The sequence below is a fragment of the Paraburkholderia graminis C4D1M genome (genome assembly GCF_000172415.1).
Lineage (GTDB): Bacteria > Pseudomonadota > Gammaproteobacteria > Burkholderiales > Burkholderiaceae > Paraburkholderia > Paraburkholderia graminis.
In genome coordinates this window covers 111,362-165,657 of sequence record NZ_ABLD01000007.1, presented here as the reverse complement: position 1 = coordinate 165,657, position 54,296 = coordinate 111,362, and the positions used below count along the sequence as shown (strand labels likewise).

56 protein-coding genes and 1 pseudogene (2 of these 57 running past the window's edge) are annotated in these 54,296 nt (G+C 63.8%); 32 read left to right on the top strand and 25 right to left on the bottom strand.

The window, feature by feature from the left end; translation table 11 throughout:
- The 6 genes from BGRAMDRAFT_RS14870 to BGRAMDRAFT_RS14845 form a co-directional block, all read left to right on the top strand.
- Positions 1 to 479 carry the 3' portion of an ABC transporter ATP-binding protein gene (locus tag BGRAMDRAFT_RS14870; protein ID WP_006049592.1) on the top strand. 331 nt of this gene lie to the left of the window's left edge, so the window shows 479 of its 810 coding nt (coding positions 332-810); the start codon falls outside the window, past its left edge; it ends in the stop codon at positions 477 to 479.
- Entirely contained in the window at positions 476 to 1,189 is a 714-nt protein-coding gene (locus BGRAMDRAFT_RS14865) for an ABC transporter ATP-binding protein (protein ID WP_006049591.1), read from the top strand. Before BGRAMDRAFT_RS14870 ends, BGRAMDRAFT_RS14865 begins: the two co-directional genes overlap by 4 nt.
- A 29-nt stretch (positions 1,190 to 1,218) precedes the next feature.
- Entirely contained in the window at positions 1,219 to 2,418 is a 1,200-nt protein-coding gene (locus BGRAMDRAFT_RS14860) for an amidohydrolase family protein (RefSeq protein WP_006049590.1), read from the top strand.
- Between the two features lie 31 nt (positions 2,419 to 2,449).
- A complete protein-coding gene (locus BGRAMDRAFT_RS14855; protein WP_006049589.1) occupies positions 2,450 to 2,968 on the top strand; it encodes a (2Fe-2S)-binding protein in 519 nt (172 codons plus the stop codon).
- Complete coding sequence (locus BGRAMDRAFT_RS14850) at positions 2,965 to 6,609, top strand: molybdopterin cofactor-binding domain-containing protein (RefSeq protein WP_006049588.1); 3,645 nt, start codon at positions 2,965 to 2,967, stop codon at positions 6,607 to 6,609. The genes BGRAMDRAFT_RS14855 and BGRAMDRAFT_RS14850 overlap by 4 nt, the downstream gene beginning before the upstream one ends.
- 146 nt (positions 6,610 to 6,755) lie before the next feature.
- Positions 6,756 to 7,964, top strand: coding sequence for an ABC transporter substrate-binding protein (locus tag BGRAMDRAFT_RS14845; protein WP_006049587.1), 1,209 nt, complete (start codon positions 6,756 to 6,758; stop codon positions 7,962 to 7,964).
- Positions 7,965 to 8,002: 38 nt separating this feature from the next.
- On the opposite strand, the gene BGRAMDRAFT_RS14840 is transcribed toward BGRAMDRAFT_RS14845, so the two are convergent.
- A complete protein-coding gene (locus BGRAMDRAFT_RS14840) occupies positions 8,003 to 8,254 on the bottom strand; it encodes a hypothetical protein (protein WP_006049586.1) in 252 nt (83 codons plus the stop codon).
- A gap of 151 nt (positions 8,255 to 8,405) precedes the next feature.
- Here BGRAMDRAFT_RS14840 and BGRAMDRAFT_RS14835 point away from each other — a divergent pair, with 151 nt between their 5' ends.
- Complete coding sequence (locus BGRAMDRAFT_RS14835) at positions 8,406 to 8,936, top strand: DUF6496 domain-containing protein (RefSeq protein WP_006049585.1); 531 nt, start codon at positions 8,406 to 8,408, stop codon at positions 8,934 to 8,936.
- A 43-nt stretch (positions 8,937 to 8,979) separates the two neighbouring features.
- On the opposite strand, the gene aptA is transcribed toward BGRAMDRAFT_RS14835, so the two are convergent.
- Positions 8,980 to 10,308, bottom strand: coding sequence for an omega-aminotransferase AptA (gene aptA, locus BGRAMDRAFT_RS14830; RefSeq protein WP_006049584.1), 1,329 nt, complete (start codon positions 10,306 to 10,308; stop codon positions 8,980 to 8,982).
- Between the two features lie 258 nt (positions 10,309 to 10,566).
- On the opposite strand from aptA, the gene BGRAMDRAFT_RS14825 reads away from it, so the two are divergent.
- Positions 10,567 to 11,982, top strand: coding sequence for an aminotransferase-like domain-containing protein (locus BGRAMDRAFT_RS14825; RefSeq protein WP_006049583.1), 1,416 nt, complete (start codon positions 10,567 to 10,569; stop codon positions 11,980 to 11,982).
- A gap of 31 nt (positions 11,983 to 12,013) precedes the next feature.
- Here the strand turns inward: BGRAMDRAFT_RS14825 and BGRAMDRAFT_RS14820 are convergent, their stop codons facing one another.
- From BGRAMDRAFT_RS14820 to BGRAMDRAFT_RS14760, 14 genes and pseudogenes are all read right to left on the bottom strand, one after another.
- Entirely contained in the window at positions 12,014 to 12,640 is a 627-nt protein-coding gene (locus tag BGRAMDRAFT_RS14820) for a LysE family translocator (protein ID WP_006049582.1), read from the bottom strand.
- Positions 12,641 to 12,761: 121 nt separating this feature from the next.
- Positions 12,762 to 13,241, bottom strand: coding sequence for a DUF3788 domain-containing protein (locus BGRAMDRAFT_RS14815; RefSeq protein WP_006049581.1), 480 nt, complete (start codon positions 13,239 to 13,241; stop codon positions 12,762 to 12,764).
- Between the two features lie 54 nt (positions 13,242 to 13,295).
- On the bottom strand, positions 13,296 to 13,802 hold the full coding sequence (locus BGRAMDRAFT_RS14810; RefSeq protein WP_006049580.1) for a YkgB family protein: 507 nt from the start codon (positions 13,800 to 13,802) through the stop codon (positions 13,296 to 13,298).
- A 170-nt stretch (positions 13,803 to 13,972) separates the two neighbouring features.
- The gene (locus BGRAMDRAFT_RS14805) at positions 13,973 to 14,422 is read right to left on the bottom strand and encodes a GNAT family N-acetyltransferase (RefSeq protein ID WP_006049579.1); all 450 of its coding nucleotides are present in this window, start codon (positions 14,420 to 14,422) and stop codon (positions 13,973 to 13,975) included.
- A 43-nt stretch (positions 14,423 to 14,465) separates the two neighbouring features.
- Positions 14,466 to 14,936, bottom strand: a complete 471-nt coding sequence (locus BGRAMDRAFT_RS14800; RefSeq protein WP_006049578.1) for a pyridoxamine 5'-phosphate oxidase family protein — start codon at positions 14,934 to 14,936, stop codon at positions 14,466 to 14,468.
- Between the two features lie 71 nt (positions 14,937 to 15,007).
- Positions 15,008 to 15,703: a glutathione S-transferase N-terminal domain-containing protein gene (locus BGRAMDRAFT_RS14795; protein ID WP_006049577.1), complete on the bottom strand. Its 696-nt coding sequence runs from the start codon at positions 15,701 to 15,703 to the stop codon at positions 15,008 to 15,010.
- A 95-nt stretch (positions 15,704 to 15,798) separates the two neighbouring features.
- Positions 15,799 to 16,344 carry a carboxymuconolactone decarboxylase family protein gene (locus BGRAMDRAFT_RS14790; RefSeq protein ID WP_006049576.1) on the bottom strand — a complete coding sequence of 182 codons (546 nt, stop codon included), beginning with the start codon at positions 16,342 to 16,344 and terminating at the stop codon, positions 15,799 to 15,801.
- Between the two features lie 139 nt (positions 16,345 to 16,483).
- Positions 16,484 to 17,102: pseudogene (locus tag BGRAMDRAFT_RS14785) on the bottom strand (nitroreductase family protein).
- Positions 17,103 to 17,204: 102 nt separating this feature from the next.
- Positions 17,205 to 17,969 carry an alpha/beta hydrolase family protein gene (locus BGRAMDRAFT_RS14780; protein WP_006049574.1) on the bottom strand — a complete coding sequence of 255 codons (765 nt, stop codon included), beginning with the start codon at positions 17,967 to 17,969 and terminating at the stop codon, positions 17,205 to 17,207.
- 170 nt (positions 17,970 to 18,139) lie between these two features.
- On the bottom strand, positions 18,140 to 19,096 hold the full coding sequence (locus BGRAMDRAFT_RS14775) for an AraC family transcriptional regulator (RefSeq protein ID WP_006049573.1): 957 nt from the start codon (positions 19,094 to 19,096) through the stop codon (positions 18,140 to 18,142).
- 36 nt (positions 19,097 to 19,132) lie between these two features.
- Entirely contained in the window at positions 19,133 to 19,843 is a 711-nt protein-coding gene (locus BGRAMDRAFT_RS14770) for an SDR family NAD(P)-dependent oxidoreductase (protein ID WP_006049572.1), read from the bottom strand.
- A 25-nt stretch (positions 19,844 to 19,868) separates the two neighbouring features.
- The gene (locus BGRAMDRAFT_RS33685; RefSeq protein WP_083803822.1) at positions 19,869 to 20,132 is read right to left on the bottom strand and encodes a DUF3331 domain-containing protein; all 264 of its coding nucleotides are present in this window, start codon (positions 20,130 to 20,132) and stop codon (positions 19,869 to 19,871) included.
- Between the two features lie 39 nt (positions 20,133 to 20,171).
- Positions 20,172 to 20,804, bottom strand: a complete 633-nt coding sequence (locus BGRAMDRAFT_RS14765) for an FMN-dependent NADH-azoreductase (RefSeq protein ID WP_006049571.1) — start codon at positions 20,802 to 20,804, stop codon at positions 20,172 to 20,174.
- Positions 20,805 to 20,883: 79 nt separating this feature from the next.
- Positions 20,884 to 21,501, bottom strand: coding sequence for a nitroreductase family protein (locus BGRAMDRAFT_RS14760; RefSeq protein WP_006049570.1), 618 nt, complete (start codon positions 21,499 to 21,501; stop codon positions 20,884 to 20,886).
- Between the two features lie 187 nt (positions 21,502 to 21,688).
- Here BGRAMDRAFT_RS14760 and pdxR point away from each other — a divergent pair, with 187 nt between their 5' ends.
- From pdxR to BGRAMDRAFT_RS14725, 8 genes are all read left to right on the top strand, one after another.
- Positions 21,689 to 23,098 carry a MocR-like pyridoxine biosynthesis transcription factor PdxR gene (pdxR, locus tag BGRAMDRAFT_RS14755; protein WP_044021148.1) on the top strand — a complete coding sequence of 470 codons (1,410 nt, stop codon included), beginning with the start codon at positions 21,689 to 21,691 and terminating at the stop codon, positions 23,096 to 23,098.
- A gap of 915 nt (positions 23,099 to 24,013) precedes the next feature.
- The gene (locus BGRAMDRAFT_RS14750; RefSeq protein WP_006049568.1) at positions 24,014 to 24,793 is read left to right on the top strand and encodes a response regulator transcription factor; all 780 of its coding nucleotides are present in this window, start codon (positions 24,014 to 24,016) and stop codon (positions 24,791 to 24,793) included.
- Positions 24,794 to 24,877: 84 nt separating this feature from the next.
- A complete protein-coding gene (locus tag BGRAMDRAFT_RS14745; RefSeq protein WP_006049567.1) occupies positions 24,878 to 27,277 on the top strand; it encodes a CHASE2 domain-containing protein in 2,400 nt (799 codons plus the stop codon).
- Between the two features lie 23 nt (positions 27,278 to 27,300).
- Positions 27,301 to 27,825 (top strand): hypothetical protein, encoded by a 525-nt coding sequence (locus tag BGRAMDRAFT_RS35365; protein WP_232292271.1) that lies wholly within the window; start codon positions 27,301 to 27,303, stop codon positions 27,823 to 27,825.
- Between the two features lie 94 nt (positions 27,826 to 27,919).
- Entirely contained in the window at positions 27,920 to 32,161 is a 4,242-nt protein-coding gene (locus BGRAMDRAFT_RS14740) for a YadA-like family protein (protein WP_006049566.1), read from the top strand.
- Positions 32,162 to 32,214: 53 nt separating this feature from the next.
- On the top strand, positions 32,215 to 33,045 hold the full coding sequence (locus BGRAMDRAFT_RS14735) for an OmpA family protein (protein ID WP_044021147.1): 831 nt from the start codon (positions 32,215 to 32,217) through the stop codon (positions 33,043 to 33,045).
- Positions 33,046 to 33,288: 243 nt separating this feature from the next.
- Entirely contained in the window at positions 33,289 to 33,693 is a 405-nt protein-coding gene (locus BGRAMDRAFT_RS14730; protein ID WP_006049564.1) for a hypothetical protein, read from the top strand.
- Positions 33,694 to 33,785: 92 nt separating this feature from the next.
- Complete coding sequence (locus BGRAMDRAFT_RS14725; protein WP_006049563.1) at positions 33,786 to 34,094, top strand: hypothetical protein; 309 nt, start codon at positions 33,786 to 33,788, stop codon at positions 34,092 to 34,094.
- Positions 34,095 to 34,127: 33 nt separating this feature from the next.
- Here the strand turns inward: BGRAMDRAFT_RS14725 and BGRAMDRAFT_RS14720 are convergent, their stop codons facing one another.
- Positions 34,128 to 35,006: an endonuclease/exonuclease/phosphatase family protein gene (locus BGRAMDRAFT_RS14720; RefSeq protein ID WP_006049562.1), complete on the bottom strand. Its 879-nt coding sequence runs from the start codon at positions 35,004 to 35,006 to the stop codon at positions 34,128 to 34,130.
- A gap of 186 nt (positions 35,007 to 35,192) precedes the next feature.
- Between BGRAMDRAFT_RS14720 and BGRAMDRAFT_RS14715 the strand changes: the two genes are divergently transcribed.
- The 3 genes from BGRAMDRAFT_RS14715 (at position 35,193) to BGRAMDRAFT_RS14705 (ending at position 36,864) form a co-directional block, all read left to right on the top strand.
- Positions 35,193 to 35,648: an SRPBCC family protein gene (locus BGRAMDRAFT_RS14715; RefSeq protein ID WP_006049561.1), complete on the top strand. Its 456-nt coding sequence runs from the start codon at positions 35,193 to 35,195 to the stop codon at positions 35,646 to 35,648.
- A gap of 176 nt (positions 35,649 to 35,824) precedes the next feature.
- Positions 35,825 to 36,532 (top strand): protein-L-isoaspartate(D-aspartate) O-methyltransferase, encoded by a 708-nt coding sequence (locus BGRAMDRAFT_RS14710; protein ID WP_006049560.1) that lies wholly within the window; start codon positions 35,825 to 35,827, stop codon positions 36,530 to 36,532.
- Positions 36,529 to 36,864 carry a DUF190 domain-containing protein gene (locus BGRAMDRAFT_RS14705; RefSeq protein ID WP_006049559.1) on the top strand — a complete coding sequence of 112 codons (336 nt, stop codon included), beginning with the start codon at positions 36,529 to 36,531 and terminating at the stop codon, positions 36,862 to 36,864. Before BGRAMDRAFT_RS14710 ends, BGRAMDRAFT_RS14705 begins: the two co-directional genes overlap by 4 nt.
- Positions 36,865 to 36,954: 90 nt before the next feature.
- Here the strand turns inward: BGRAMDRAFT_RS14705 and BGRAMDRAFT_RS14700 are convergent, their stop codons facing one another.
- The 3 genes from BGRAMDRAFT_RS14700 to BGRAMDRAFT_RS34545 all read right to left on the bottom strand — a co-directional run bounded on the left by BGRAMDRAFT_RS14700 (position 36,955) and on the right by BGRAMDRAFT_RS34545 (position 38,004).
- Positions 36,955 to 37,371, bottom strand: a complete 417-nt coding sequence (locus tag BGRAMDRAFT_RS14700) for an organic hydroperoxide resistance protein (protein WP_006049558.1) — start codon at positions 37,369 to 37,371, stop codon at positions 36,955 to 36,957.
- 71 nt (positions 37,372 to 37,442) lie between these two features.
- Complete coding sequence (locus BGRAMDRAFT_RS14695; protein ID WP_232292269.1) at positions 37,443 to 37,706, bottom strand: DUF4148 domain-containing protein; 264 nt, start codon at positions 37,704 to 37,706, stop codon at positions 37,443 to 37,445.
- Positions 37,707 to 37,716: 10 nt separating this feature from the next.
- The gene (locus tag BGRAMDRAFT_RS34545) at positions 37,717 to 38,004 is read right to left on the bottom strand and encodes a hypothetical protein (RefSeq protein ID WP_044021117.1); all 288 of its coding nucleotides are present in this window, start codon (positions 38,002 to 38,004) and stop codon (positions 37,717 to 37,719) included.
- A gap of 63 nt (positions 38,005 to 38,067) precedes the next feature.
- Between BGRAMDRAFT_RS34545 and BGRAMDRAFT_RS14685 the strand changes: the two genes are divergently transcribed.
- From BGRAMDRAFT_RS14685 to BGRAMDRAFT_RS14645, 10 genes are all read left to right on the top strand, one after another.
- Positions 38,068 to 38,439 (top strand): GFA family protein, encoded by a 372-nt coding sequence (locus BGRAMDRAFT_RS14685; protein WP_006049556.1) that lies wholly within the window; start codon positions 38,068 to 38,070, stop codon positions 38,437 to 38,439.
- Positions 38,436 to 38,558: a hypothetical protein gene (locus BGRAMDRAFT_RS35855; protein WP_006049555.1), complete on the top strand. Its 123-nt coding sequence runs from the start codon at positions 38,436 to 38,438 to the stop codon at positions 38,556 to 38,558. The genes BGRAMDRAFT_RS14685 and BGRAMDRAFT_RS35855 overlap by 4 nt, the downstream gene beginning before the upstream one ends.
- A gap of 7 nt (positions 38,559 to 38,565) precedes the next feature.
- Positions 38,566 to 39,306 (top strand): response regulator, encoded by a 741-nt coding sequence (locus BGRAMDRAFT_RS14680; RefSeq protein ID WP_006049554.1) that lies wholly within the window; start codon positions 38,566 to 38,568, stop codon positions 39,304 to 39,306.
- The gene (locus BGRAMDRAFT_RS14675; RefSeq protein WP_006049553.1) at positions 39,303 to 40,646 is read left to right on the top strand and encodes an ATP-binding protein; all 1,344 of its coding nucleotides are present in this window, start codon (positions 39,303 to 39,305) and stop codon (positions 40,644 to 40,646) included. The genes BGRAMDRAFT_RS14680 and BGRAMDRAFT_RS14675 overlap by 4 nt, the downstream gene beginning before the upstream one ends.
- Positions 40,647 to 40,771: 125 nt before the next feature.
- Entirely contained in the window at positions 40,772 to 42,067 is a 1,296-nt protein-coding gene (gene soxC, locus BGRAMDRAFT_RS14670; protein ID WP_006049552.1) for a sulfite dehydrogenase, read from the top strand.
- Positions 42,060 to 42,620 carry a c-type cytochrome gene (locus BGRAMDRAFT_RS14665; protein ID WP_006049551.1) on the top strand — a complete coding sequence of 187 codons (561 nt, stop codon included), beginning with the start codon at positions 42,060 to 42,062 and terminating at the stop codon, positions 42,618 to 42,620. Before soxC ends, BGRAMDRAFT_RS14665 begins: the two co-directional genes overlap by 8 nt.
- Before the next feature lie 155 nt (positions 42,621 to 42,775).
- Positions 42,776 to 43,702, top strand: coding sequence for a TauD/TfdA dioxygenase family protein (locus tag BGRAMDRAFT_RS14660; protein ID WP_006049550.1), 927 nt, complete (start codon positions 42,776 to 42,778; stop codon positions 43,700 to 43,702).
- Positions 43,703 to 43,779: 77 nt separating this feature from the next.
- On the top strand, positions 43,780 to 44,859 hold the full coding sequence (locus BGRAMDRAFT_RS14655) for an ABC transporter substrate-binding protein (RefSeq protein ID WP_006049549.1): 1,080 nt from the start codon (positions 43,780 to 43,782) through the stop codon (positions 44,857 to 44,859).
- An 84-nt stretch (positions 44,860 to 44,943) separates the two neighbouring features.
- On the top strand, positions 44,944 to 45,783 hold the full coding sequence (locus tag BGRAMDRAFT_RS14650; protein WP_006049548.1) for an ABC transporter ATP-binding protein: 840 nt from the start codon (positions 44,944 to 44,946) through the stop codon (positions 45,781 to 45,783).
- Positions 45,780 to 46,658, top strand: coding sequence for an ABC transporter permease (locus BGRAMDRAFT_RS14645; protein ID WP_006049547.1), 879 nt, complete (start codon positions 45,780 to 45,782; stop codon positions 46,656 to 46,658). Before BGRAMDRAFT_RS14650 ends, BGRAMDRAFT_RS14645 begins: the two co-directional genes overlap by 4 nt.
- Before the next feature lie 49 nt (positions 46,659 to 46,707).
- Here BGRAMDRAFT_RS14645 and BGRAMDRAFT_RS14640 read toward each other — a convergent pair whose 3' ends face one another.
- Positions 46,708 to 47,646: a YihY/virulence factor BrkB family protein gene (locus BGRAMDRAFT_RS14640; RefSeq protein WP_006049546.1), complete on the bottom strand. Its 939-nt coding sequence runs from the start codon at positions 47,644 to 47,646 to the stop codon at positions 46,708 to 46,710.
- 345 nt (positions 47,647 to 47,991) lie between these two features.
- Between BGRAMDRAFT_RS14640 and BGRAMDRAFT_RS14635 the strand changes: the two genes are divergently transcribed.
- Together BGRAMDRAFT_RS14635 and BGRAMDRAFT_RS14630 are read left to right on the top strand one after the other, a co-directional pair.
- Positions 47,992 to 48,702: an SDR family NAD(P)-dependent oxidoreductase gene (locus tag BGRAMDRAFT_RS14635; protein WP_006049545.1), complete on the top strand. Its 711-nt coding sequence runs from the start codon at positions 47,992 to 47,994 to the stop codon at positions 48,700 to 48,702.
- A gap of 70 nt (positions 48,703 to 48,772) precedes the next feature.
- The gene (locus tag BGRAMDRAFT_RS14630) at positions 48,773 to 49,027 is read left to right on the top strand and encodes a tautomerase family protein (protein WP_006049544.1); all 255 of its coding nucleotides are present in this window, start codon (positions 48,773 to 48,775) and stop codon (positions 49,025 to 49,027) included.
- Between the two features lie 22 nt (positions 49,028 to 49,049).
- Here BGRAMDRAFT_RS14630 and BGRAMDRAFT_RS14625 read toward each other — a convergent pair whose 3' ends face one another.
- The gene (locus BGRAMDRAFT_RS14625) at positions 49,050 to 49,964 is read right to left on the bottom strand and encodes a LysR substrate-binding domain-containing protein (protein ID WP_044021145.1); all 915 of its coding nucleotides are present in this window, start codon (positions 49,962 to 49,964) and stop codon (positions 49,050 to 49,052) included.
- Between the two features lie 85 nt (positions 49,965 to 50,049).
- Complete coding sequence (locus BGRAMDRAFT_RS14620) at positions 50,050 to 50,601, bottom strand: thioredoxin family protein (RefSeq protein ID WP_006049542.1); 552 nt, start codon at positions 50,599 to 50,601, stop codon at positions 50,050 to 50,052.
- A gap of 363 nt (positions 50,602 to 50,964) precedes the next feature.
- Between BGRAMDRAFT_RS14620 and BGRAMDRAFT_RS14615 the strand changes: the two genes are divergently transcribed.
- The gene (locus tag BGRAMDRAFT_RS14615) at positions 50,965 to 52,866 is read left to right on the top strand and encodes a cytochrome c biogenesis protein DipZ (protein WP_006049541.1); all 1,902 of its coding nucleotides are present in this window, start codon (positions 50,965 to 50,967) and stop codon (positions 52,864 to 52,866) included.
- Between the two features lie 36 nt (positions 52,867 to 52,902).
- Here the strand turns inward: BGRAMDRAFT_RS14615 and BGRAMDRAFT_RS14610 are convergent, their stop codons facing one another.
- Both BGRAMDRAFT_RS14610 and BGRAMDRAFT_RS14605 read right to left on the bottom strand, forming a co-directional pair.
- Entirely contained in the window at positions 52,903 to 53,193 is a 291-nt protein-coding gene (locus BGRAMDRAFT_RS14610; protein WP_044021143.1) for a hypothetical protein, read from the bottom strand.
- A 68-nt stretch (positions 53,194 to 53,261) separates the two neighbouring features.
- A protein-coding gene (locus tag BGRAMDRAFT_RS14605) for a PTS fructose-like transporter subunit IIB (RefSeq protein WP_006049539.1) crosses the window boundary here: on the bottom strand, positions 53,262 to 54,296 show its 3' portion. 795 nt of this gene lie beyond the right edge of the window; 1,035 of the gene's 1,830 nt are visible here — the last part of the coding sequence; its start codon lies beyond the right edge, outside the window — the gene reads right to left on this strand; the stop codon is at positions 53,262 to 53,264.

Genomic DNA, 54,296 nt, shown 5'->3' with positions numbered 1-54,296 from the left:
TCAGCCTGTGGAAACCCGCGGGCACGCGCTACGCCGATGAAGCGTTCGCACTACTCGAGCAAGTCGGCATGGCCGCCGACGCGAAGCGCGCCTGCGGCGTGCTTGCATATGGCGACGTCAAGCGCGTCGAACTCGCGATTGCGCTCGCGAACCGCCCGAAGCTGCTGCTGATGGACGAACCCACTGCGGGCATGGCGCCGAAGGAGCGTAACGAATTGATGGCGCTGACGCGGCGGCTCGTTACCGAGCAGAAGATCGGCGTGCTGTTCACCGAGCACAGCATGGACGTCGTGTTTGCCTACGCCGACCGCATGATCGTACTCGCGCGCGGCAAGCTGATTGCCGAAGGCGACGGCGAGACGATCCGCAACGATCCGCGCGTGCAGGAAGTGTATTTCGGCACCGGCAAGACGTTTCAGCCGCACGCGGCGCTGCATGACACGGCAGGCGGCCACACCGGCGAAGGAGTCTTGCAATGAGCGAGCCGATGCTGAAAGTCGCGGGCCTCAACGCGTTTTATGGCCGCGCACATATTCTGTTCGACGTCGGCCTCGAAGTGGGACGCGGTGAAGTGGTTGCGTTGATGGGCCGCAACGGCGCGGGTAAATCGACCACGATGAAAGCGGTCATGGGTTTGCTGCCGCGCCGCCAGGGCGAGGTGACGTTTCGCGGACAGAACATCGCCGCGCTGCCGCCGTACAAGATCGCGCGCATGGGCATGGGCTTCGTTCCCGAAGACCGGCGCGTGTTCGCCGATCTGACGGTGATGGAGAACCTCGACGCGGGCCGTCAGCCGCCGCGCGAAGGCGCGCCGCAATGGACGCCGGAAAAGCTGTTCCGCCTGTTTCCGAATCTCGGCGAAATGCCCAGGCGTCCCGGCGGCCAGATGAGCGGCGGCGAGCAGCAGATGCTGACGGTATCGCGCACGCTGATGGGCAACCCGTACCTCGTATTGCTCGATGAACCGTCGGAAGGCGTCGCGCCCGTGATCGTCGAACAGATGGCCAACATGATCCTCGAACTGAAGCGCGAGGGGCTGTCCATTCTGTTGTCGGAGCAGAACCTGCACTTCGCCGAGATGGTCAGCGACCGCGCTTATGTCCTTGAAAAAGGGCAAATCCGCTTTAGCGGCAGCATCGGCGAACTGGCGAAGAACGAAACCGTGAGGCGCGCTTATCTGAGCGTGTAATCGAACCGTCGTTGCAAAAGGAGAGGCAGATGGCAGCAGAGACGTTGACAGGATTGTCCGGCAAGGTCGCGGTGACGAACATCGGCCTGCTGTTATCCGGCGACATCGATCAGCCGATTCTCGACGCCGATACGCTCGTGATCGATGACGGCCTGATCGTCGCGATCGGCAAGGAAGCGGACTGCGACCTGGAAGGCGCGCGTACTACCGTCGATTGCAAGGGCACGACGGTAGCACCTGGCCTGATCGACTCGCATGTGCATCCGGTATTCGGCGACTGGACGCCGCGTCAGAATCAGCTCGGCTGGATCGAATCGAATCTGAACGGCGGCGTGACGACGATGATCTCCGCCGGCGAAGTGCATTTACCTGGCCGTCCGAAAGATGTGCTCGGCGTGAAGGCGCTTGCGATCACCGCGCAGCGTTCGTTCGAAGGCATGCGTGCGGCGGGCGTCGGCGGTGGCGTCAAGGTGATGGCGGGCGCGCCGGTGATCGAAAAAGGCATGGTCGAAGAGGACTTCAAGGAGCTCTCCGAAGCCGGCGTGAAGCTGCTCGGCGAAGTCGGTCTCGGCAGCGTGAAGGCCGGCGAGGAAGCCGCGCAAATGGTCGCGTGGGCGCGCAAGTACGGCATTCAGAGCACGATTCATACGGGTGGTCCGTCGATTCCGGGCTCGGGGCTGATCGACCGCGACGTGGTGCTTGCAGCCGACGCGGACGTGATCGGCCACGTCAACGGCGGGCATACGTCGCTGTCTTACCGCCATGTTTGCGACTTGTGCGAGCAGTCGAGCCGCGCGCTCGAAATCGTTCATAACGGCAACGAACGCATTGCATTGCTGACGGCGCGCCATGCGATCGAACTGAAATGCCCGCACCGGATCATTCTCGGCACCGACAGCCCGGCCGGCTCGGGCGTGCAGCCGCTCGGCATCTTGCGCATGATCGCGCTGATTTCGAGCCTCGCCGACGTGCCTGCGGAAATCGCGTTCTGCTTCGCGACGGGCAACACGGCGCGGCAACGCAACTTGCGTCAGGGGCTCATCGAAGTGGGCCGTCCCGCCGACCTTGTCTTCATGGACCGCGCGCAGCATACGGCCGCGGACACGCTGCTCGAAAGCGTGCAACTCGGCGATATTCCAGGCGTGGGCATGGTGATGATCGACGGCTTGATCCGTTGCCGGCGCAGCCGCAATACGCCGCCCGCGACCGAAGTGCCGGTGGTGCTATGAATGCGCGTCTTAGAGCGCGGTCGGCGCGCTCATGAACGGGGCGGCGCCGCTCGCGCTGAAGGTCAACGGCGCGACGCATGTCGTCTGCGCCAGCGCGGACACGCCTTTGCTTTACCTGCTGCGCAACGACCTCGCGCTCAATGGTCCGAAATTCGGCTGCGGCCTGGGCGAGTGCGGCGCGTGCACGGTGCTGCTCGACGGCATGCCGACGCGCGCCTGCGTGACCACGGCGAAGGTGGCGCTGGGGCACGAGATCACCACGCTCGAAGGGCTCGGCACGCGTGCCGCACTGCATCCGGTGCAGCAGGCGTTTATCGACGAACAGGCGGCGCAATGCGGCTATTGTCTGAGCGGCATGATCATGACGACAAAGGCGCTGCTCGAGCGCGATCCGCATCCGAGCGTCGAGACGATTTGCCGCGAGTTGTCGCGCAACCTGTGCCGTTGCGGCACGCATGTCGAAATCGTGCGGGCCGTGCAGCGCGCCGCTGAGTTGCTCGCCACGCAGAAGCCTGTTCAAGAGACCGCTGATAAAGAGGCGCGCGCATGACGGGACCGGACTTCAGCGTCGATCGACGCGCGGCGTCGCCGTCGCGCAAACAGCTTTACGACGCGCAGAGCGTGCTCATCGTCATGCGGCCGCCGCAAGCACCGGTTCAACCGGCGGCCGGTCAGCCGGGCTCGCGGTCGTCGTTCGTGCCCACTGACGCCGACATGTTCCTCGCCGTGCGCGACGACGGCAGCGTGATCGCGTTCAACGGCCACGTCGATCTCGGCACAGGCATCGGCACTGCGCTTGCACAGATCGTCGCGGAAGAACTCGATGTGCCTTTGACACGCGTGTCGATCGTGCTCGGTCATACGAACGAGACGCCGAATCAGGGGCCGACGATTGCCAGCGCCACGCTTCAGATAACGGCCGTGCCGTTGCGGCACGCCGCGGCGCAGGCGCGGCAATGGCTGCTTGAGCAGGCGGCGATGCGGCTTGGCGTTAACGTGGAAAAGCTCGATGTGCGCGATGGCATCGTGTTCGAACGCGACGATGCAAATGCAAGTGGGAGTGCAAAGCGCATCGCCTACGGCGAGCTCATCGCGGGGCAACGCATCGAACTCCAGTTGACTACCGACGCGGCGCTCAAAGACCCGGCCGCATACAACATCGTCGGCAAGCGCGCGCCGCGTGTCGATATTCCCGCGAAGGCAACGGGCGAATTGAGCTTCGTCCACGATGTGCGCGTGCCTGGCATGCTGCATGGACGCGTCGTGCGTCCGCCATATGCGGGCATCGCGCAGGGCAACTTCATTGGTAACAGTTTGCTGCGTGTCGATGAAGAGTCGATCCGCGACATGGCCGGCATCGTCAAGGTCGTGGTGATACGCGACTTCGTCGGCATCGTGGCGGAGCGCGAGGAAATCGCGCAGCAGGCCGCGAAGCGGCTCGACGTGCAATGGAAAACCACCGAAGCCTTGCCGCCGCTCGACACCAGCGAGGAAGTCGAAGCCGCATTGCGCGCGAATCCTGCGAAGCGGCGCGAGCTTTTAATCGACGGCGATGTCGACGCCGTGCTTTCACGCGACCCCACTCGCACGCTGAATCGCACGTACGTATGGCCGTTTCAGATGCATGCGTCGATTGGACCGTCGTGCGCGGTGGCCGACTATCGCGACGGTGCGCTGAAGGTGTGGTCCGGCACGCAGAATCCGCATTCGCTGCGCGCGGACCTCGCGTTGCTGATGGGCATGAACGAAGCGCACATCGAGATCGTGCGCATGGATGCGGCCGGCTGCTACGGCCGCAATTGCGCAGACGACGTCGCCGCCGACGCCGCCTTGCTCTCGCGTGCGGCCGGCGCGCCGGTGCGCGTGCAACTGTCGCGCGAGGACGAGCATGCGTGGGAGCCGAAGGGCGCCGCGCAATTGATGGACGTGCGCGGCGCGTTGAGCGCCGAGGGCGAGCTCGCGGCTTACGACTTCGCGACGCGTTATCCATCGAACGATGCGCCGACGTTGGCGTTGTTACTGACCGGCACGCTGTCCGGCGAGCCGCAGGTGTTCGAGATGGGCGACCGTACGGCGGTGCCGCCGTATGACTACGAGGCGATGCGCGTCGTCTGCGACGACACGCCGCCTATTGTTCGCGCGTCGTGGCTGCGCGGCGTGTCGGCGTTGCCGAACACTTTCGCGCACGAGTCGTTCATCGACGAACTCGCGGTGGAAGCGGGCGCCGATCCGGTCGAGTTTCGGCTGAAGCACTTGCGCGACCCGCGCGCGGCCGATCTCGTGAAAGCGGTGGCCGAGCGCGCGGGCTGGCAGCCGCGCGTGCGCGAAGCCACTGACGCTAACACTGAGGCTCACGAACAAAGCGACCAAGGCGACATCGCACGAGGCCGCGGTATCGCCTACGCCCGCTACGTGCACAGCAAATTCCCCGGCTTCGGCGCCGCGTGGTGCGCGTGGGTCGCCGACGTCGAAGTCAATCGCCGAAGCGGCGAACTCGCAGTGACGCGCGTCGTGGTCGGCCAGGACAACGGCACCACGATCAACCCGGACGGCGTGCGTCACCAGATTCACGGCAACGTGATCCAGGCGACGAGCCGCGCGCTGAAAGAACGCGTGACGTTCGGCGGCAACGCGGTGACGAGCCAGGAGTGGGGCGCGTATCCGATTCTCACGTTTCGCGAAGTGCCGGTGATCGACGTCGTGATGATGCCGCGTCACGGCGAGCCGCCGATGGGCGCGGGCGAATCCGCGTCGCTGCCCGGCGCGGCGGCGATTGCCAACGCGTTGTACGACGCGACCGGCGTGCGTTTTCGCAGGCCGCCGTTCACGCCCGAAACGATTCGCGCGGCGCTCGCCGATGCACAAGCCGAGAAGGCCGCCGCGCGCAGGAAAAAGCGCTGGCGGCTCGGTTTTCTAGGGGCGTTCGCGGCTGGCGCGGCGGGCTGGCTCGGCGCGTTGTCGCTGGCGCCGTCCGCTCTCGCGCCGATCACGCCGCCGCTCGCGAGCGCCTTCGCGCCCGAGCTAATCGCGCGCGGCAAGGTGCTCGCGTCGCTTGGCAATTGCGCGGTCTGCCACACCGCGAAGAACGGCGTGCCGAACGCGGGCGGCAAGCCGCTCGAGACGCCTTTCGGCACCGTCTACAGCACGAACATCACGCCGGATGCGCAGACGGGCATCGGCGCATGGTCGCTCGAAGCGTTTGTCCGCGCGATGCGTGAAGGCATCAGCCGCGACGGGCATCGGCTCTATCCGGCGTTCCCGTACACGTCCTTCAAAAATACTTCCGACGACGACCTCAACGCGCTCTACGCGTATCTGATGTCGCAAACGCCTGTGCGTTTTCGTCCGCCGGAAACGAAGCTGCCGTTTCCGTTCAGCGCGCGTCCGTTGATGGCGGCATGGAACGGCCTCTTCCTCGGACGCAATACGTTCACCGCCAGCGCGACGCAAAGCGCGCAATGGAATCGCGGCGCGTATCTCGTCAACGGGCTCGGGCATTGCAGCGCGTGTCACACGCCGCGCAATGCGTTCGGCGCCGAAAAAAGCGGCGCGGCCTTCATCGGCGGCGGGAGCGCGGAAGGCTGGGAAGCGCCCGCATTATCGTCGTTATCGAACGCGCCGGTGCCGTGGACCGAGGACGAGCTGTTCCGCTATTTGCGCTTCGGCCATGCGCCGCTGCACGGCGTCGCGGCGGGACCGATGGCGCCCGTCGTCGCCGATCTCGCGGCGCTGCCCGACAGCGATATTCGCGCGATGGCGACGTATCTCGCGTCGCTCGCGCCAGTGGAACCGAACGTCGATGTCGCGGCGATGGCGCGGCAATACGAAGCGGCGAGCACGATCAACGGCGCGCCGTCCAGCGTCGGTGCGCGGCTCTTCGACGGCGCTTGCGCCGCGTGTCATCACACGGGCAGCGGGCCGCAATTGTTCGGCGCGCATCCGTCGCTTGCGCTCAACACGAACCTGCATGGCGCGACGCCCGATAACTTGATCCGCGTGATTCTCGACGGCATCGGCTCGCCTGCGCGGCCCGAACTCGGTACGATGCCGGCTTATCGCGACAGTTTCAACGACGCCCAGGTCGCCGAGCTGGTGTCGTATCTGCGGCAGCAATTCGCGGGCGGCAAGCCTGCCTGGCAGAATGTGGCGGCAAGCGTCGCGAGGATTCGCGCGACGGCGAGCGCGGAGTGAGGGCAAGAACGAACGCAACAGTAAGCGCAAGAACGAACGCACGAGCCACCGCCCGCCCGGCCGCTTGAACACCGCCGCAACGCCTGATAGAACAGCCTGTTAGAAGACCAACGCATTCCCGCAATCCCATTGATACGGAGAAACGCATGACCACGCGCGCACGATGGATCTCTCGCCTGACGCTATCGACGGTTGTTTCATTCGCCGCCTTCGGCGCGAACGCCCAGCAGACCATCAAGATCGGGGAAATCAACAGCTATAAGGCGCAGCCGGCCTTTCTCGGGCCTTACAAGAACGGCTGGAATCTCGCGCTGGAACAGATCAACGGCGCGGGCGGCGTGCTCGGCAAAAAGCTCGAAGTCGTTTCGCGCGACGACAACGGCAACCCTGGCGACACCATTCGCGTCGCGCAGGAGCTGATCGCTCGTGAACAGGTGCAGTTGCTGTTCGGTGGTTTCCTGTCGAACACCGGCCTCGCGCTCACCGATTTCGCGAAGCAGAAAAAGATCTTCTTCCTCGCCGCCGAACCGTTGACCGACAAGATCGTCTGGGCCGACGGCAACAAATACACGTACCGTCTGCGTCCTTCCACGTATATGCAGGTCGCGATGCTCGTGCCCGAAGCGGCCAAGCTGAAGAAAAAGCGCTGGGCGCTTGTCTATCCGAACTATGAGTATGGGCAGTCGGCGGTCGCGACGTTCAAGAAGCTCCTCACCGCCGCGCAGCCCGACGTGCAGTTCGTGGCCGAACAGGCCACGCCGCTCGGCAACGTGGATGCGGGCGCGGTCACGCAGGCTCTCGCCGATGCGAAGCCCGACGCGATCTTCAACGTGCTGTTCGGCGCCGACCTCGGCAAGTTCGTGCGCGAGGGCAATACGCGTGGGCTCTTCAAGGACCGCACGGTGGTGTCGCTGCTGACGGGCGAGCCGGATTATCTCGATCCGCTGGGCGCCGAAGCGCCGGCCGGCTGGATCGTGACAGGCTACCCGTGGTATTCGATCGATACAGCGGCGAACAGGAAGTTTGTCGACGCCTATCAGGCGAAGTATCACGACTACCCGCGGCTCGGCTCGGTGGTCGGCTATTCGGCGCTGATGTCGATCGCTGCGGGCATCAAAAAGGCCGGTTCCGCGGATACCGACAAGCTCGCGGCCGCGTTCAAGGGTCTCGCCGTCGACACGCCGTTCGGGCCGATCACCTATCGTGCGCAGGACAATCAGTCGACGATGGGCGCTTACGTCGGCGTGACCGGTTTGAAGGACGGCAAGGGCGTGATGACGTCGTATCGCTACATCGACGGCGCGAGCGTGCAGCCGTCGGATGCCGACGTGAAGAAGCTGCGGCCCGGCGAGTAAGCAGGCGTCGACGTCGGCCTCGGCCTCGGCCTCGGCGGCTATTCCTCCGCGTCGTGCTCCGCCACGAAGCGCCGCAAGTAAGCCAGCACCGCCGCTTCGACCGCGCGATGGTCGGCGGTGCTCTTCGAGCCCGCGTTCTCCTCGTCGCCGAACAGCGACGAAGGCGCGTCGTGCACGTCGATTTCCTGCCCTTCGCGGAAGATGCGAATTTCGTGGACGTCTTCCGCGTATTCCGCGATCCAGTGAACGCCTTCGATATGCGCGCCTGCGCGCACGGTGGGGATCTTCATCAGTGTCTCCCATTCGGACCGGTCCAGTGCGCCGACCCTTGACCACACCATACGCCGTCCCCGTGAACGGCGCGAGTCCTGGCGAAGTGTCTCAGCGCTGCGGCACAGCCATTGCTTCACTGCATGGGCCACAGTCAACCGGAGAACTGTCATGCCCGAGAAGAAAACCCTCAAGCGTGCGGAAGCCGACAAACGCGCCGGCAAGTCGGCGAGCACGCAAGCTGGAGAGTTCGTCAAGGAACAGGTGGACAAGGTGCGCGCCGGCAAGCACGGCGTGCGCTCGCCGAAACAGGCGATTGCGATCGGATTGTCGGAGGCGCGTCGCGCGGGCGTCGATCTAAAGGCGCCGAAGAAGGGCAGCACGAGCGAGGCGACCCGCAAGAAGGCGGAGAAGGACAGCGCCGCGGGACACAAGAAGGGCGCCGCGAAAAAGACCGCCAGCAAGGAGTCGACGGCGAAGCGCTCGCGCACCACGACCAATGTGCTGAAGCGCGAAAGCAAGGCCGGCGCATCGCACTCGGCGATGTCGAAGCAGGCGAAGTCGGCGGCGGCCAAGCGGCCGGCCGCGAGCCGCTCGGCGGCGGCGAAGAAGGCTGCTGCGACGAAAGGCGCAGCCGGACGTTCAGCCGCGGCGAAGAAGGCGGCGCAGACACGCGCTGCGCGCGCGCATCAGCATCACTGACGGCGGACGGCGCGCGACCTGCGCGCCGTTGTTCGCTGTCGCCTTACTGCACCGTGGCCAGCACGTCGCCGACCGTCTTGAAGAGATGCGCGATCTGCTCTTCGTTGATGATGAGCGGCGGCGAAAACGCCAGGATGTCCCCCGTAAAGCGCACCAGCACGCCCGCCTCGAAGCATTTGACGAACGCCTCGTAAGCGCGCGCGCCCGGTGCGCCGTCGCGCGATTCGAGTTCGATGCCGGCGATCATCCCAAGGTTGCGGATGTCCTTCACATGCTTCGCGCCGCGCAGCGAGTGAACGGCGGCTTCGAACGTCGGCGCGAGCGACGCGGCGCGCTCGAACAGGCCTTCGCTGCGATACAGGTCGAGCGTCGCGATGGCGGCGGCGACCGCGGCCGGGTGCGCCGAATACGTGTAGCCGTGGAACAGCTCGATCGCGCCTTGTGCGCCGCCGTTGACGATCGTGTCGTGCACCGTGCGGCTCGCCGCGACTGCGCCCATCGGAATCGACGCGTTGTTGATCGCCTTCGCCATCGTGATCAGGTCGGGCGTCACGCCGAAATATTCGCTGGCCGTGGCCTTGCCGACGCGGCCGAAGCCCGTGATCACTTCGTCGAAAATCAGCAGGATGCCGTGCTTCGTGCAGATGTCGCGCAGCTTCTGCAGGTAGCCTTGCGGCGGAATCAGCACGCCCGTCGAGCCGGCGACCGGTTCGACGATCACCGCGGCAATCGTCGACGCATCGTGCAGCGCGACGATGCGTTCGAGTTCGTCCGCGAGATGCGCGCCCCACGCCGGCTGACCCTTCGAGAACGCGTTCTGCTCGAGATTGTGCGTGTGCGGCAGATGATCGACGGCCGGCAGCAATGCGCCGGAAAACGTCTTGCGGTTCGGCGCGATGCCGCCGACCGAAATGCCGCCGAAGCCCACGCCGTGATAACCGCGCTCGCGGCCGATCAGGCGCGTGCGCTGCGCTTCGCCGCGCGAGCGGTGATAGGCGAGCGCGATTTTCAGCGCGGTGTCGACGGATTCGGAACCCGAGTTCGTGAAGAAGATGCGGTCGAGCCCTTCGGGCATTAACTCGGCGACCCGCGTGGCCGCTTCGAACGCGAGCGGATGGCCCATCTGGAACGTCGGCGCGAAGTCCAGCGTGGAAAGCTGCTTCGTGATCGCGGCGACGATCTCGTCGCGGCTGTGGCCCGCATTCACGCACCATAGGCCCGCGCAGCCGTCGAGCACTTCGCGGCCGTCCGTGCTGCGGTAGTACATGCCTTTCGCCGATTCCAGCAGGCGCGGCGCGGCCTTGAACTGGCGATTGGCGGTGAACGGCATCCAGAAAGACGACAGATCGTCGATGACGGGGCGCGAAGTCATGGGTTTCTCCTCGAAGTGGTTTCCCAAGAGGGACTTCCTTTGGGCGTCCCCCAAGAATAGTTGCTTCGGGGCGTCTGCCAAGGGGACTTCCTTTGGGCGTAGCCAAAACTGTAGCGTTCGCGGTTTAATGGCGGCATAAACAGTTGACGCGGTGTCGCGCTAACTGTGTTGGTGGATCGGCGGTAACTGTGCCGACGCGATCCGCTTCGGGCCGTGCGTCGCGGCCGGCTTTTTCGTTCCGAGTCCACACTTCCGACCATGATCGAATTGAATCTCGAGCGCGACCGGCGCGCCGCTCCCACGCTCGTCGACCAGGTCGTGCAAGGCTTCGCGCAAGCCATCGAGGCGCAGTCGCTGCGCGCGGGCGCACTGCTGCCGTCGGTGCGGCAACTTGCGCAGACGCATGAGTTGAGCACCTTCACGGTGACGGAGGCGTACAACCGTCTGGTGTCGATGGGGCTCGTGGTCGCGCGGCGCGGCTCCGGTTATCGCGTGGCGGCGCGCTCGCCTGCGCCGCGAGCGGCCGTGACCGACTGGCAGCCGCCGAGCCTCACCGCGACCTGGCTTCTGTCCGACGTATTCGCCGACCATTCGGTGCCGATCAAGGCCGGCGGCGGCTGGCTGCCGAATGAATGGATCAACGAGACCGGTTTGCAGCATGCGTTGCGCGCGATGAGCCGGGTGCCTGCCGCGCGGTTCGGCGATTACGGCCATCCCTACGGCTTCGCGCCGTTGCGCGAGCGCATCGCCGAGCAGCTCGACCGGCGCGGTCTGCCCGTCGACGTGTCCAACGTGCTGCTCACGCAGGGCGCGACGCAAGGGCTCGATCTGATCGTGCGCACGTTGCTGCGCGCGGGCGACGCGGTGATCGTCGAAGATCCCGGCTATTGCAACCTGCTGCAGATTCTCAAGCTCGCCGGACTCGTCGTGCATGGCGTGCCGCGCACACCCGCGGGCGTCGATACCGAGGTGCTCGAAGCGCTCGTCGGGGAGCACAAGCCGAAGGCCATTTTCGTCAACACGACGCTGCAGAATCCGACCGGCGCGACCTTCGGCATGTCGGCGGCGTTCCGCCTGCTGCAGATCGCCGAGCGTCAGCGCATGTGGGTGATCGAGGACGACGTGAGCCGCGAACTGGCGCCGTCCGGCGCGCCGCTTTTTGCCGCGATGGAAGGCTTGCAGCGCGTGCTGTATGTCGGCGGTTTTTCGAAGACGGTGACGCCGGGGCTGCGCTGCGGCTACGTGGTCGCGGAGCGCGCGGTGCTGCGCGAACTGGCGCGCACGAAGATGGCGGTGGGCTTGACTTCGTCGGAGGCAATCGAGCGGATTGTCGATAAGGTTCTGCTCGAGGGCCGCTACGCGCGTCACGTGGAAGCGGTCAACGAGCGGCTCAAGCTCGCGCATGCGACCGTCGAAGAGCGGCTCGACTCGCTTGGGCTCGAAGTGTTTCATCGGCCGCGAGCGGGGTTGTTTCTGTGGGCTCGCCTGCCGATTGATCCTGCGTCTGCCGGCGACGTCGCGACGGCCGCGCTCCAGCACGGCATCTGGCTTGCGCCCGGCTCATACTTCCGGCCGGACGACGCGCCGAGCGCATGGTTTCGCTTCAACGCCCCTTATTCGACCGACGATGCGTTGTGGCGCTTCATCGAGCGAGTAGGACGCGGGGCGGTTTAGATGCGCATCGCCTGGCGCGTCTCTCGCTCGCTTACGAGGTGGCTGCGTCCAGCAGCTTCAGCGCGATCGGATACAGCGAAAGCACCAGCAGCAGCGCCATCGTGATGTTAAAAGCGCGCAGACGCCTCGCGTCGGACAACACGCGCCGCATCGCGGTGCCAAACCCGGCCCACAGGCAGATGCACGGAAAGCCGATCACATAGAACACCGCCGCCATTGCCACTGCGTTCATGCTGTAGCTCTCGCTCAGATGGATGGTCGTGGCCGCAGTCAGCACCATCATCCACGCCTTCGGATTGACCCACTGAAACGCGATGGCTTCATAGAACTTCATGGGCCGGCGCTCGCCCTGCCTGACCTTCAGTTCGCCCGACGTGCCGATTTTCCACGCGAGATAAAGCAGGTAGGCGACGCTCGCCACTTCGAGCACTGTGTACAGCACCGGGAAATGCACGAAGGCTTCGCCGAGTCCGACGCCGACCGACAGCATCAATAGCACGACGCCGGCGCTGATACCTGAAATGTGCGGCAAGGTGCGGCGAAAACCGAAGTTGACGCCCGACGCGAGCAACATCGTGTTGTTCGGGCCAGGCGTGATGCTGGTGACGAGCGCGAACAGGATGCCGGCGGGCAGCGCGCTGAGCGTGAGGTAGGACATGGCGGGCTCCGGAACGAGGCTAGAAGATTTTGACCATTCTAGCCAGCGTTGCCGGTACAGTACCGGTACGGATTGTGGGATGATATCCGGTACAGAGAACGTGGCTTCCGCGACGTACGATTCAATCGCGTGAAAGCGTAGGGCGCTTCATACGCATCAGCTCGGTCACCTCATGCCGATCATCCGCGGATGAAATCGGGACAGTCAGCCATTTGCCGTCGGGGTAGGCGCGGGCTTCATCGTAGAGCTTCACCAACTGTGGGCTCCAGAAGTAACGCCGCGCCTCGAACTTCTCCCGTTCAGCTCGCCCCAGGACCACCAGAACCGACAACAGCCTGTATGCGGGCAACAGCGTGCAGAGCGCCTTGGTCTTTCTGTAGCGCAGTGACCAACCGCGCTTCTTGCCGCCATATAGCCAGTCTGGCGCAAAAACACCGGGATACGATGCGTCGATCCAGCTCCGCAGTTCGACCCAATGCTCGAAAGCCTCCGGCCCCATCCAGTCGCGGATAGTGCGCTCGTCGGGCTGCGAAGATTTGTCGGCGATTCTGTCGCCGATCTCAGTGGACTCGTTCACGTTTGCTTTCCTCTTCATCTGCATGGGTGGAATGCTTCGCGCGGTACCGTTAATCGCGGTATCGAAAGTTCATCCAGGTCACGGCTTCTGAGCGTTAGCCCACGAGGCCTGAATGGACGCCACTAGGAGTGAAAGCGATGCAGCCAGTAGAACGACATCTTTGAGAAGGAACTGGCCAGGCAAGGCTGAAATTGCAGGAAACCCACCCGCCGTCGCTTCGGCTACGCCTGGCGTGCTCAGGAAGAAAGTCAGCGTGATGAAGTAGGTCGCGGCCGACATGGCTGCACCCAATGCAGAGAAAACGGGCACGAAGGCTCCGATAGTCAGCGCTGCCGCAGTCGACAGTTCGAGTACGCCGATAACGTCGCTTGCCCCTTGAATTCCGAACAGGGAATGCAACCAGCTCATGATCGGGCTGTGCATAATGAACGGAGCGATGCCGTTGGCTTCGTAGGCGGTGAATTTCATTGCACCGAACCAAAGAAAGACGATGACAAGCGCCCATCTGAGTAGAGCCAGACTAGAGAGCGATCCTGCGCTTTTCTCGGCGATTTGAAGACGGAGCTGATCTGTGGGAATAGACATTTTGGGTTTCCAATTCAGGTTGTGGGTCGGTCATCAGGAGCCTTCACTTTAGGCTTGCCCGATGCGGGTTTCGAGACTGCAATTGCTCAATAAAATGCTCAAAAGGATCAAAGAAGGCGTGGTTGCTTGATGTGTCGAAGGAGTTCTGACGAGATCTCGCGCGGGAATTTTCAGGTGAGCAGTTTCCGGTACTGGACGAAGCCCGAGCGATGTCCGACGCTTTCATAAAGCCGCATGGCGGCAGAGTTCGTTCGGTGTGTCAGCCAGTGCACACGCGCCGCCCCGCGACGTTTCGCGTCCGCATAAACATGCTCGATCAGCGCGCGGCCGATGCCGCCGCCACGCACATCGGCTGCGACAAACAGGTCCTGCAGATAGCAGTAGTTGGCGGTTGTCCAGGTGGATCGATGGTAGATGGAATGCACCAGGCCGAACGCGTGTTCGCCCATCATGGCAAGCGCCGCATGCATCGGCTCCAACGGGTCCACGAAGCGTGCCCATGTTTCGAGCGTCACCGACTCGGGGATATTCACTTCGTAGAATCGCTGATAGCCTTTCCACAGAGGAAGCCAAATATCAAAGTCGTTCTTTTCAATGGCTTTGATCTCAACCGATAGCATAGATTTTCTCCTGGCTTGCGCGAGTACTTCTCACGCTATTCGCCTATTCGCCGATGCGTTTAACACCGTACTTTTGATAGTAAGTGTTCCTGATTTCATCCTGAGTTCGAGCAGGCTCCGCGAATACATGCGCCGGCGACAGCAGCGGAGAGATCGAAAGCGTTTCGATCCTGACGACGTGATCGACGGGGTACTCGGGGCCGTTCGTCGAGCGGACCCAGTCCGCGATCATCGAGTACTCGTCATCGCCTGGCGGCAGGATCGACGCATGACCTTTGAATCGATAACCGCGCCTCTCGAAGATGTCGATTACGTTGATCTCGACGGCGGGCTTGCGTTTCAGGTTTCGTATCGTCGCGGGCGAGGCGATATCGGCGAAGTAGAGAACACCGTTCCTGACTGTCAACGATGCCTTCGGCGAAAGATTCGGCGTTCCATCGTCGTTGACCGTCGCGACGAATGACAATATCGCCCGCTTGATGATCGCCTCTGCGTCGGCGTTGATTTCGATCACGGAGATCCTCGCTTGAAAAGAATGTGAGCGGCTTTATGCTTCGCTATACAGAACGTTTCGACAGCCTCGCTTCAGGCCGCGGTCACTGCCAACCCGCGCTGCACCGCCGGGCGCGCGAGACCGCGCTCGAACCAGCGCTCGACATGCGAGAAGCGGTCGAAGCCGACAAGCTCACGCGCTTCATAAAAGCCGATCAGGTTGCGTACCCAGCCGAGCAGTGAAATATCGGCGATGCTGTACTCAGCGCCCATTACCCAGTCGCGGCCCGCGAGCCGTTGGTCGAGAACACCGAGCAGCCGCGCTGATTCCGCGACGTAGCGATCGCGCGGGCGCTTGTCCTCATACGCTTTGCCGGCGAATTTGTTGAAGAAGCCAACCTGGCCGAACATCGGCCCGACACCGCCCATCTGCCACATCAGCCACTGGATCGTTTCGTAGCGAGTAACGGGATCGGTGGAAAGGAGTTGCCCGGTCTTCTCGGCGAGATAGATCAGGATCGCTCCCGATTCGAACAATGCAAGCGGCCGTCCACCGGGACCGTCGGGATCGAAGATCGCCGGAATCTTGCCGTTCGGATTGAGGGCGAGAAAAGCCGGGTCATGGTGCTCGTTTGCCATGATGTCGATGCGGTGCGCCTCATACGCAAGACCCGTTTCCTCAAGCATGATCCCGACCTTCACGCCGTTGGGCGTCGGTAACGAAAAGAGCTGGAGCCGATCAGGGTGCCGCGCCGGCCAGCGCGTGAAAATTGGATGATCGAGTGTCATGCTTGTTCTCCTGGGTAAGCCAGCGGGGCGGAGCCGGGGTATGGCCGGCTCTTCCGCCTCGTTTCCCAATTCCCTCGCAGACGAGGGAATAAAGTTCAGATCGAGCCGGCCGGCGTAACCGGGGGAAAGTCCTTCTCGGGATCGAACACGTTATTGAAAAAGTTCGTCAGCGAGTACATGGCCACCAGCGCGACGATCTCCATTACGTTTGCATCCGTGTAGCCGGCATCGCGGACGGCTTTCAGATCGGCGTCGCTGACTTGCCCGCGGGTCTCGATGACCTTGCGCGCAAACTGAACCGCGGCGTCGCGCTTCGGGTCGGCAGCATGTCCTTTGCGCGCGAGAATGATTTCATCGGCCGGCAGCTTCGCCATATGCTCGGCGGTAAAGCTGTGCACCGTCAGGCAGTAGTTGCAGCCGTTCACCTCGGAGACAACGAGACCGATGCTGTCACGCGTCTTCACGTCGAGTGCTTTGCTCAGCGAACCGAGCAGCGTGGCCCATGCGTTGAACGCGATCGGGCTTTGCGCGAAGCTCGACATCATGTTCGGCGTGAAGCCGATATTTTTGGTGAACGCGTCGAGCGTCGGCTTCGAATCGGCCGGTACCTGTTCTGGCGTTAAAGTAGTAGTCCTTGCCATCGTAGTCATCCTTAATTACTGGTTTTGCAGATTGAGAATGGTCATTGGGAGACCATCCGTTGATTTGCTTCGCGCCCATGTTGCGGGTCGAAGCGGCTTTGCCCTTCAAGCAGGCGACACCTTGTGCCTGTCTTTCACTTCATACCAGGTCCAGCACTTCGGCCACGGGACGGCGCGGCTTCTGCGCCCAGTTTCCGGCTCGCTCCACGCCTACGGACAACAGCAGAACCGGTACTTCGTCCGCGGCCAGTCCGAAACTCGCGGTGTACGCCTTCGTCATCGAAACCGATCATCGGCGTAGAACCGAGGCCCATCGAGCGGGCCGCATAGATCATCGCCGCCGCGCCGAAAGTGGCGGTGCGCACGGCCTCGTCACGACGGCGCTGCGGGTACGCCATATACAGATTGCGTGCGGGGATTTCCCACTCCGGCACCATGGTTGCAGGCATGACGCCCGCTTCCACCAGCGGTGCAAGACGCTCCGGAATCACGCTGGTTTCGACCAACTGGCCGCAGACGATGAAAGTGACCGCTGCATCTTTGACCGCGGGCTGGTTCCACGCAATCGGGCTCAGTCGCGCCTTGGCTTCGGGCGTGCGTACGGCGATAAAGCGCCAGTTCTGCAAGTGGAACGATGTCGGCGCACTCGTGCCGATCCGCACGAGCTCGTGGATCTGTTCATCGCTCAAGGTCGCGGCCGGGTCGTAGTACTTGGCCGCGCTGCGGCTCAGAATGCATTCGATGACGGGGTTGGTCATGTTGATTTCGGTTTTCATAAGGATTCCTGTGTGTAGGAGGGTAGGTTCAGGCGTACGAGTGCCCGCGCTCCACCCGGAGCGCAAAAGCACATGTCATTCAAATCAGGAAATCAGATACCGGCTCGCCCAGGTCGAGATCATTGCGGCGGCATAGTCGGCGTCGGCTCGGCGCGTCAGCAGGTGGTCGGCGTTGTCCAGCGAAATAAAGCTCTTGGGGTGCTTCGCAGCCGCAAAAATACGCGCGGCGTTCTCGATGCCCACTGTCGAATCCAGTGGCGAATGCAGCACCAGCAATGGAATGCGCAACCCGGCGATTCGCGACTCGAGGTTGTGACACGCCAGGTCGTCGACGAAACTCTTGCGCACGACGAACGGCCTGCCAGCCAGCAATACTTCCGCTTCGCCGTGCGCCTCGATGGTCTCAAGGCTTTGCGGTGCGAACTGATGCAACACATGGCGCGTATCGAATGGAGCAGCCAGCGTGGCCACCGCACGAATGCCCGGCATCTGGCCCGCGGCCATCAGGACGGCTGCGCCGCCGAGGCTATGGCCGACCAGAATCGATGGCGGCTTGCCGTCGCTGGTCATCGCGTTGCCGGCCGCAACCAGGTCGTCCACGTCGGCGGCGAAAGTGGTGTCGGCGAAGCTTCCACCGCTATTACCCAATCCGGCAAAGTCGAAGCGCAGCACGCCAATGCCGTGAGCGGCGAGCGCTCGTGCCACGCGACTGGCGGCGAGGCTGTCCTTGCCGCACGTGAAGCAGTGGGCGAGGATGGCCCAGCCACGCGGCTCGCCGTCCGGCAATTCCAGCCTGCCGGCGAGACGGTAGCCGTGCGGTCCGTCAAATTCGAAGGCTTGTGCGCTCATAAGTCGGTATCTCTCGTATCAGCGTGCGTTGCGTCGATGCTGTGTCAGGCGGTTAGGAGCCTCCACTTTAGGCCTCGTCGATGCGGCTTTCGAGACTGGATTTGCTCAATAAAGTATCCAAAAGGATCAAGTCGACGCGAAGCGATGATTCAGGACCGGCACTGGGACCGCTACTGGCCGTTGCGCGCCAGCCGCCGCCATTGCCCCGGCGTCACGCCCATCCTCTCGGTGAATACACGGCGGAATGACGACACCGATTGATACCCGACCGACTCGGCCACGGCCTCGGTGGTCATCATCGGTTTCTTCAACTCGTTGGCAGCGAGGCTCATCCGGATATCGGTCAACAGATCGACGGCCGAGCACCCGAGCGTGTCCTGAAAGTGCCGCATGAAAGTGGCGCGCGACATGCTGCATAAGTCGGCTAGCTCAGGCAGGTTCCAGGGCCGCGCGGGATCGGCGAACATCGCTGAAATGGCCGGCGCGAGTCGTGGATTGCCGGCCAGTGCCAGCAGGCCTGCAGGGGCTTCTTCCGATTCGCTCGCCTCGCGCAACACGAGCGTGAAGAGCGCCGACGAGAGGGCGTTGACGATCGCGTATCCACCGACTTTGTCACCCGTGGACTCTTCGCGCATCATCCCCACGAAACTCGCCAGGTGGTTCGGAGCGGACCCCACATCCTTTTCGCCGTGACCTTCGAGGGTCCGGACTACGACATTCGTGGGCAGGTAATTGCGGATCAGCCGATCATGAGGTGGCCCGATCAGAAATCGCCCGCACAGCATGTCAAGACGCTCGCCCTGGCCGTCGTTCTCGCTGAACATCAAACCGGCGGAATCACGGCGTTCGCACGTAGGTCGGGGCGCATGTCCGCTGCCGTCGTGCAGTACGTGCGCCGAGCCGTGAGGCAGCAGCACGACATCGCCGGCTACCAGTTCGCGCGCCGTGTCTGTCTCGGGGTCCTCGATAATGGCCCGGCCCTTGAGCACGACGTGATAGGGAACCTCTTGCGCACTGGCCTGCGGCCAGGCCACGCGCCACGGCGCACCATACGCGCAACGGACTTCCAGCCGGCCCGTGATCGTGATCATTTGCAGCAGGTGGCTCAGCCAATCGACTTGAGACATAGGGCTCCGTTAGGCTTCGGCATGGAGAAGAGCGTTTCAGTGGCCCGCGCTTTGTCCGCCATCGACGTGCAGGATCTCTCCAGTAATGAACGGCGCCGAATCGAGAAAGACGACAGCGTCGGCGATATCGCGTGTTTCACCCAGGCGCCCGATGGGGTTGAAAGCTCGCAGCGCTTCGTGGATTTCAGGCGCGTGCATCGGTGTGTCCATGTTTCCGGGCGCGACGGCATTCACGCGGATTCCCTTCTTCGCGTACTCGATTGCCAGCGACTTCGTGGCCGCGTTGATGCCACCCTTCGTCAGCGCCGCGAGGACCGAGTAGACCCCGCTGATTGCAACCTGATCGATGCTGGCCGTGATGCTCACCACATGACCACTCGAATGCTTTTCCATCTCGGCGATTGCTAGCTGCGTGATGTAATAGAAGCCCGCCATGTTCACGTTCATCACGGCCGCATAGTCTTCCGCGGTGTGTTCGGTAAAAGGCTTGCCGATGTAGATGCCGGCGTTGTTCACGAGCGTATCGATCCGCCCGAATCGTGCGACGCCCTCGGCGATGACACGTCGCGCGGTTGCCGGGTCGCCGATGTCGCCGGCTACCGTCAGCAGGTTTGCGTCGTCCGATGGTTCGATCGAACGCGAGGTAGCAACGACGGCACAGTCGAGTTCGCGAAATGCCTGAACGATCGCGGCGCCCATCCCGCGCGAGGCCCCGGTAACGACGACAACCTTTCTCGATGTACTCATACATGTGCTCATACTTTAGTACTTTTCAAAAGGATGGTTTTTCGGGGAATCCAGCTACTGCGGAAGCCAGGATCATGCGGTGGCGATTGAGCGGCACTTGCGATCGATAGAGGCGCGGACGAAATATCGAATCCCCGCGGCGTATCGGCTTACCGGACAGCACGCAAACGGCATCCACACGCGCAACACAGATGCCCCAGACCTGGGCCGCGCAATGACCCGAACAAGGATCGCTCCAGCATACGCTGATCGTTGTCGACGACAGCTTTTCCACGATTGAGACGCGCAAGGACGAACGTTCCTGATAAGTTACCGGCTCGACGCTTGTTCAAGCGAGGCTCTGCACGAGGCTGACCATCGCCGGATCGATCGTCGCGACGAGCGAGCGGCGAAGTTCGTTGGCGTGAGCCTCATCGATAAACGCTGTGCCTTGCAAAGGCAGGTAGTGGACTGTATTGAAACCGATGCAGCCGAGGACGGCGGTGAGGTAAGGCGTCAGGAAATCCGGCTGATTGGCTCGCTCACCAGCGAACACGCCACCCGAAGCGATCGCGACGAACACGGGGCGGTCCTGAAGCATTCCCACTTTGCCGGCTGGTGTCGACTTCATCGTGCGGCCCACACGGAGGATCTGATCTATCCACGCCTTCAGAACGGACGGCACCGTGAAGTTGTTCATCGGCGTGCCGATGACAACGACATCGGAACGCTCGACTTCGTCAATGAGTTGCTCGGCGAGAAGTAGCGCGTCGGCGGAGCGTCCAGCCGCGGCCAGCGACGCGGGCGTCGCGAGCGCGGCGGCATAGTCGGCGCCCGCGTGAGGTATCGGTCCGTATCCCAGATCGCGGCGGCTGACACTCGCGTCGGGCAGAATCGTGAGGAGCTTGTCGACGACTGCCGACGATAGCTGTCGGCTGTGCGACTCGCGTCGCGGACTGCAATCGATGTGCAGGACATTCATGCGGCTTTCTCCAGCGGCTTCACAAAGGCAATGGCGGAATCGGCCACCTGTTCCCGCACATCGCCGGTTCTACTAATCATCAGACGAGCGCCAGCACATCGGCCACGGGACGGCGCGGCTTTTGCGCCCAGTTTCCCGGACGCTCCGCGCCTATCGACAACAACATCACCGGCACTTCGTCGTCGGCGAGTCCGAACTCGCGGTGCACGGCCTCGGCATCGAAACCGATCATCGGCGTCGAACCCAGGCCCAGTGAGCGGGCCGCATAGATCATCGCCGATGCGCCGAAAGTGGCCGTACGTACCGCTTCGTCGCGCCGGCGCTGCGGGTGCGCCATGTACAGATCGCGTGCGGGGTTTTCCCATTCCGGCACCATCGCGGCGGGCATGACGCCCGCTTCCACGAGCGGAGCGAGGCGTTCCGGTATGACGCTGGTATCGACCAGTTGTCCGCAGACGATGAACGTAACCGCTGCATCTTTGACCGCGGGCTGATTCCACGCGATCGGGCTAAGTCGTGTCTTGGCCTCGGGCGTACGTACTGCGATGAAGCGCCAGTTCTGCAAGTGGAACGATGTCGGCGCGGACGTGCCGATTCGCACGAGTTCGCGGATCTGGTCGTCGCTCAACGTCGCAGCCGTGTCGTAGTACTTGGCGGCGCTGCGGCTCAGGATACATTCGATGACTGCATTGGTCATGGTTAATCCTATGGGTGAATAGATAGTTCGATATGCGAATTATTAATCGCTCGAATCGATCGATCGGGCATGGCCTGGTATCTCCCTATTGGGCTCACATTTCTACCTGCTATGGTGGGAATATTCTGTACCATCGATGGTACGAATAGAAGAACCAAGATTCCCCATTTTCGTGTGTACCAAGAACATGCATCCAGACCTGAAAATTCGGCTCGACCGGACAGCGAAGCTGCCCCTCGCAGAACAGATTCGTGCGAGCATTAGCAGGACCATAGAGGCCGGGCTGCTCGCACCCGGCACGCGGCTGCCGTCGTGGCAGGACCTGGCGGCGCAGCTCGGCGTGGCGCGCGGTACGGTTCAAGCGGCCTATGAACGGTTATGCGACGCGCAGATGATCGAGACATTCGGGGCGGGCGGCACCCGCGTCGCCCCGCGGCCGCGCGTGGTGGCGACTCAGGCGCAAGCGCCGCAGCTCGGCGCCTTTATGCGGGCTTACGAGGAGATGAACGCCGGGCCGGCGATCTTCCAGCTCGGCATTCCGGCGTTCGAAGGCCTGCCCGAACAGCTTTTTGCGCGCGCGCGTTCTTCCAATCTGCTGAAGACCGGATGCTTGTCGTCGCTGCTCTATCCCGATCCGAGAGGTGAGTTCGAATTGCGCAGAGAGATTGCGGGCTATCTGTCCATCGCGAGGAACGTCCACTGCTACCCCGAGCAGATCTTTATCACTTCCGGATACAGCGCCGGCTTGGGCCTCGCACTGCGAGTGCTAGGTCTGGAAGGCAGAAAGGTCTGGATGGAAGAGCCCGGTTTCATGGTCACGCGCAAAGGCCTGGAACTCGCGCGTTTGAATATCGTGCCGGTGCCGGTGGATGCAGAAGGCCTCAACGTAGGCTATGGCATTGAGAACGCCGCGGACGCCGCGTTAGCAGTCGTGACGCCTGGTCAACAAGCGCCACTCGGCTCGACGCTGTCGCTCAGGCGACGGCTTCAACTGCTCGAATGGGCAGCCTCGAGCCACGCGTGGATCATCGAAGACGACTACCTCGGCGAGCTCCAACTGCAAGGCAGGCCGGCACCTGCGCTCGCGTCGCTGGACGAGGGCAAACGGGTCATTCACATCGGTTCGTTCAGCAAGACGATTAGCCCGGGGCTGCGGCTTGGATTTGTCGTCGCGCCGAACGAACTGGCCAACGCATTCGCCGAGGTCGCCGCAACGCTTGCCCCGGCGCCATCGCCAGTCATTCAGCTCGCCACAGCGCAATTCATGCGTGACGGTCACTACATCCGGCGCGTGCGCCGGCTCAAGCGTCTTTATTCCGCCCAGCGGGACGCGCTATGCGAACAGTTACGAATGCGCGACGCGGAGTGGGTCAATGCCGGCCTGGCAGTCCTTCTCCGACTCCCCGACGGCGCGCCCGACGTGCGGATCGTTCGCGAAGCGATGACCGTCGGCATGGCGCCATCGCCGTTGTCCGTGTGGTTCGCGACTCCGTCGTGGACATTACCGGGCCTTTTGCTCGGCGTTGCGACGGCGCCTGAGCAGTACCTCGCCACGTCGTGTCAGCGACTCTTTGAGATCATCGACCGATATCGCTGATGAGATGCACACCAGCCGAGTACACGATAAATAATCGCCCTTCCCATTTGTTGTAATTCTCATACAGCGTTTAGAACGAGCAATTGACAGTTTTTGTAAATTAAGTAATTCGACGGCGAAAAAATATCAGTCGGAGCTTATCGCGACATTCATTGAATTCGCACCGATGATCGCCAATGTTTTTCCCGAAATGCCGAAACAATCCGGCCGGCAAGACGGTTTGCCATCACCGGCGGCTCTGCATCGGCGTCCGGTTGTTTAAAACACACGTCGGCCCAGGACGCCCGCCCCGCCGTCATCTGGCGGTCACCAGGCCGATGCCAAGCAGTTGCTACAGATCATTCAATCCTGCCCCGATTGTTAAATAAACAATACACGTCGTTATTCTGTGGATTTAAGTAGACAAATAAATGGGCATATGCCAAAGTCCCGCCGAGCACTTGCCTTACCAACCGTTACAGCGCTGTGACGCGTGTTGCCGCATTGGACAAAAGATAGTGCTCGCAGAGTTTTCGAAAAGAGATACCGATGATTGTCGGAGAGTCCGTGCCACGCGGACGCACCGATAGCGCAACCGAACAAACCGAACGACCGAATAAGCGGCTTGGTGAGGGCACGGCAATATGAGCACCCAGAGGCTAACAGGCCATCGATACGGCCAAAAACAGGTAGTCAATCTACTTCAATCAGCATTCCCACGCGCTCCTTGCGCCGGCCGCTGAGCAATTTTCGGCCTGCTACTTCGCGTCTCGATGCCAACGGTTAATGCCTCCTTGCATGTCGAGGACGGGTCTGCTGCGCCCGTCCTTGCACACCGTGTCGTGCAACGAGCATGCGTCGCGTAAATGCCGCCGGGTTTCAGCGCAACGACCGTGAAGGCCATGCCGCCCAAGTGCTAATGAAGGATGACACCCCATGCGTGTGCTGATAGTCGAAGATGATCCCGTTCACGCGAAATCCGCGGCGCGGGTCGTGGAGCCCCTGGGGCACGAGATCGTCGAAGTGAGTGACGGCGAGCAGGCGGTCCGCCTGCTGCGCTCGGAGCCGTTCGACCTGGTGATTGTCGACTGGCTGCTGCCCAGAATGACCGGTTTCGAATTGCTTTACTGGATTCGCCGCACGCTCGGCGCATCGCCTGCGGTGCTGTTCGTGACCAGCAAATCGCTCGAAGACGACGTCGTGCTCGCGATGGAAGCGGGCGCCGACGACTACCTGGTGAAGCCGTTTCGCGTCGCAGAACTGGTGTCGCGCGTGAACGCGCTGCTGAGGCGCGCAACGCGCGGCAACGAACACGGCGGCCTCATCTGCGCGGGCGAGTATGTGCTCGATTCCGTGGAGCGCACCGTGTCGCTGCGCGGTCAACGCATCGAACTCACGCCGAAGGAATTCGATCTCATCGCATTCTTCTTCAACAATCTGGGCAAGCTGTTATCGCGCAAGGTGGTGAGCATCAGCACGTGGGGGCGTGAACTCGACCCGGCTTCGCGTACGCTCGACACGCACATCTATCGCGTGCGTCAGAAGCTTGCCCTCGCACCTGAAAACGGACTGCGGCTGAGTTCCGTCTACACGCACGGTTATCGTCTCGAGGCCGTGCCGGCGCGCACGCTTCATCCCACGGCGCCGAGCCATCATTCGCCTGCGCAACCAATGCAGGCGGCGCAGTGGGCGCCGGCCGGACTCGCCTATGAGTAAGCGGGCTAAGCGGCCTAAGCGGGCGGCCTGTGAGCTCGTCCGGCCAACTGGACAGCCGGTCAGCAATCTCGCGGGCGCACGCTGATGCACGCCGACGACAGCCCCGCGCCCGTCGACATGGCGCGTGAATGCCTCGCGCTCGGCGTGTTCCTCGTGCTCGTGTGTGTGGCGTTGACGATGTCGGGCATATTGCGCCGCGCCGATCTGTTCTTCTTCGACATCGCGCAGCCGCGCCTTCAAAGGCCGTCGCCGGCGAAGATCGTGCTGGCCGCCATCGACGACGCGAGCGTGCAGGCGCTCGGCGGATGGCCCGTGCCGCGCAAGGACTACGCCGCGCTCATCGACCGGTTGACCGCCGCCGGAACCGCAGCCGTGGGACTCGACGTGGCCATGACCAACCACGGAAGGCTCCAGCCGGCCGGCGACCAACGACTCGCGGACGCGATGAAGCGCAATGGCCGCGTCGTGCTGCCGGTGGTGGTTGTCTCGGGCGACGCGGATACAGCCGGCATGCCGGAAGTCATCGAGCCCGTCGCGCCGATGGCCGAGGCGGCCTTTGCGCTTGCCGAAGCCAACGCCGCACCGGACGCCGACGGCGCCACGCGCAGTTTCTATCTGCAGGAAGGTCGACCGTCCGCCGTCTACGAGCACATGAGCGTGGCGCTGCTGCGTACCGGTGGTTTGCCTGTCGCGCGATGCGGCGAAGCGCCGGCACGCGAGGCCGGCCGCTGGTTCAGCGCGTGCCGCCGCTACGTGCCGCTCGGACGCGAGCGGTCCTACGCGTCGTATTCGTTCGTCGATATGCTCGAAGGCCGCGTGGCTTCGAGCGCGTTGAAGGACGCGGTCGTTATCGTCGGGCCGACGGCGAGCGCCGCCGACACGCATTTCGTCACGCCGGGCCGCGGACGGCATCTGCTGTCGGGCGTGGAGTTTCTCGCCGAAGCGACGAGTGCGCTCGCGAGCGGCTCGTTCGTGCGTGCAGCGCCGACAGCCGCTCAACTTCTGTTCAGTCTGTGCATGCTGCCGTTGCTGTGCGCCGCGCAGTTCACGCTAGGACCGCGCTCGGGGTTGATCGCCGCCGCGGCGCTCGCACTCGCGGCGTGCATCGCGTCGCTCGTGCTGCTCGACACCATGCACCTATTCTTCTTTCCAGGCACCGCGGTGACCGCCTGTCTCGTGGCCTATCCGGTCAGCGCGTGGCGGCGGCAGGAGGCGCTGTTACGCTATCTGAGCGAGGCGGCGGCGCGCGCAATGGCAGAGCTTGGCTTCCCCGGCGAGCCGCTCATACATCGACCCGCGATCGACCCGCTGCATCGCCGCGTCATGGTCATGAGCGCTGTCGTCGCGCGGTTGCGGCGTTCGGCGTCTTTCATCTCCGAGTGGATGAACAGCCTGCCCGAGGCGACGCTCGTGGTGGCGTCTTCGGGCGTCGTCATGCTCGCGAACCGGAAGGCCGTCGCGCTGTACGAGTCCGACTCGCACGCGCCAGACTCGCCGCGGCGTCCCGCGGGCCGGCTTGCGACGGATGTCGTGCGCGACATGACGGCCTCCGAGCATGCCGTCGAGTACGTCCAAAGAGCGCTGCAACGCCTTGCCGAGACCGCGCGTTCCGAGCCGGCTACTCGTGCCGCAAGTGAGAGCAGCGCAGCATCGCGCGTGGAATCTGCGGCACAGATGGACGGCATCGAAATTGTCGACGCAAAACGACGTTCGCTGCTCATCAAGTGCGCGGTCGTGCCCGCGCTGCATGCACGCGACGCTGCGCTCATCTTTCATGTGGCCGACGTCACGCCGATGCGTATCGCCGAACGTCAGCGCGACTCGGCGCTGCGCTTCCTGTCGCACGACATCCGCTCGCCGCAAGCCGCAATACTCGCGTTGATCGAGCAGCGTCGCCATGCGGGCGCCGATCTGCCGGAGTCACGCTTCGTGGAGCTCGTGGGCCACTACGCGCAGTGGTCGCTCAGCCTCGCCGACCAGTTCCTGTTGCTCGCGCGTGCCGAAGGCCGGCCGCCCGCAGCGAGCACCGTCGATCTGGCCTTGCTGCTGGGCGACGCCGTCGACGATCTCTGGCCGCAGGCCAGCGCGAAGCAGACATCCGTACACCTCGCCGCCGAGCCGGGCATGCTGGTAGTGGCCGATGCGCCGCTGCTGCGCCGCGCGTTCGCCAATTTGATCGACAACGCCATCAAGTTCAGCCCGCGGAGCGCAACGGTCACGGTGACCGCCGGCGAGCGCGGAGAGCGCTGGGCCGTGACCGTCGCCGACACGGGCAGCGGCATACCGGCCGATCAGATACCCAACCTGTTCACGGAATTCTTCCGGCTTCCGTCGGATCATCCGGCGACTGGACACGGGCTCGGGCTCGCCTTCGTCAAGCATGTCATCGACACGCTCGGCGGGCACATTGATGTCGAAAGCGAAGTGGGACACGGTTCCCTCTTTACGCTTCTATTGCCGAAAAAATCCGGCTCGCCTGAATAACAGTCATTCGCTGATAGCGCCAAATGCGCGCGCCGGCGTTTCCTGAAGAATCTTCAATAGCTTTGAAAAACCTTTGGGACAAACCGGATCGCGCCGCGATATATGGCGCGGTACGCCAATTGCATCTTGCGCTTAAAGAATTCGCATTTCGATCGGTTCGAGAATTACGGATAAACAATCAGTCCGCATTAATCCGGCTGCACAAAAAAACGTCAAATGTGACATGCGCCGGCCTGTTTCTTGACTTTACCGACGCCCGGACAGGCAGGCGAGTCGTGACTGTCGGCATGCCCGTTCAACTTTGTCACATTTCAGTGACAATTGTTCAATATTGTCCGCTCTCTTTTCCATCGGCCTATCCCTTACTCTATGTTTCACCGGGTTCTCGCCTGATTCAGGTAACGGAATTACGACAACCAGCGCTTAAAAAATACGCAATCGATCGGATTGCCGGTATTTTTGCTCGCCCCTGTCTGACGTTATTCGTTCGACTCGAATTATTCGAGGCGAGGACCTCATTCGTCGATAACAAACGGTTATTTATTTAGCTCGGCAGACGTTTATCGCACTTATGCAGATTCAAGCTGCCATGAGTGCGTGATGCGTCTGTGTGGAACACGCCGCTTACAGGCAGGGAAATCTATGAATCGAACTTACCGCACTGTGTGGAACGCGGCGCTCGGCGCCTTCGTCGCCGCGTCCGAACTCGACCGGGCCAACGGCAAGGGCAAAGGCGCGTCTGCGGGCGTCGTCAATGTCTGCGCCGCCGATGCACGCAGCGACGCAACCGACGCGCGCAGCCGTGGTCGTGCCATGCCATCGCTTGCCGCGGCGGCGTTGGTGCTGCTGGGAAGCGGACTCGCCGCCCCGAGCGCGCATGCGCAGTTTGCGTTGGACGGCGGCAGCGCGAGCGGATCGACCAGTGCAATCGCAATCGGTATAGGGTCGACTGCCTCGCAGCAGAACTCCACGGCGTTGGGCAACCTGGCGATCGCCACGGGCATCTCAGCGAGCGCACTGGGGCCAGGCGCGCTGGCTTCCGGAAACAATTCGACGGCCGTAGGTATTAACTCGACGGCGAGCACCACGGGCACCGTTGCGGTAGGGCTCGGCGCCGTTTCGTCGGGAGCCAGCGCCGTATCGATCGGCAGCACCAGTGTTGCGAGCGGCGTCAACAGTACTGCGACCGGCTATCTGTCCAGCGCAACGGCTCAAGGTGCTGCCGCTTACGGTACTTCGGCAGGCGCAACCGGGCTTAATTCCAGTGCGCTAGGACCCGGCGCCAAGGCGTCCGATACCAATAGCTCCGCGTTAGGATCGTTCGCCAACGCTTCCGGCGCGGCCGCTGTCGCGGCGGGCGCTGCCAACGCTTCGGGCGCCTCTTCGTTCGCGGGAGCGGCCGGGGCAACGGCATCGGGCGATCACGCGACGGCGCTCGGACCCTTGTCGACTGCGGCCGCCGGCACGTCGGTCGCCATCGGCAATCAGGCGATCACGACCACCGCGGGCGATGCCGGTGTCGCGGTCGGTTCGGGCGCGATGGTGAGCGGCGCATCCGGCGTCGCGGTCGGCGTGAACAGCGGCGCGTCGGGCACGGGGGCGATTGCGATCGGCGTGGGCGGCACCGCAGGCGTACCGGGCTCCGGCACGCAGGCCACCGGCAACTTCGCGATCTCGATGGGCAACAACACCATTGCGAGCGGCGCGTCGGCTCAAGCGTTCGGCAGCGGCGCGACGGCCAGCGGCAACAGTTCGGTTGCGGTGGGCGTCGGCGCGCTGACATCCGGACTGTCGAGCAGCGCCTTCGGCAATCTCGCGAGGGCGACCGGCACGTCGGCCGTCGCGCTCGGCGCGGGCGCGAATGCAACCGTCGACAACACCTCGGCGCTCGGTCTCAACGCGAGCGCCACGGCAACCTCCGCGACGGCGCTGGGTGCGGGCGTTCATGCAACGGCCCTGAACGCGACGGGCCTCGGCATCAACGCGCTCGCCACCGGCGTGCAGACCACGGCGTTGGGCGGCGCGACCACGGCAAGCGCCAACAACGCCACCGCGGTCGGCTATACGGCGGTCGCGTCGGCGGCAGGCGCAACGGCAATGGGCATCGGCTCACAGGCGCTTGCCACGATGACGGTCGCCTTCGGCGCCAACAACATCGTCGCGGCCGCGGCCGGCACCGGCGCCATTGCGGGCGGCCATAATTCGCAGGTCACGAGCGGCACGGGCGCGGTCGCACTCGGCGAAGCCCAGACGGCGAGCGGCAACGGCGCAGTGGCGATCGGCGATCCGAATTCGGCCATCGGCAACGGCGCCATCGCGATGGGCGCGAACAACACGTCCAACGGCCAGGGCGCGATCGCGCTCGGTAACGGAAACGTTGCGACCGGACAAGGCTCCGTCGCGCTCGGCAACGCATCGCAGGCCAACAGCGCGGGCTCAGTTGCACTCGGCGATACGGCCGTCGTGCAGGCTGCCGCATCGCGCGGGCTCGCACTCGGCTCGGGCGCCATCGCGAGCGTGGCCAACAGCGTCGCGCTGGGCGCCAGTTCCACGACGACCACGTCGACGCCCACCTCGGGCGCGACCATCGGCGGCGTGAGCTATTCGTTCGCCGGCGCGTCGCCTGCGGGCGTCGTGAGCGTGGGCGCGTTGGGTGCCGAGCGGCAAATCCAGAACGTGGCCGCGGGTCAGTTGAGCCAGTCCAGCACGGACGCCGTGAACGGCTCGCAGCTTTACGCGACGAACCAGCAGGTCACGGCCAACAGCACCGCCATCGACAACATCAACAACGGCGCGGGCATCAAGTACTTCCACGCCAATTCGACGCTGGCCGATTCTGTCGCCACGGGCGCGGATGCAATCGCCGTGGGCGGCAACACGCAATCGACGGCGGCGAACGCCGTGGCCGTCGGCTCCAACGCCATCGCCAGTGTCGCGAACAGCGTGGCGCTGGGTGCGGGTTCCACCACCACGGCCGCCACGCCGACGTCGGGCGCGACCATTGGCGGCGTGAGCTACACGTTCGCGGGCGGCGCACCCGCAGGCGTCGTGAGTGTGGGCACGTCGGGCGCCACGCGGCAGATCCAGAACGTGGCCGCGGGCGAGTTGAGCCAGTCGAGCACGGACGCCGTGAACGGCTCGCAGCTCTACGCGACCAACCAGCAGGTGACGGCCAACAGTACCGCCATCGACAACATCAACAACGGCGCGGGCATCAAGTACTTCCACGCAAGCTCGACGCTCGCGGACAGCCTGGCGACGGGCACCGACAGCGTCGCCATCGGCCCGGCCGCGGTCTCGGCCGGCACCTCGAGTCTCGCCGCGGGCAATGGGGCCTCGGCGCAGAACGCCAACTCGCTTGCGCTCGGCACGCTGTCGAGCGTCACCGTCGACGACGGCGTGGCGATTGGTTCGGGCTCCGTATCAGATCGCGCCGTGCTCTCAGGCGTCGGCTCGATTGCCAACGGCACGCATTCGATTCCGTACAACACGTCGGATCGCACGCTGCTCGGTGCGGTGTCGTTCGGCAATGCGTCGACGAACACCTATCGCCAGCTCACCAATGTCGCGGACGGCACTGAAGCGCAGGACGCCGTCACCGTGCGTCAGCTTGCGGGCGCGTTGTCGTCGTTTGCCGTGACCGGGCAGTTGTACTTCCACGCGAACTCGACGGCGGCCGACTCGCTCGCCGTCGGCGCGGAGTCCATCGCGGTGGGCCCCACGACGGTCGTGAACGGCGACAACGGCGTGGGCATCGGCAACGGCGCAGTCGTGGATGCCACGGCGCCGGGCGGCGTGGCGATCGGCCAGGCATCGAGCGCCGCGCAGGCCGATGCGATCGCGCTCGGCAGCGGCAGCGTGGCGGGCGGCGCGCAGTCGATTGCGCAGGGCGCGAATTCGAGCGCGGCCAACGTCGGCAGCGTCGCGATTGGTTCGGGCGCGCGCAGCAGTGCCGTGGATGCCATCGCGTTTGGCTCGGGAGCCAGCGCGACGATGGCGAACAGCATCGCGCTCGGCGCCGGCTCGCTCACCACGGTCGGCGCGCTCAGCAACTACGTGGCGTATGGGTTGAGCAGCCCGCAATCGTCGGCGGGGGAAATCAACGTCGGCAACCGGCAAATCACGGGCCTGGCCCCTGGGCGCCTCGGCACCGACGCCGTGAACGTCTCGCAACTCGACGCCGTCGCTTCCCAGCTCACGACGCTCATCAACCAGAACACCACCAATAACGGCGGTGGCTATACGTCGACGCCGGGCACCGGCAACAGCACGGCGCCGTCGTCGACGGGCACGAACTCGTCCGCGGGCGGCTCCGGGGCCGTCGCCTCGGGCTCGAACAGCACGGCGGTCGGCAACGGCTCGCAGGCGACGGGCAACGGCTCGACGGTGGTGGGTACGGGCGCGACTTCGTCGGGCAGCGGATCTGCGGCAATCGGTGCGGGCAGCGACGACGGCGGCCGCTCGAACGTGGTTGCGGTGGGCTCCGCGGGTTCGACGCGCCAGGTCGTCAACGTCGCGGCGGGCACGGCGCCGACCGATGCCGTGAACGTCGGCCAGCTCAACGCTAGCGTGAGCAACGCGCTGTCACAGGCGAACAGCTACACGGACAGCCAGGTGGCCGGCCTGCGCAACAACCTCGACTCGTATCGCCGCGACGCCGACGGCGGCACCGCCACGGCGATGGCCGTAGCCGGCCTGCCGCAGCCGTCGGGGCCGGGCAAGAGCATGGTGTCGATTGCGGGCAGCGTGTATCGCGGTCAGTCGGGCCAGGCGCTCGGCGTTTCCACGATCTCCGAGAACAACCACTGGGTCTACAAGGCGGCCGTCTCGACGAACACGCGCGGCACCTACGGCGCCGTAATGGGCGCGGGCTACCAGTGGTAGACGCGGAAGGCGCGGAAAGCGCGGAAAGCGCACTAGCCGCAGTAGCCGAGCCGATGCGAAACCTCAAACAAGACAACAAGCGAATCATGAAATTACAACCAGCTATGCTGCTTTCGGTGTGCCTCGCGGCTGCCGTCGTCATGCAGGGATGCGCGGTGCCGCAGACGCCGCCGAAGTTTCCGGACGCCACGTCCGCGTCGCCGGCCGGCGGCACGTTCGTGAACGTGGCGAACCTGCGCAACGTGAGTACCGGGCTCAACAAGGACCAGCTCTATGACCTGATCGGGCCGCCGCACTTTAACGAGTGGTTCGTGGGCAATCATGTCTGGAACTACCTGTTCGATTTCCGTCGCGGCGACCGGGTGGTGTCGTGTCAATATCAGGTGCAGTTCGACAAGAACATGCGCGTGAGCGCGACGTACTGGCGCGATCCACAGTGTGCGGACTTGATGAGCGACGCCGCACCGGTTGCGCCCGCTCCGGTGGCGGCGAAGCCGGCGGCGCTCGAACAGTTCACGTTCGAAGGCGAGGCGCTGTTTCCGTTCGGGAAATCGAGCCTCAATTCGATGCTGCCGCGCGGCCGCGCCGAACTGGACGCCGCGATCGAGAAAATCCGCAAAGAAGACGGCGTGACGCGCATCGACGTCGTGGGTCACACCGACCGTATCGGTTCCGACGAGAGCAACCGTGCGCTGTCGCAGGCGCGAGCCGAAACCGTGAAGGCGTATCTGGTGGCGCACGGCCTCGACGCTGAGCGCATTCGCGCTTCGGGCGCGGGATCGTCGCAGCCGGTTTCCCATTGCCCGCCGGGTGAAACGCCTGCCGTCATTGCTTGCCTGCAGAAAGACCGGCGGGTGACGATTGCGATTTACGGGCAGCGGTGAGGGTTGGTGGTTGGGGTTGCGGTGATATGCAGTGGGGTAGTGTGGGGAGCGGTTGTTCCGGTGATCGCTCGCCAGTACCCCGGATTTACGAAGTGCTCGGGCAGAGCCACCGCAATCAGGCAATTGAGCCGCGCCTTCGCAGGTTGGCTGGTCTTCTTCGATTAGTCGTCTCGCGGCCCGCGTGTCGCATGGCAGCGTCTAAAATGGGTTTACCCCTGCCGTTCGGCCGCCCGGAGGCCGCTCATGAAAATCCGCCGACTCGCTGCGTCGCGCGCCAGAATGCTTGTGAGTGCCACATGCCTGGCATCCCTGACATTCCACGCGTCCGCCAGCTACGGCGCACCTGCGGCCGACGTGAATCCATCGAACACCATAACAATCGTCGCAGGAACCTACGGCCGAAACTGCGGCCAGCAGGAGGGCAACGCCACGCTCGACCTCGCGCGTCGATGCAATGGCCAGACAGCCTGCACCTACATGCTGACCGGTGACGTCGCCGGTGGAGGCGTCCTGTCATGCCGCAGCGATCTGACAGCGCAATGGCAGTGCGGCGACGGCCAGACGCACGCCGCGGCGCTTGCGCCAGGCGCGGCGCCGGGCGACCGACTGCTGCTCGGTTGCCGCGAGTTTCCCGGCGCGGGCAAATGACGCGGAAGCCCCGCAACGCTGCCCCTTGCCCCGCCGGACGGCTTGGACCATCATGCTAGGATCGTCAGTGCCAGGGTGCTGGGGGAAATATCATGGCTACATTCGGTATCGACGCTGTGCGCATCAACCCTTCGAACGACCGGATCACGCATGTGCGCTGGGCCACGGTCGACCCCGCCACGCGCAGCTGGTTGTCGCCGACCTCGATCGTCGAAGTCGCCCAGGTGGTGGCCGCGATCCGTCGCGGCGACGCTGTCTGGTCGCTTTTCACGCTCGGCGGCACGCGCTTTCTCGGGCCGAAAATCGTGGCCGTCTCCCACACCAACGGGCATGACGGAATCGACACCGACGTCCCCGACGGCCACATCGAAAAATGCATCGACGACCTGCCGCGCATCTAGCGCGCGGCCCGCGCTTTCGTCGTACGTTGCCGCTCAGCGCAGTTCGAGCCACATCGGCTGATGATCCGACGACCGGCTGTGCGCGTCGACCTCGCAGCACGCGACGCGCGGCGCAAGGTCTTCGGTGACGAACACGAAGTCGCAGGCAAACGGTCCGTCCGGCCATTGCTCGCGGTCGTACAGGCCGACCGTCGCGGCGCGTGCGTCGTTGCCGTGCGCGAGCGTGCAGGCGTCGGCGAATGCGGGCGCGCCGGCAATCGGCTCGAGCATCTTGCGATACGCGGCGCTTTCGAACGCGCTGTTGAAGTCGCCGCAGACAATCGCGTTCATCGGCCGCCCGCTGTCGGCGAATGGGCTGTCCTGCTTCTCGGCTCGCGCCGGGCGGCGCGCGTGCCCGCATGCTTCCTGATGCAGCTCGCGCAGCCTCTCGACCTGCGCGAGCCGCTGCGTTTCCGAATAAAACTCCAGGTGCGTGCTGATCACGCGCAACGGGCCGACGTCGGTATCGATCACGGCCTCGAGCGCGACGCGCAGCATCGACGGCTTCGCGGGGTCGGCGGGCCACGGCAGCGAGTGGCGCAGCACCTGTCTGACCGGCAGACGCGTGACGATCGCGTTGCCGAACTGACGCCGCTGCTTGCCGCCGCCGACGCCGACGCCCGGAAGGTCCGAGCCGATCGCGTCGGTTACGGTCATGCCGGGCAGCAACGCGGCGAGTTCGGCGAACTGATCGGCGCTGGGCCCACCGGCCAGTCCGCCCATCTGCTGCGGCTCATGAAAGCCGCGCGTCACTTCCTGCATGCACATGATGTCGAAATCGCACAGCGCGCGCGCCTCGCGCACGATGCGGGCGAGATCGACGCGGCCATCCACGCCGCGCCCCCACTGAATATTCCAGTCGACGAGCCGCATGAGATTCTCCTGCGAGAGCTGTGTTGGTAGTCTATCGCTCAGAGGCGGGTCGAGCCGCCCGCGGTGTCCGGCCGACGTAACGGCACCCACAACGCGTGGCGATTTTTATCGCGCATCGTGTCGATTCCGCTGCCGTCGAATCGTCGTAGCAGTGTGTCCAACTTCTCAACCGAAAGGCGGCTTACCATGACTACCGGAACCATCAAACTCCACCGCGTGCTGCGCGCGCCTGCCGAACGCGTTTATCGGGCGTTCCTCGAACCGGACGCGCTCGCGAAATGGCTGCCTCCGTATGGCTTTACTTGCCAGGTCCATCACTTCGAAGGGCACGTGGGCGGCACCTACAAGATGTCGTTTCGCAACTTCGGCACCGGTCACAGTCACTCGTTCGGCGGCGAGTACGTCGAACTCGTGCCGAACGAGAAAATCCGCTATACCGACCGCTTCGACGATCCGAATCTGCCCGGCGAAATGTCCGCAACGATCACGTTCCGTACGGTGCTGTGCGGGACCGAAGTCTCGATTCTTCAGGAAGGCGTGCCCGAGGTGATTCCCGTGGAGATGTGCTACCTCGGCTGGCAGGAATCGCTGATGCAACTCGCGAAGCTGGTCGAACCCGAGATTCCGGCCGAGCCGGTTTGAGGGGCACGTCCACCGTTTAATGCCATCTTCGCCGCCCGTTTTGTCGGACTCGTTCTGCGCGTAGACTGAATGAAGGTCCCGCATTCGCCGGCAAACGTGTCGATGCGTGCGCTGCGGCTATCTGCTGCAACGCGGCACGCAGGCAGGCAGACGCCGGCTGCAAGACGGAGGTGGCGATGAGCGATTTCAACGAGGCCCGCGAGCGGATGGTGGAGCGGCAGCTCGTCCGCCGCGGCATTTGCGATTCACGTGTGCTGGATGCGATGCGCCGCGTGCCGCGCGAAGCGTTCGTGCCCGACTGTCTGCGCGATCTCGCTTACGAAGACAGGCCGCTGCCCATCGGCAACGATCAGACCATCTCGCAGCCGGCGATCGTCGCGACGATGATCGAGGCCGCGGAGCTTTCGTCCGCCGACATCGTGCTCGACGTTGGCACCGGTTCGGGCTACGCGGCTGCCGTCGCGGCCGCGCTTTCCGCGCATGTCCATTCAATCGAACGTCACGCGGACCTGGTCGCGATGGCGCGCGACATTCTCGCGCGGCTGAACATTTCGAACGTGACCGTTTATCTCGGCGACGGCACGGCGGGACTCGCGGAACATGCGCCGTACGACGCGATCATCGCCGCAGCGGGCGGCCCGCATATTCCGGGGATATGGCGCAAACAGCTCGCGATCGGCGGCCGGATCGTGATGCCGGTCGGCTGCGAGCGGCACTATCAGAAGCTCGTCAAACTCGTGCGCCGCAGCGAGGACGACTACGAAAGCAGCTCGCTTGGCGAAGTGAGCTTCGTGCCGCTCGTCGGCGCCGACGCGTGGCCCGCGCCCGATGCGGCGCAATCGGACGGCGCGGCGCCGCAGCGCATCCAGGAGACGTCGCCATGAACGGCTATCAGATCACTTTTTTCACGCAGCAGGATCGGCGGCATCGCGGCAAGCCGATGGCCGACTGGCTCGTCGTTCTCGCCGGCGAACTCGGTCTGCGCGGCGCGACCGTGATACCGGCGAGCGAGGGCATCGGCCACCATCATCGCGTGCATTCGGCGCATTTTTTCGAGCTGGCGGATCAGCCGTTATCGGTCGTGATGGCGGTAACGAGCGACGAAGCCGCCAGGTTGTTCGAGCGGCTGCGCGCCGAGGACGTGCATCTGTTCTACGTGAAGACGCCCGTCGAATTCGGTGTGACCGGCGACGACGATGGAGACGTTGCACGGTAGCGCGCTTGCTGCGGTGCAGACCCAAAGACAAACACGCCGGCGCTCCGCAAAGAGCGCCGGCGTCATGCAGCGAGCCACACGCAGTCGCCATCAAACCACAGTAATCACCACGTCGATGTTGCCGCGCGTCGCCTTCGAATACGGACACGTCTGGTGCGCCATATCGGTGACCTTCTGCGCAGTCTCGCGTTCGATTCCAGGCAGGCTGACATTGAGCCGCGCGCGCAGGAAGTAGCCGCTATTGTTCATTGCCAGGTCGATTTCGGCATCGACGGCGGTTTCGGCGGGCAGCGCGACTCCCAGCGTCTTGGCCGCGATACCCATTGCGCCGATGAAGCACGCGGACCACCCCGCGGCCAGCATCTGCTCGGGGTTCGTGCCGGTCGCGGATGCGCCGGGCGAGCCGAGCTTGACGTCGAGCCGGCCGTCCGAACTGCGCGACGCACCATCGCGTCCGCCGGTGGTGTGGGTCTTGCCGGTGTACAGCACTTTGTCTGATTGGGTCATGATCGATTTCGTCGGTAATAAGTCGGTAGATAAGGAAAAGTACCAAGAGCGTGGCCGCTTAGCAGCCCGCTTTAGCTCCCTTGGTAAATCTTGTTCAGCGATGCCAACTCGCCGCTTTTCGTCGCACGCGCCAGTTCCTGGCGAACCTCCAGGCGGCTCTTCGCCGCCGTGTTCTGCGCCGGCGTCCATTGCTGCGTGTGCTGCCCGTCGACGTTGCTCACGGCAGCGGCGGGATTGGCGGCAAAAGCCGGAAGCGTCGTAGCGGAAACAGCCAGAGCCAAAGCGATCATCGAAACTTTCATGTCGTTCTCCAGAATAGGTAGGAAGCCAAGCATCCGTCGGGTTTCAGCGAGGCTTGCCGAAGAGCGGCGATGTCCGCATCGCAACATCTGGCGTGGCCTCGAATCCGTCGTTGATGAGATTAGAGTCGCGCCGGGTATCTGGCTTGTGTCGGCGAAGCGGCGTATTGCAATGCTGTGTATCTCGCAGCGCCGCATATACAGTGCGATACAAATAGATCGACGCCGCGCGCCGCGAAATGGCGAAACGCGGGCGAAACGCGGGCGAACGCGGGCCAATCCAGCTAGAGCGCACCGGTGCAATGTTTTGTGTCAGATACAGGTTCGGATACATTGCGACATAAACCGCGGTCGGACGCGCGTTATAAAGCAGGCATCGAGAGTCACGGAGATGCTGATGAACACCGAAACGCTAAAGGGAAGCTGCCACTGCGGCTCCGTCAAATTCGAGGTCAGGACACCGCTTGCGCCCGCCGCGCGCTGCAATTGCAGCCTGTGCCGCCGCAAGGGCGCGCTGATGAGCCCGCCGTTCGAGGCCGGCCGGTTGACGATCACGCAAGGCGAGGACGCGCTCACGCTGTATCAGTTCAACACGCGCGTCGCGAAGCATTTCTTCTGCAGGCACTGCGGTATTTATCCGTTTCATCAGACGCGCCGGGACGCGAAGCTGTGGCGCGTCAATATCGGTTGCCTGGAAGGGATCGATCCGTATACGCTGGATGCCGGTCTTTCCGACGGCGCCAGTCTTTCCGTCGTGGAGGACGCATGAAGCGGCTGCTTGCAATCATCGCGTTCATCGCGGGCGGTGTGGCGGCCGAATGGGCGCATCCGGTCCAGTGTTCGATGCTGTGCGCGAGCCGGGTGCAGGTGAAACGTCAAAAGAGATGATCCATTCATGGACACGATCGACCACGTACTGATCGTCGACGACGACCGCGGCATTCGCGAACTGATCGCCGGCTATCTGGAGAAGAACGGCATGCGGGTTTCGCTCGCGGCCAACGGGCGGCAAATGCGCGCGGCTCTCGAGCAGGGCGCACCCGACCTGATCGTGCTCGATCTGATGATGCCCGGCGAAGACGGCCTCGTGCTATGCCGCGAACTGCGCGCGGGCAAATTTCGCACGGTGCCCGTGCTGATGCTCACCGCGCGCAATGAAGAAGCGGACCGCATTCTCGGCCTCGAAATGGGCGCCGACGACTATCTGCCCAAGCCCTTTGCCGTGCGCGAACTGCTCGCGCGCATTCGCGCGGTGCTGCGCCGCGCGCGCATGCTGCCGCCCGGCATGCAGGTAACGGAAAGCGCGCAAATGCTCGGCTTCGGCGACTGGCGGCTCGACACCACGGCGCGTCATCTGCTCGACGCCGAAGGCACGATGGTCGCGCTAAGCGGCGCCGAATACCGCTTGCTGCGCGTATTCCTCGACAATCCGCAGCGCGTGTTGACACGCGATCAACTGCTCAATCTCACGCAAGGCCGTCAGGCCGATCAATTCGACCGCTCGATCGATCTGATGGTAAGCCGTCTGCGTCAGCGCTTGCGCGACGAGGCGCGCGAACCGCGTTACATCAAGACGCTGCGCAGCGAAGGCTATGTGTTTTCCGCGGCCGTGAACGTGATCGGGGACCCGCAATGACATTTCTTCGGTCGCTGCACTGGCCGCGCACGCTGTTCGCAAGGTTGACGTTGATTCTCTTCGTCGGACTCGCGTCGGCGCAGGCGCTGTCGTTCTGGCTCACCATGACCGAACGCGACCAGACCATGACGAACGTGATGATGGGTTACATCGAACGCGAGGTCGTGAGTTCGGTCGCGCTGCTCGATCATCTGCCCGCTAACGAACGCGCTCAATGGCTGCCGCGTCTCGCGCGGCGCAGTTACGAGTTCATGCTGGGCCCCGGCGTGAGCGGCGGGCCGGTGGATGCGAACCTGTCGGCGCGCGTCGCGCGCTCCATCGCGGATGGCATCGGCACCAACTACCCGCTCACGGTGAATGCGGTGCCGGGCGAGCGCGAACGGCTGCAGGTTCATCTGAAGCTCAGCGACGGCTCGCCGCTCACCATCGACATGCGGCCGATGTCCGGCGCGCCGCTGTCGCGCTGGTTGCCGCTCGTGCTGCTGCTGGAACTCGCGGTGCTGCTCGGCTGCTGCTGGTTCGCGGTGCGCACGGCCACGCGTCCGCTCAACGAGTTGGCGGTAGCCGCCGATGCGCTCGGCCCCGATCTCAAGGCCGGGCGTCTCAGCGAAACCGGGCCTTCCGAAATCGCGCGCGCGGCCCGCGCTTTCAACGCCATGCAGGAACGCATTGCGATGTACGTCACCGAACGCATGCAGATTCTCGCGGCCATTTCGCACGATCTGCAAACGCCGATCACGCGCATGCGTTTGCGCGTCGACATGATGGACGCCGAAGCCGAAGGCGCGAAGCTGCGCCAGGATTTGCAGGAGATGGAAGCGCTCGTGAAAGAAGGCGTCACGTATGCGCGCACGCTGCACGGCGCGACCGAAACGCCGTGCCGCATCGATCCCGATGCGCTGTTCGACAGCCTCGTTTGCGATTACGTGGATGCCGACCAGGCCGTGTCACTGCATGGCCGCTTCGACATGCCGCTGATGACGCGGCCGCAGGCGCTGCGGCGCATCGTCGGTAATCTCGTGGATAACGCGCTGAAGTTCGGCGGCGCGGCGCAGATCGAGATCGCGATGTCGCCGGACAGGCACGCCACCATCTCGGTGCTCGATCGCGGCCCGGGCATTCCCGCCGATTCGCTCGAAGATGTGTTCCAGCCGTTCTACAGGATCGAAGGATCGCGCAATCGGCAAACGGGCGGCACAGGGCTTGGCCTTGCGATCGCGCGTCAACTCGCGCTTGCGATGGATGCCACGCTCGAACTTCATAATCGCGCCGGCGGCGGGCTGGAGGCGAGGCTCACGCTGCGCAATCTCGTGAAGGCGTCGCCGGCTACGGTCGAGTGAGCGTGGCCAGTAGCGAATAAAGCGAAAGCCCGCATTCGCTGCAATGCATATCACGATTGATCGTTTTGCCGCGGCGCATCGCATTGCTAGCATCGTCGACTTCTCCATGAAGCGCCGCTGCCGCAATGAGCCAAAGCAACACGCCGTTCGATCTGCCGCCCGATCAACCTTCGTCGCGTAGCCGCCGTCGTCTGCTCGGCCGTCTTGCGGCGGGCGGTCTGGTCGCGTCGCAAGGCGCGGCGGCAGCCGCGGGCGAACTGCTCAGGCCGCTCGAAGTCGCGCCGTCCAGCCGTGTGCCGGGCGCGCCGGTGCTCGAGCATCCGTATGGCGTGCCGTCGCCGCGCGAGGCCGGCGTGGTGCGCCGAAGCGCTCGCCAATGGCCGCTGCCCGGCGCGGCTTCGTCGATGACGCCGCTTGCGGATCTGCATGGCACGATCACGCCGAACGGCCTCGTCTACGAACGTCATCATGGCGGCGTGCCCGACATCGACGCCGATCAGCATCGTCTCGCGATTCACGGCCTCGTGCGCACGCCGAAGCTCTTCACGATGGACGACCTGCTGCGTCTGCCGGCGGAGTCGCGCATCCACTTCCTCGAATGTTCCGGCAATACCGGCAGCGAATGGAATGGTCCGAGCGGCTTGCCGGTGCAACTGACGCACGGTCTGCTGTCGTGTTGCGAATGGACAGGCGTGCGTCTTTCCACCTTGCTGGAAGAGGTCGGCGGCGTGTCCGCGCAAAGCAACGCTAACGGCGGCGCGTGGCTGCTCGCGGAAGGCGCGGACGCCGCCGCGATGACGCGCAGCCTGCCGCTCGATCGCATACTCGAGCGCGCGCTCGTGGTCTATGCGCAGAACGGCGAACGCTTGCGGCCCGAGAACGGTTATCCGTTGCGGCTCATCGTGCCCGGCTTCGAGGGCAATACCAATGTGAAGTGGCTGCGCAGACTCAAGGTGGTCGACGCGCCGCTGCAAACGCGCGAGGAGACGTCGAAATATACGAGCCTGCTCGCGAACGGCACCGCGCGTCAGTTCGTGTTCGAGATGGATGCGAAGTCGGTCATCACGCGGCCGTCGCCGGGGCATCGCCTCACCACGCACGGTTATTACGCGATTAGCGGCATTGCGTGGTCGGGGCGCGGCATGATCCGCAAAGTCGAAGTTTCCACCGATGGCGGCGCGTCATGGCGGCTCGCGCGTCTTGATGGCGCGGCACGCGACCGTGCGCTGACTCGTTTCGAAGCGGATTGGCGCTGGGACGGCGCGCCGGCCGAGATACTTTCGCGCGCCACCGATTCCACCGGCTACGTGCAGCCCACGCGCGCGCAACTCGTCGCCGCGCGCGGCCTGAATTCGCAGTACCACTACAACGCGATCCAGCAATGGCGCGTGGATGCGAGCGGCGAGGTGCGCAATGCGTGAACGCCCTTCGACGCGCATCGCCGCGCTTGTTTTCATGACGGCGCTCGCCGCGTGCTCGTCCATCAAGCCCGATTCCCGCGATGCAAGCGCGACCTACGGCATCGGCACGCCGCTTAACGAAACGACCATCGCTGCCTGGAACATCGACATCGCACCCGACGGGCGCGGCCTGCCCGCCGGCAGCGGCGACGTGGCCACCGGCGCGCGCGTGTTCGCCACGAAATGCGCGGCGTGTCACGGCGCGCGCGGCGAGGGCGGTCTCGGCGACCCGCTCGTGGGCGGCCTAGGCACGTTGTCGGGCGCGAAGCCGAAGCGCACCGTGGGCAGCTACTGGCCGTACGCCACGACGCTCTTCGACTATATTCGCCGCGCGATGCCGTACAACGCGCCCGAATCCCTTTCCGCCGACGAGGTCTATGCGGTCAGCGCGTTTCTGCTGAACCAGAACGGCATTGTGCCCGCGGACACGCGGCTCGACGCGGCATCGCTGCCGCGCGTCGCGATGCCGAATCGCGATGGCTTCGTGCCCGATCCGCGTCCGGGCCAGCTCTGACATGGAGCCGTAATATCGCTCGTGCGCGTCGTCGCGCGTTAAAACATCGGGTTTATCACTCCAGCAGATAAACGTATCGGATTTGCTTCGTTGTCGTCGGGTGCGCGCGCCGGTACATTCATCTGACTGCGACCCGATACGACGAAGAGTTTCCCGTGACGACAGCCTTTGCTTCCACCGCCGCCCAGCATTCTCACGATTCCCACGCCGCCGGCGGCGCCATTGCCGGTCAGCCCATCGAGATTCGCGCTTTCGACGGCCCGCTCGGCGCCGAAGTGCTCGGCCTCGATCTGAGCAAGCCGCTTGCCCAGGCGGATTTCGCGCGCATTCATCGCGCGCATCTCGACTATCACGTGCTGGTGTTTCGCGATCAGCGCATTACGCCGGATGAGCAGATTGCTTTCAGCCGCCGCTTCGGTCCGTTGCAGATCCATGTGCTGCATCAGTTCCAGTTGCCGGACTATCCGGAAGTGCTGGTGGTGTCGAATATCGTCGAAAACGGCAAGCCAATCGGTCTCGGCGATGCCGGTCATTACTGGCATTCCGATCTGTCCTACAAGGAAAAGCCGAGCCTCGGTTCCTTGCTGCATGCGCAGGAATTGCCGGCCGAAGGCGGCGACACGCTGTTTGCCAACATGCATCTCGCGTGGGACACCTTGCCCGCGCATCTGCGCAGTGCGGTCGAAGGACGCACGGCCGAACACACGTATCTCGCGAAGTACGCCGAACTGCAAAAGCGCAGCCCGTGGCGGCCGAATCTGTCGCCCGAACAGATCGCACAAGTGAAGCCGGTCGTGCATCCGATCGTGCGCACGCATCCGGAGACGGGGCGCAAGGCGCTGTTCGTGAGCGAGCATTTCACGACGCGTGTAATCGGCTTGCCCGAAGACGAAAGCCGGCAATTGCTCGAAGAACTCTTCGCGCACAGCGTGCGTGCCGAACATGTGTACCGGCATCGCTGGGCGGAACACGACATGGTGTTCTGGGACAACCGTTCGTTGATGCACCTCGCGGCTGGCACGCCGGATGACCAGCGGCGCAAGCTTTATCGCACGACGATCGAAGGCGACGTGCCTTTCTGATCTTTTGCGCGCAATCAGCGCGCCGTGCCATTCACACAACTCAAATACTTAAACGCCACTCGCCGATCGGAGTTTCGATGTTCGCCAGGTTTCATTCGACCGCTGCACGGTCACCGCTTTTGAGTCGTCGTACAGTCAGCCATTTCACGCGCCGCTTTGCCGCGACGTTGCTCGCCGTTTCTATCGGCGCGGCCGGCATGAGCGCCGCTATACCCGCGCATGCCGAAGGACAGATCCGCATTGCCGAACAGTTCGGCATTGTCTATCTGCTGCTGAACGTCGCGCGCGATCAGCAGTTCATCGAAAAGCAAGGGCGCAAGCAGGGCCTCGACATCAAGGTGGATTGGGTGCAGCTCTCGGGCGGGGCCGCCGTCAACGACGCCTTGCTGTCGGGCGCCGTGGATGTCGCCGGCGCGGGCGTGGGCCCGTTGCTGACCATCTGGGACCGCACGCACGGCAAGCAGAATGTGAAGGGCGTCGCTTCGCTCGGCAATCTGCCGTACTACCTCGTGAGCAACAATCCGGACGTGAAGACGATTGCCGATTTCGGCGCGAAAGACCGCATCGCTGTGCCGGCGGTAAATGTGTCGGTGCAGTCGCGCGTGTTGCAATACGCGGCCGCGAAGCGCTGGGGCGACAAGGAATACAACCGCCTCGACAAGTACACGCAGGCGCTGCCGCATCCTGATGCGGCGGCGGCGATCATCGCGGGCGGCACGGAAATTACCGGTCACTTCGGCAATCCGCCGTTTCAGGATCAGGAACTCGCGGGCAATCCGAAGGCGCATATCGTGCTGAATTCCTACGATGTGCTCGGTGGCCCGAGTTCCGCAACGGTTCTCTATGCGACGGAAAAATTCCGCGACGGCAATCCGAAAACGTACCGCGCGTTCGTCGATGCACTCGCCGACGCATCGCGTTTTATTGCCGCGAATCCGGACGCCGCCGCCGATATTTATCTGCGCGTAAACAAGTCGAAAATCGATCGCGCGCTGCTCCTGAAGATCATCAAGAATCCGCAAGTGGAGTTCAAGATCGCGCCGCAAAACACGCTCGGTCTCGCGCAGTTCATGTATCGCGTGGGGGCGATCAAAAACGAGCCGAAGTCGTGGAAAGACTATTTCTTCGACGACCCGGCAACCGCGGCAGGCAGTTAAGCATGGCGCTTCGTGTTTCTAACTTCAGCGGACTGCGGGGCGGTGGTGAGCCGCTCGCGCAATCCGCAACCTGGGAGCGATCCGATGGTGGCTAATCCCACGCTACTCTTTCCCGAACGCGCTGACCGCGCCGTGCGCAGCGGTCCCGCCGTCAGCGAAAAACTGCTCGCAGTGGAGAACGTCAGCCTCGAATACCGCACGCGCGAGCGCATTGTCCGCGCGACGCACGAGGTCAGCTTCGACGTCTACGGCGGCGATCGCTTCGTGCTGCTCGGGCCGTCGGGCTGCGGCAAGTCGACGTTGCTGAAGGCCGTGGGCGGTTTCATCGAGCCGAGCTCGGGCACCATCTCGCTCGACGGTCAGATCGTGCGCGGTCCTGGCGCCGATCGCATCGTCGTATTCCAGGAGTTCGATCAGTTGCCGCCGTGGAAAACGGTGCTGCAAAACGTGGCCTTTCCGCTGCGCGTCGCGAAGAAGCTTGCGCGTGCCGAAGCAAATGAGCGCGCTTTGCATTATCTCGACAAGGTCGGCCTCGCTGCGTTTGCGAATGCGTATCCGCACACGTTATCGGGCGGCATGAAGCAGCGCGTCGCGATTGCGCGCGCACTCGCGATGCAGCCGCGCGTCTTGCTGATGGATGAACCGTTCGCCGCGCTCGACGCATTGACGCGCCGCAAGATGCAGGAAGAACTGCTGCGTTTATGGGAAGAAGTGAATTTCACGCTGCTGTTCGTGACTCATTCGATTGAGGAAGCGCTGATCGTGGGAAACCGCATTCTGCTGTTGTCGCCGCATCCGGGCCGCGTGCGTGCCGAGTTGAACAGTCACCAGTACTCGCACGACAGTTTCGGGCGCAACGATTTTCAACGCAGCGTCGCGCGTATTCATCGCCTGTTGTTCGAAGAGACGGAGGCCGCGCAATGAGTTCGCCCGCCACCTTATTGCCGCCGATTCGCGACGAATACGAACGCCCGCTCGAACCGCCTGGCGACATCGTGCTCGAAGCGCCATTGCCGCTCGGCAAACGCGTCTTCGCGCAAAGCTGGGTGCGCAAGGTGCTGATCGCGCTGGTGCTGATCGCCGTGTGGGAAATCGCCGCGCGCGTGGTCAACAACGATCTGCTGCTGCCCACCTTCGGCGCGACTTTCATCGCGTTCGTGCAGGGCGTGTTGTCCGGCGAGTTGCTGCAAAAAACGGCGGTGTCGATGTCGGTGCTGCTGCGCGGTTATCTGCTGGGTGCGGCGCTTGCGTTCGTGCTGACGTCGCTGGCTGTGTCGACGCGTGTGGGCCGCGATTTGCTGTCGATGCTCACCGCGATGTTCAACCCGCTGCCTTCCATCGCGCTGTTGCCGATCGCGTTGCTCTGGTTCGGTCTCGGTACGGGCAGTCTGTTATTCGTGCTCGTGCATTCGGTACTGTGGCCGCTCGCGCTCAACACGTACTCCGGTTTCCAGTCGGTCCCGGCGACGCTGCGCATGACCGGACGCAACTATGGCCTGACGGGCATGCGCCACGTACTGCTGATTCTGATGCCGGCCGCGTTGCCGTCGATTCTCGCCGGCTTGCGGGTGGGCTGGGCGTTTGCGTGGCGCACGCTGATCGCGGCCGAGCTGGTATTCGGCGCGAGTTCCGGCAACGGCGGACTCGGCTGGTACATTTTCCAGAATCGCAATGAGCTTTACACGGATCGCGTTTTCGCGGGACTTGCAGCGGTAATCGTGATCGGGCTGTTGATCGAACATCTCGTGTTCGATACGTTGGAACGGGTGACGGTGCGGCGCTGGGGCGTGCAGCACTAGTCATGCGAAAGCGGCCGCGAGGCCGCTTTTTTCATTTGCAATGCGCGTTTTAACCGCGCGAGCGCGCCGCGCCTACGGACAACGGCCGGTCTTTCTCCTCGTCTTTTACTTCATTGCGTCCCGCAAGTTCGGCTGTCGTCTCCGCGCCGAACAGAAACACCGCCGCCGAAAAATACAGCCACATCATCAGCACGGCGAGCGAGCCTGCGGCACCGAAAGAACTCGCGGTGCCCGCATGCGTGAGATAAAGCCCGAACAGATGCCGTCCGACCGAAAACAGTATCGCCGCCGTCATCCCGCCGACCGCCGCATGCGCGAGACTCACCGGCGCGTCTGACATCCACCGAAGCAGGGCGGTGAACGCGGCGCCCAGCACGATCAGGCCGAGTACCGTTTGCACGATCGCGGTGACGACGACCAACGGCGAATCGCCGAATATCGCGTGTCCGGCGAACGTGATCGCCGTATCGAGCACGAGCGACACCACGAGCAGAAAGCCGAGGCCGAGCACCATGCCGACCGACACCAGCCGCGTGCGCACGAGCCACGTAATGCTGCCCTTGCTTTTGACGTTTTTCTCCGCCTCGAGCACCACGTCGAGCGCGGTGTTCAGCGAAGTAAAAGTCGCCGACGCACCGATGATCAACAACACGACCGACACCACGGCGGCAATGCCGCTGCCGCTCGCGCGATGCGCGTGTTCGACGATGGTCTGCATCGCCTCCGCGGCGTCCTTGCCCATAATGCCGCGCACCTGCTCGAACAGACGTCCGCGCGCGGCGTCCTCGCCGAAGAACCAGCCGGCGACCGCGAGCACCATCAGCAGCGTCGGCGCAAGCGAGAACGCCGAGTAAAAGCCGACGCTCGCGGCCATCATCGGGCAGCGGTCCGACATGAAGCGCTTGCCCGCGTTGACCACGGTGGTGAAAGCGCCGCGCAGCCTTCCGTGTTTTTTCGGCGCCGCAGCGGGTGAAGAGACCTTGTTCATAAACGCCTCGCCATTGAGCGTGATTGCGCGCCGCATTCCATTCGACTAGCCGATGACCGGGCCGCCGAAGCCGCAGCGCTGGATTGCACGCCGCATGTCGCGTGCCCGCCAGGCGGGCGTGTCACGGTGGCCGGTGCGTTCGGCACGACCGTTTAGCCATCGGCATCCAGAACCGCCGTAGTTTTTCTTTCCCGCCGACGCAAATCTTCTCGTTTGTTTAATGCCTGCGCAAAGCCGATAGTTCAGTCACCGAGGGCGCACTGCAAGACTCGCGGCACACAGCGGCAGCCGGCCAGGCAACCGCTCTCATTTCTGAATTGCATGACAACAACTCTGGAGCACAACATGAATACGTCGGAAAAAGTGGCGATCGTTACTGGCGCCTCGCAAGGCATCGGCGCGGAACTGGTGAAGGCGTTTCGTCAGCGCGGCTATCGCGTGGTTGCGACGGCTCGCGGCATTACACCGTTCGACGATCCGAACATCGCGACGGTGGCGGGCGACATCGCCGATCCCGCCACCGCACGCCGCGTGATTGCAGAGGCGGTGACGCGTTTCGGGCGCGTCGATACGCTCGTCAACAACGCGGGCGTGTTTGTCGCGAAGCCGTTCACGAGCTATACGTCTGAAGACTACGCATTGGTGAAGGGCGTCAACCTCGACGGCTTCTTCAATATCACGCAGCTCGCGATTGCCGAGATGGAAAAGCACGAAAGCGGCCACATCGTCACGATCACGACGAGTCTCACCGATCATGCGATTAGCGGCGTGCCTTCGGTGCTCGCGTCGTTGACCAAGGGCGGGTTGAATGCGGCGACGAAGTCCATCGCGATCGAGTACGCTAAAGCCGGGATTCGCGCGAACGCGGTCTCGCCTGGCATCATCAAATCGCCGATGCACGCGCCGGAAACGCATGCGGGGCTCGGCGCATTGCATCCGATGGGTCATATGGGCGAAATGGACGACATCGTGCAAGCGGTGCTGTATCTGGATTCGGCGCCGTTCGTGACGGGCGAGATCCTGCACGTCGACGGCGGCCAGAGCGCCGGCCACTAAGCGCGGCCTTTAACAACAGCGGAACAACGGGCGCCGATTCGCGGCGCCCGCCTTTGCCACGGAGAACGACATGCCTATCGTCACGATTCAGGTCACGCGCGAGGGAACGAAGCCTGGCGCAACCGCCGTCACGGCCGAAGAAAAAGCGCGCTTGATCAGCGGTGTCAGCCATGTACTGCTCGATGTCCTGAACAAGCCGCTCGAAGCGACGTTCGTCGTGATCGAAGAAGTCGATATGGATAACTGGGGCTGGGGCGGCTTGCCTGTGGAGCAATACCGCAAGCAACTGGCGCTGAAGGCGTCGGGCGGCGCGAAGACGGATTAGAGAGTACTAACGCGGCGCGCGGCTATCGCGCGTTCGCCTCGGCAAGCAGCCACTCCTTGAACGCGACCACAGCCGGCTCGTTGCCGTTGTCCTTTCTATGCACCACGTAATAGGCGAGCTCGCACGTCTGCGCGTCGGGGAACGGCCGCACCAGCCGGCCTTCTGCGATGTCGCGCTCGACGAGGCACGTTCTGCCGAGCGCGACGCCGTTGCCCGAGATAGCGGTATGAATCGCGGCGGCGGAGTCGTTGATCTGCAGACCGCGATCGCAATCGACACGCCCTGCGTTGCCCGTCTTTTGCACCCATGATCGCCAGGTGGGAAACGTGGGCGCCGCGCGCATCGATATGTCGTGAATCAACGGATGGTAGTTGAGATCCGCCGGTGTTCTGAGCGGATGCTCGCCTTCGAGCAGCTCGGGGCTGCACACAGGGAAGAACTCGTCGCGCATCAGGAAGGTCGCGGCGAGATCCGGCCACTGACCGGTGCCGTAGCGGATGCCGGCGTCCACTCTATCCGCGACAAAGTCGACGAGTTTCAGCGACAGGTCGATGCGCAAATCGTAGCGCGGATACTTGCGCTGAAACCGCTCCACGCGATGCAAAAACCACTTGTCGGCAAGCGCTGGCGGCACTGTCACGGTGACCGTTATGCGCGCCTTGCTGGCCTTCAGCCTTTCGACCGCCTGTGCGAGCAGTCCAAAGCCGCCCTGCAATTCCGGCATGGCGGCGCGCGCCGCGTCGGTGAGCACGAGGCGCGATGCACCCGACGTCGAACGATGAAACAGCTCGATTTCTAGCGTTTCCTCGAGTCCGCGAATCATCTGGCCGATCGCCGCGGGCGTCACATGCAGTTCTTCCGCAGCGGCGACATAACTCAGATGCCGGCCGACGGCCTCGAAGGCACGCAGTGCATTGAGATGATTGGGTGCTCGCATGGGCCGCTCGACAGGCTGATTGATTTCGATTGCCGCATGCTCGCAGGCGGGCATGGCGGCGTCAACACTTCAATGCGGCACCGCGTCAGCCCGGTTGCGCCAACAGCTCGCGAATCTTCGCTTCGGTCTGCGCATAGTCGCCCTCGCCGAAGTGGCTGTACACGACATGTCCTGTCTTGTCGAACAGATACACCGCGGGCCAATACTGGTTATTGAACGCGTTCCAGGTCGCGTACTGATTGTCGAGCGCGACCGGATATTGAATGTCGAACTTCTTCACGGCAGCGCGCACATGCCCGGCATCGCGTTCGAACGGGTACTCCGGCGTGTGCACGCCGATCACTTGCAGGCCCTGATTGCCGTACTGCTTGTACCAGTTCTTCACATACGGCAGCGTGTTCACGCAGTTGATGCAGGAGTAGGTCCAGAAATCGACCAGCACGACCTTGCCGCGCAGTTGCGAAAGCGTCAGCGGCGAGCCGTTGATCCATGTGTCGATGCCGGTTATTTGCGGCGCAACCGGCGTATTCCGTTCGGCGGCAGTGAGCGCGCTGCCGCGTGTCGCAAGCACGCTGGCGAGCAACGCGAGCGCGATGAAGGAGCCGATAGTGGCGAGGGTTTTGAGTCGGGCGTGCATGATGGAATCGTCCTTTGCATGAGAGGCGCGGTGCGCGCGAGGGTTGATCGGCAAGCGCGATGTCTTTGGATAGTCATTGGACGCCGTGGACGTATCTGGCGTGTGTCGTTTTCGGGCTGCCTGTGCAACGTTCTGTGTCCGCGCCGCTGTGCGATACGTTGGGATACAAACCCGTGCGCGCGTGTGTGCGTGTTTGTGCCGCTCGTATGCCTCGCCGGACGCGTTTTGTATCGCACTGTATCTACGCAGCAGGCCGATACACGAGCTTGCACAACGCCGCGTTCGCCGACACAAGCGCGATACGTCCCGGTAGTTCAATGCATGAATGCCGTATCACGCTCATTGAACAAAAAGGACACCGTTATGCTGCTCATACTTCTCGCCTTCGCCGGCGGCATGCTTACCATCCTGAGTCCGTGCATTCTTCCGGTCGTGCCGCTCGTGTTCGCGCGCGTCGATCAGTCGTTCGTGCGTCACGGCGTGCCGCTTCTCGCCGGCATGGCGCTGACGTTCGCGGCCGTCGCGAGCCTCGCGGTGGCCGGCGGCGCGTGGGTCGCGCACGTCAACGAATACGGCCGCTGGATCGCGCTCGCGTTCTTCGCCGTGTTCGGCGCGGCACTGCTGTTTCCGTCGATGGCCGAGCGGCTCACGCATCCGCTCGTGAACCTCGGCAATCGTCTGGATGGCGCGGTGCGCCGCGACGGCGGCGAGCCTCGCGTGATGTCGTCGGTGGTACTCGGCGTTGCGACCGGCTTGCTGTGGGCGCCGTGCGCGGGACCGATCCTCGGTCTTGTGATGACGGGCGTGATCCTGCATCGGCCAGGCGGCGCGGGCGTGTTGCCGTTGCTCGCGTTCGCAGCGGGCGCGGCGGCATCGCTTGCGATCGTGCTCGCAATCGGCGGACGGGTCGTCGCGTCGCTCAGGCGCTCGTATGCGGTGAGCGAGCGCGTGCGTCAGGTGCTCGGCGCGGCCGTGGTGCTGTCCGCTGCGGCCATTGCACTCGGCTTCGATACGCGCGTGCTGGCGCTGTTGCCGTCGCTGAATACGACCGGTATCGAAGAGAAACTGGTGCAGCGCTGGTCGCCGCGTGCTGGTTCGCGGAACGTTCAAGCGGAGAAGGCGAATGCGCAGCAGGTCGATTCAACGGCCGGCGATTCACAGGCTGCTGATTCACAGGCCGCGGATTCGCAGGCCATGAATGCAGAGCAGCCAAACGCTGGCGCGCTTCTGAAAGTGAGCATGACCGCAGAACCCGCGGCCGCGACAAACCCGACGCCCGCAGCCGCAAAACTTTCGTTACCGGCCGAAGGCGCGATGCCGTCGCTGTCCGGCGCCGTCGACTGGCTCAATTCGCCGCCGCTGAAAACCGGCGACCTGCGCGGCAAAGTGGTGATCGTCAATTTCTGGACGTACTCGTGCATCAACTGTCTGCGCACGTTGCCGTATCTGAAGGCGTGGTCGAACAGGTATCGCGATCAGGGGCTCGTCGTGATCGGCGTGCACGCGCCCGAGTTCGCGTTCGAGCACAACATCGCCAATGTGAAGCGCGCGGCGGCCGATCTGCATATCGACTATCCGATTGCCATCGATAACAAACTCGCCGTGTGGCAGGCCTTCGACAATCAGTATTGGCCGGCCTTTTATATCGTCGATGCGCGCGGCGAGATTCGCTATCACCATTTTGGCGAAGGCGGATACGACGAGTCGGAAGCAGTCATCCGTCAATTGCTCGCGGACGCCGGGCATTCGAAACTGCCCGCATCCGCTGGCGCCGCGAAAGCGTCGGGCATCGAGGCCGCCGCCGATCCGCAGGATTTGCGCTCGGGCGAGACGTACGTCGGTTATCGCCAGGCAGAAGGTTTTGCGTCGCCGGAAACATTGGCGCCCGACATGCTCCGCGCGTACAGCAGCCCCGCGCGGCTGCGTACGGGAAGCTGGAGTCTCGACGGCGAATGGAGTGTCGCCGGCGAGCGCGCGCAATCCGGCGCGAGCGGCGCGAAGATCGCCTATCGCTTTCACGCGCGCGATCTGCATCTCGTATTGGGACCGATGGCGGACGGCAAGCCGGTGCGTTTCAGAGTGACGCTCGACGGCAAGCCGCCGGGCGCTTCGCACGGCGCCGACACCGATGCGAACGGCGTGGGCGTCGTCGATAAAGAGCGGCTTTACCAGCTCGTGCGCCAAAGCGGCGCGGTTCAGGATCGAACGTTTGAAATCGAGTTTCTGGATGCCGGCGCGAGCGCGTATGCGTTCACGTTTGGTTAGCCAAACGCGACGAGCCGTGCGCTACTCGCATACGGGCTAATGCGCCGACGGCTTATGCAGGGACTGCGCGTGCGCATAGGCCGGATGCCAGCCGCCGAGCAGACGGTCGACCGCTTCGCGCGCATCGCGCAGGGCGTTGGTCAGCAATTCATGCGAGGTGTCAGTCGAATACGCAGTCGTGTCGCAACGCGTATCGACGGTAAGCATGCGCTCGCCGAGCTTTCGCGTAATCGTGCGTTGCACGCGAATGCGTTGCGCGTCATCAGCGGGAAGGGCTTCGATCAGCAGATCGAAGCCGCGATAAATTTCGCTGAGGCGTTGCGTCATGTCGTGCCGTTTCATGTCACGCACGCTTTGCCGTCGAAGTGAACTGAGGCCCGCGACGTTCGCGACGCTCACGCCGCCACCTGAACCGGCCGCTTAAGCACACCGACCGCGAGCGCCGTGACGACGGTGCCCACCGCGATCGCCAGCACATACATGCCGAGATGCGTGACCGCATTCGGAATCGGCAGCACGAAGATGCCGCCGTGCGGCACTTTCAGATCGACCGCTGACGCCATCGAAATCGCGCCCGTGATCGCCGAGCCGATCACGCATGCCGGAATGATCCGCATCGGATCGCGCGCGGCGAACGGAATTGCGCCTTCGGTGATGAACGCCATGCCGAGCACCGCGGCCGCGTTGCCCGCTTCGCGCTCGTCGGCGACGAAGCGGTTGCGGAAAATCCACGTCGCGAGCGCGATGCCGAGCGGCGGCGTCATGCCCGCGGCCATCGCCGCCGCCATCGGCGTGTAGACCTGGCTTGCGATCAAACCGGTGCTGAACGCATACGCGGCCTTGTTGACCGGGCCGCCCATGTCGAAGGCCATCATCGCGCCGAGCAGCAGGCCGAGCGTGACGGCGCTGCCGGTTTGCATCGAGCGAAGCCAGTTTTCGAGGCCGTGCAGCGCGGTCGCGACGGGCGTGCCGACCACGTAGATCATCAGCAGGCCGACGACGAGCGTCGAGACTAGCGGGATGATGAGCACCGGCTTGAGACCCTCCAGGTTGCGATGCAGCTTGAGCTTGCGGCTGATCAGCAACGCCGTGTAGCCCGCGAGAAAGCCCGAAATGATGCCGCCGAGAAAACCCGCGCCGAGGCTGGCGGCAAGCATGCCGCCGACCATGCCGGGCGTGATGCCCGGACGGTCCGCGATCGAATACGCGATGTAGCCCGACAGCACCGGCACCATCAGCGCAAACGCGGACTTTGCGCCGATCTGGAACAGCGCCCACGCCAGCGTGCCTTTGTGCGCGTCGTCGAATGCGTAGATGCCGCCGAGCGCGAACGAAATCGCAATCAGCAGGCCGCCCGCCACCACGAACGGCAGCATGAACGACACGCCGGTCATCAGATGCCGGTACGGTCCCGACGCTTTCGCCGAGCG

What these genes read in the sequence shown, in the direction of transcription:
- BGRAMDRAFT_RS14835 (WP_006049585.1), top strand. Translation starts at nt 8,406, where the DNA reads ATGCCCGAGAAGAAAACCCTCAAGCGTGCGGAAGCCGACAAACGCGCC.
- BGRAMDRAFT_RS34545 (WP_044021117.1), bottom strand. Translation starts at nt 38,004, where the DNA reads ATGTATCCGAACCTGTATCTGACACAAAACATTGCACCGGTGCGCTCT.
- BGRAMDRAFT_RS14805 (WP_006049579.1), bottom strand. Translation starts at nt 14,422, where the DNA reads ATGCTATCGGTTGAGATCAAAGCCATTGAAAAGAACGACTTTGATATT.
- BGRAMDRAFT_RS14855 (WP_006049589.1), top strand. Translation starts at nt 2,450, where the DNA reads ATGAACGGGGCGGCGCCGCTCGCGCTGAAGGTCAACGGCGCGACGCAT.
- BGRAMDRAFT_RS14775 (WP_006049573.1), bottom strand. Translation starts at nt 19,096, where the DNA reads ATGTCTCAAGTCGATTGGCTGAGCCACCTGCTGCAAATGATCACGATC.
- BGRAMDRAFT_RS14645 (WP_006049547.1), top strand. Translation starts at nt 45,780, where the DNA reads ATGAGTTCGCCCGCCACCTTATTGCCGCCGATTCGCGACGAATACGAA.
- BGRAMDRAFT_RS14675 (WP_006049553.1), top strand. Translation starts at nt 39,303, where the DNA reads ATGACATTTCTTCGGTCGCTGCACTGGCCGCGCACGCTGTTCGCAAGG.
- BGRAMDRAFT_RS14765 (WP_006049571.1), bottom strand. Translation starts at nt 20,804, where the DNA reads ATGAATGTCCTGCACATCGATTGCAGTCCGCGACGCGAGTCGCACAGC.
- BGRAMDRAFT_RS14850 (WP_006049588.1), top strand. Translation starts at nt 2,965, where the DNA reads ATGACGGGACCGGACTTCAGCGTCGATCGACGCGCGGCGTCGCCGTCG.
- pdxR (WP_044021148.1), top strand. Translation starts at nt 21,689, where the DNA reads ATGCATCCAGACCTGAAAATTCGGCTCGACCGGACAGCGAAGCTGCCC.
- BGRAMDRAFT_RS14780 (WP_006049574.1), bottom strand. Translation starts at nt 17,969, where the DNA reads ATGAGCGCACAAGCCTTCGAATTTGACGGACCGCACGGCTACCGTCTC.
- BGRAMDRAFT_RS14610 (WP_044021143.1), bottom strand. Translation starts at nt 53,193, where the DNA reads ATGACGCAACGCCTCAGCGAAATTTATCGCGGCTTCGATCTGCTGATC.
- BGRAMDRAFT_RS14810 (WP_006049580.1), bottom strand. Translation starts at nt 13,802, where the DNA reads ATGTCTATTCCCACAGATCAGCTCCGTCTTCAAATCGCCGAGAAAAGC.
- BGRAMDRAFT_RS14625 (WP_044021145.1), bottom strand. Translation starts at nt 49,964, where the DNA reads ATGCGAGCACCCAATCATCTCAATGCACTGCGTGCCTTCGAGGCCGTC.
- BGRAMDRAFT_RS14725 (WP_006049563.1), top strand. Translation starts at nt 33,786, where the DNA reads ATGGCTACATTCGGTATCGACGCTGTGCGCATCAACCCTTCGAACGAC.
- BGRAMDRAFT_RS14735 (WP_044021147.1), top strand. Translation starts at nt 32,215, where the DNA reads ATGCGAAACCTCAAACAAGACAACAAGCGAATCATGAAATTACAACCA.
- BGRAMDRAFT_RS14740 (WP_006049566.1), top strand. Translation starts at nt 27,920, where the DNA reads ATGAATCGAACTTACCGCACTGTGTGGAACGCGGCGCTCGGCGCCTTC.
- BGRAMDRAFT_RS14860 (WP_006049590.1), top strand. Translation starts at nt 1,219, where the DNA reads ATGGCAGCAGAGACGTTGACAGGATTGTCCGGCAAGGTCGCGGTGACG.
- BGRAMDRAFT_RS14815 (WP_006049581.1), bottom strand. Translation starts at nt 13,241, where the DNA reads ATGCAGATGAAGAGGAAAGCAAACGTGAACGAGTCCACTGAGATCGGC.
- BGRAMDRAFT_RS14650 (WP_006049548.1), top strand. Translation starts at nt 44,944, where the DNA reads ATGGTGGCTAATCCCACGCTACTCTTTCCCGAACGCGCTGACCGCGCC.
- BGRAMDRAFT_RS14760 (WP_006049570.1), bottom strand. Translation starts at nt 21,501, where the DNA reads ATGACCAATGCAGTCATCGAATGTATCCTGAGCCGCAGCGCCGCCAAG.
- BGRAMDRAFT_RS14700 (WP_006049558.1), bottom strand. Translation starts at nt 37,371, where the DNA reads ATGACCCAATCAGACAAAGTGCTGTACACCGGCAAGACCCACACCACC.
- aptA (WP_006049584.1), bottom strand. Translation starts at nt 10,308, where the DNA reads ATGACTTCGCGCCCCGTCATCGACGATCTGTCGTCTTTCTGGATGCCG.
- BGRAMDRAFT_RS14665 (WP_006049551.1), top strand. Translation starts at nt 42,060, where the DNA reads ATGCGTGAACGCCCTTCGACGCGCATCGCCGCGCTTGTTTTCATGACG.
- BGRAMDRAFT_RS14640 (WP_006049546.1), bottom strand. Translation starts at nt 47,646, where the DNA reads ATGAACAAGGTCTCTTCACCCGCTGCGGCGCCGAAAAAACACGGAAGG.
- BGRAMDRAFT_RS14790 (WP_006049576.1), bottom strand. Translation starts at nt 16,344, where the DNA reads ATGGCAAGGACTACTACTTTAACGCCAGAACAGGTACCGGCCGATTCG.
- BGRAMDRAFT_RS14825 (WP_006049583.1), top strand. Translation starts at nt 10,567, where the DNA reads ATGATCGAATTGAATCTCGAGCGCGACCGGCGCGCCGCTCCCACGCTC.
- soxC (WP_006049552.1), top strand. Translation starts at nt 40,772, where the DNA reads ATGAGCCAAAGCAACACGCCGTTCGATCTGCCGCCCGATCAACCTTCG.
- BGRAMDRAFT_RS35855 (WP_006049555.1), top strand. Translation starts at nt 38,436, where the DNA reads ATGAAGCGGCTGCTTGCAATCATCGCGTTCATCGCGGGCGGTGTGGCG.
- BGRAMDRAFT_RS14620 (WP_006049542.1), bottom strand. Translation starts at nt 50,601, where the DNA reads ATGCACGCCCGACTCAAAACCCTCGCCACTATCGGCTCCTTCATCGCG.
- BGRAMDRAFT_RS14865 (WP_006049591.1), top strand. Translation starts at nt 476, where the DNA reads ATGAGCGAGCCGATGCTGAAAGTCGCGGGCCTCAACGCGTTTTATGGC.
- BGRAMDRAFT_RS14845 (WP_006049587.1), top strand. Translation starts at nt 6,756, where the DNA reads ATGACCACGCGCGCACGATGGATCTCTCGCCTGACGCTATCGACGGTT.
- BGRAMDRAFT_RS14685 (WP_006049556.1), top strand. Translation starts at nt 38,068, where the DNA reads ATGAACACCGAAACGCTAAAGGGAAGCTGCCACTGCGGCTCCGTCAAA.
- BGRAMDRAFT_RS14720 (WP_006049562.1), bottom strand. Translation starts at nt 35,006, where the DNA reads ATGCGGCTCGTCGACTGGAATATTCAGTGGGGGCGCGGCGTGGATGGC.
- BGRAMDRAFT_RS35365 (WP_232292271.1), top strand. Translation starts at nt 27,301, where the DNA reads ATGCGCGCGCCGGCGTTTCCTGAAGAATCTTCAATAGCTTTGAAAAAC.
- BGRAMDRAFT_RS14615 (WP_006049541.1), top strand. Translation starts at nt 50,965, where the DNA reads ATGCTGCTCATACTTCTCGCCTTCGCCGGCGGCATGCTTACCATCCTG.
- BGRAMDRAFT_RS14715 (WP_006049561.1), top strand. Translation starts at nt 35,193, where the DNA reads ATGACTACCGGAACCATCAAACTCCACCGCGTGCTGCGCGCGCCTGCC.
- BGRAMDRAFT_RS14705 (WP_006049559.1), top strand. Translation starts at nt 36,529, where the DNA reads ATGAACGGCTATCAGATCACTTTTTTCACGCAGCAGGATCGGCGGCAT.
- BGRAMDRAFT_RS14770 (WP_006049572.1), bottom strand. Translation starts at nt 19,843, where the DNA reads ATGAGTACATCGAGAAAGGTTGTCGTCGTTACCGGGGCCTCGCGCGGG.
- BGRAMDRAFT_RS14820 (WP_006049582.1), bottom strand. Translation starts at nt 12,640, where the DNA reads ATGTCCTACCTCACGCTCAGCGCGCTGCCCGCCGGCATCCTGTTCGCG.
- BGRAMDRAFT_RS14840 (WP_006049586.1), bottom strand. Translation starts at nt 8,254, where the DNA reads ATGAAGATCCCCACCGTGCGCGCAGGCGCGCATATCGAAGGCGTTCAC.
- BGRAMDRAFT_RS14655 (WP_006049549.1), top strand. Translation starts at nt 43,780, where the DNA reads ATGTTCGCCAGGTTTCATTCGACCGCTGCACGGTCACCGCTTTTGAGT.
- BGRAMDRAFT_RS14730 (WP_006049564.1), top strand. Translation starts at nt 33,289, where the DNA reads ATGAAAATCCGCCGACTCGCTGCGTCGCGCGCCAGAATGCTTGTGAGT.
- BGRAMDRAFT_RS14695 (WP_232292269.1), bottom strand. Translation starts at nt 37,706, where the DNA reads ATGCTTGGCTTCCTACCTATTCTGGAGAACGACATGAAAGTTTCGATG.
- BGRAMDRAFT_RS14750 (WP_006049568.1), top strand. Translation starts at nt 24,014, where the DNA reads ATGCGTGTGCTGATAGTCGAAGATGATCCCGTTCACGCGAAATCCGCG.
- BGRAMDRAFT_RS14745 (WP_006049567.1), top strand. Translation starts at nt 24,878, where the DNA reads ATGCACGCCGACGACAGCCCCGCGCCCGTCGACATGGCGCGTGAATGC.
- BGRAMDRAFT_RS14635 (WP_006049545.1), top strand. Translation starts at nt 47,992, where the DNA reads ATGAATACGTCGGAAAAAGTGGCGATCGTTACTGGCGCCTCGCAAGGC.
- BGRAMDRAFT_RS14795 (WP_006049577.1), bottom strand. Translation starts at nt 15,703, where the DNA reads ATGACACTCGATCATCCAATTTTCACGCGCTGGCCGGCGCGGCACCCT.
- BGRAMDRAFT_RS14630 (WP_006049544.1), top strand. Translation starts at nt 48,773, where the DNA reads ATGCCTATCGTCACGATTCAGGTCACGCGCGAGGGAACGAAGCCTGGC.
- BGRAMDRAFT_RS14680 (WP_006049554.1), top strand. Translation starts at nt 38,566, where the DNA reads ATGGACACGATCGACCACGTACTGATCGTCGACGACGACCGCGGCATT.
- BGRAMDRAFT_RS14710 (WP_006049560.1), top strand. Translation starts at nt 35,825, where the DNA reads ATGAGCGATTTCAACGAGGCCCGCGAGCGGATGGTGGAGCGGCAGCTC.